49 protein-coding genes and 2 tRNA genes (1 of these 51 cut by a window edge) are annotated in these 56,635 nt (G+C 69.1%); 32 read left to right on the top strand and 19 right to left on the bottom strand.

Annotated features, from left to right (window positions below; genetic code table 11):
* The 13 genes in view from ASD38_RS07790 to ASD38_RS07730 are tightly spaced (at most 60 nt apart) and all read left to right on the top strand, a layout consistent with a single transcriptional unit that may run on beyond the window.
* A protein-coding gene (locus ASD38_RS07790) for a phage tail sheath family protein (RefSeq protein WP_056459102.1) crosses the window boundary here: on the top strand, nucleotides 1–933 show its 3' portion. The gene continues 288 nt to the left of window position 1, outside the view; only the last 933 of its 1,221 coding nucleotides appear in the window; the start codon falls outside the window, past its left edge; its stop codon occupies nucleotides 931–933.
* Nucleotides 934–958: 25 nt separating this feature from the next.
* Nucleotides 959–1,426: a phage tail protein gene (locus ASD38_RS07785; protein ID WP_056441324.1), complete on the top strand. Its 468-nt coding sequence runs from the start codon at nucleotides 959–961 to the stop codon at nucleotides 1,424–1,426.
* Nucleotides 1,427–1,429: 3 nt separating this feature from the next.
* Nucleotides 1,430–2,983 carry a hypothetical protein gene (locus tag ASD38_RS07780; RefSeq protein ID WP_056459099.1) on the top strand — a complete coding sequence of 518 codons (1,554 nt, stop codon included), beginning with the start codon at nucleotides 1,430–1,432 and terminating at the stop codon, nucleotides 2,981–2,983.
* An 8-nt stretch (nucleotides 2,984–2,991) separates the two neighbouring features.
* Nucleotides 2,992–3,747 (top strand): CIS tube protein, encoded by a 756-nt coding sequence (locus ASD38_RS07775; protein WP_235523794.1) that lies wholly within the window; start codon nucleotides 2,992–2,994, stop codon nucleotides 3,745–3,747.
* Entirely contained in the window at nucleotides 3,744–5,258 is a 1,515-nt protein-coding gene (locus ASD38_RS07770; RefSeq protein ID WP_056459097.1) for a phage baseplate assembly protein V, read from the top strand. Before ASD38_RS07775 ends, ASD38_RS07770 begins: the two co-directional genes overlap by 4 nt.
* Nucleotides 5,259–5,260: 2 nt before the next feature.
* Complete coding sequence (locus ASD38_RS07765) at nucleotides 5,261–5,605, top strand: hypothetical protein (RefSeq protein WP_056441314.1); 345 nt, start codon at nucleotides 5,261–5,263, stop codon at nucleotides 5,603–5,605.
* Between the two features lie 2 nt (nucleotides 5,606–5,607).
* Nucleotides 5,608–6,045 (top strand): GPW/gp25 family protein, encoded by a 438-nt coding sequence (locus ASD38_RS07760; protein WP_082554741.1) that lies wholly within the window; start codon nucleotides 5,608–5,610, stop codon nucleotides 6,043–6,045.
* Complete coding sequence (locus ASD38_RS07755; protein ID WP_056441310.1) at nucleotides 6,045–8,576, top strand: baseplate J/gp47 family protein; 2,532 nt, start codon at nucleotides 6,045–6,047, stop codon at nucleotides 8,574–8,576. Before ASD38_RS07760 ends, ASD38_RS07755 begins: the two co-directional genes overlap by 1 nt.
* A 2-nt stretch (nucleotides 8,577–8,578) precedes the next feature.
* Nucleotides 8,579–9,121 (top strand): hypothetical protein, encoded by a 543-nt coding sequence (locus tag ASD38_RS07750; RefSeq protein WP_056459094.1) that lies wholly within the window; start codon nucleotides 8,579–8,581, stop codon nucleotides 9,119–9,121.
* Between the two features lie 24 nt (nucleotides 9,122–9,145).
* A complete protein-coding gene (locus ASD38_RS23265; protein WP_082554740.1) occupies nucleotides 9,146–10,561 on the top strand; it encodes a PASTA domain-containing protein in 1,416 nt (471 codons plus the stop codon).
* A 60-nt stretch (nucleotides 10,562–10,621) separates the two neighbouring features.
* Complete coding sequence (locus ASD38_RS07740; protein ID WP_056459091.1) at nucleotides 10,622–11,692, top strand: PASTA domain-containing protein; 1,071 nt, start codon at nucleotides 10,622–10,624, stop codon at nucleotides 11,690–11,692.
* Nucleotides 11,693–11,746: 54 nt separating this feature from the next.
* The gene (locus tag ASD38_RS07735) at nucleotides 11,747–12,724 is read left to right on the top strand and encodes a hypothetical protein (protein WP_056459088.1); all 978 of its coding nucleotides are present in this window, start codon (nucleotides 11,747–11,749) and stop codon (nucleotides 12,722–12,724) included.
* 9 nt (nucleotides 12,725–12,733) lie between these two features.
* The gene (locus ASD38_RS07730; protein WP_056459085.1) at nucleotides 12,734–13,345 is read left to right on the top strand and encodes a hypothetical protein; all 612 of its coding nucleotides are present in this window, start codon (nucleotides 12,734–12,736) and stop codon (nucleotides 13,343–13,345) included.
* A 10-nt stretch (nucleotides 13,346–13,355) separates the two neighbouring features.
* Here the strand turns inward: ASD38_RS07730 and ASD38_RS07725 are convergent, their stop codons facing one another.
* Entirely contained in the window at nucleotides 13,356–14,048 is a 693-nt protein-coding gene (locus tag ASD38_RS07725; RefSeq protein ID WP_056459082.1) for a hypothetical protein, read from the bottom strand.
* Nucleotides 14,049–14,344: 296 nt separating this feature from the next.
* Between ASD38_RS07725 and ASD38_RS07720 the strand changes: the two genes are divergently transcribed.
* The 9 genes from ASD38_RS07720 (at nucleotide 14,345) to egtB (ending at nucleotide 29,261) form a co-directional block, all read left to right on the top strand.
* Nucleotides 14,345–15,244: an MlaA family lipoprotein gene (locus ASD38_RS07720; RefSeq protein WP_056459628.1), complete on the top strand. Its 900-nt coding sequence runs from the start codon at nucleotides 14,345–14,347 to the stop codon at nucleotides 15,242–15,244.
* 17 nt (nucleotides 15,245–15,261) lie between these two features.
* A complete protein-coding gene (locus ASD38_RS07715) occupies nucleotides 15,262–15,909 on the top strand; it encodes an MlaC/ttg2D family ABC transporter substrate-binding protein (RefSeq protein WP_156390621.1) in 648 nt (215 codons plus the stop codon).
* Between the two features lie 18 nt (nucleotides 15,910–15,927).
* Nucleotides 15,928–16,437: an outer membrane lipid asymmetry maintenance protein MlaD gene (mlaD, locus tag ASD38_RS07710; RefSeq protein ID WP_056459076.1), complete on the top strand. Its 510-nt coding sequence runs from the start codon at nucleotides 15,928–15,930 to the stop codon at nucleotides 16,435–16,437.
* A gap of 1 nt (nucleotide 16,438) precedes the next feature.
* Nucleotides 16,439–17,245 (top strand): MlaE family ABC transporter permease, encoded by an 807-nt coding sequence (locus ASD38_RS07705; RefSeq protein WP_056459073.1) that lies wholly within the window; start codon nucleotides 16,439–16,441, stop codon nucleotides 17,243–17,245.
* Nucleotides 17,242–18,021, top strand: a complete 780-nt coding sequence (locus ASD38_RS07700) for an ABC transporter ATP-binding protein (RefSeq protein ID WP_056459069.1) — start codon at nucleotides 17,242–17,244, stop codon at nucleotides 18,019–18,021. The genes ASD38_RS07705 and ASD38_RS07700 overlap by 4 nt, the downstream gene beginning before the upstream one ends.
* A gap of 233 nt (nucleotides 18,022–18,254) precedes the next feature.
* Nucleotides 18,255–24,092, top strand: coding sequence for a hybrid sensor histidine kinase/response regulator (locus ASD38_RS07695; RefSeq protein WP_056441286.1), 5,838 nt, complete (start codon nucleotides 18,255–18,257; stop codon nucleotides 24,090–24,092).
* A complete protein-coding gene (locus ASD38_RS07690) occupies nucleotides 24,089–26,128 on the top strand; it encodes a response regulator (protein WP_056459066.1) in 2,040 nt (679 codons plus the stop codon). The genes ASD38_RS07695 and ASD38_RS07690 overlap by 4 nt, the downstream gene beginning before the upstream one ends.
* A gap of 105 nt (nucleotides 26,129–26,233) precedes the next feature.
* Nucleotides 26,234–26,938, top strand: a complete 705-nt coding sequence (locus ASD38_RS07685) for a glutathione S-transferase N-terminal domain-containing protein (RefSeq protein WP_056459063.1) — start codon at nucleotides 26,234–26,236, stop codon at nucleotides 26,936–26,938.
* 151 nt (nucleotides 26,939–27,089) lie between these two features.
* The gene (gene egtB, locus ASD38_RS07680; protein WP_056459059.1) at nucleotides 27,090–29,261 is read left to right on the top strand and encodes an ergothioneine biosynthesis protein EgtB; all 2,172 of its coding nucleotides are present in this window, start codon (nucleotides 27,090–27,092) and stop codon (nucleotides 29,259–29,261) included.
* 76 nt (nucleotides 29,262–29,337) lie between these two features.
* Here egtB and ASD38_RS07675 read toward each other — a convergent pair whose 3' ends face one another.
* Both ASD38_RS07675 and ASD38_RS24275 read right to left on the bottom strand, forming a co-directional pair.
* Nucleotides 29,338–29,547: a KGG domain-containing protein gene (locus tag ASD38_RS07675; protein WP_018062559.1), complete on the bottom strand. Its 210-nt coding sequence runs from the start codon at nucleotides 29,545–29,547 to the stop codon at nucleotides 29,338–29,340.
* A 9-nt stretch (nucleotides 29,548–29,556) separates the two neighbouring features.
* A complete protein-coding gene (locus tag ASD38_RS24275; protein WP_200941430.1) occupies nucleotides 29,557–29,724 on the bottom strand; it encodes a hypothetical protein in 168 nt (55 codons plus the stop codon).
* Between the two features lie 187 nt (nucleotides 29,725–29,911).
* Here ASD38_RS24275 and ASD38_RS07670 point away from each other — a divergent pair, with 187 nt between their 5' ends.
* Nucleotides 29,912–30,511 carry a DUF1345 domain-containing protein gene (locus tag ASD38_RS07670; protein WP_235523793.1) on the top strand — a complete coding sequence of 200 codons (600 nt, stop codon included), beginning with the start codon at nucleotides 29,912–29,914 and terminating at the stop codon, nucleotides 30,509–30,511.
* Here ASD38_RS07670 and ASD38_RS07665 read toward each other — a convergent pair.
* The 3 genes from ASD38_RS07665 to ASD38_RS07655 form a co-directional block, all read right to left on the bottom strand.
* Nucleotides 30,489–31,226, bottom strand: a complete 738-nt coding sequence (locus tag ASD38_RS07665) for a hypothetical protein (RefSeq protein WP_056459056.1) — start codon at nucleotides 31,224–31,226, stop codon at nucleotides 30,489–30,491. The genes ASD38_RS07670 and ASD38_RS07665 overlap by 23 nt on opposite strands.
* 139 nt (nucleotides 31,227–31,365) lie before the next feature.
* On the bottom strand, nucleotides 31,366–32,871 hold the full coding sequence (locus tag ASD38_RS07660) for an ATP-binding protein (RefSeq protein WP_056459053.1): 1,506 nt from the start codon (nucleotides 32,869–32,871) through the stop codon (nucleotides 31,366–31,368).
* The gene (locus ASD38_RS07655) at nucleotides 32,868–33,650 is read right to left on the bottom strand and encodes a response regulator (protein WP_056459051.1); all 783 of its coding nucleotides are present in this window, start codon (nucleotides 33,648–33,650) and stop codon (nucleotides 32,868–32,870) included. The genes ASD38_RS07660 and ASD38_RS07655 overlap by 4 nt, the downstream gene beginning before the upstream one ends.
* A 104-nt stretch (nucleotides 33,651–33,754) precedes the next feature.
* Here ASD38_RS07655 and ASD38_RS07650 point away from each other — a divergent pair, with 104 nt between their 5' ends.
* A complete protein-coding gene (locus tag ASD38_RS07650; protein ID WP_056459048.1) occupies nucleotides 33,755–34,195 on the top strand; it encodes an EF-hand domain-containing protein in 441 nt (146 codons plus the stop codon).
* Nucleotides 34,196–34,201: 6 nt separating this feature from the next.
* Here ASD38_RS07650 and ASD38_RS07645 read toward each other — a convergent pair whose 3' ends face one another.
* Both ASD38_RS07645 and ASD38_RS07640 read right to left on the bottom strand, forming a co-directional pair.
* Nucleotides 34,202–34,915 (bottom strand): MBL fold metallo-hydrolase, encoded by a 714-nt coding sequence (locus ASD38_RS07645; protein WP_056441263.1) that lies wholly within the window; start codon nucleotides 34,913–34,915, stop codon nucleotides 34,202–34,204.
* A gap of 89 nt (nucleotides 34,916–35,004) precedes the next feature.
* Nucleotides 35,005–36,588 (bottom strand): amino acid permease, encoded by a 1,584-nt coding sequence (locus ASD38_RS07640; RefSeq protein WP_056441261.1) that lies wholly within the window; start codon nucleotides 36,586–36,588, stop codon nucleotides 35,005–35,007.
* 247 nt (nucleotides 36,589–36,835) lie between these two features.
* Between ASD38_RS07640 and hrpB the strand changes: the two genes are divergently transcribed.
* Entirely contained in the window at nucleotides 36,836–39,277 is a 2,442-nt protein-coding gene (hrpB, locus tag ASD38_RS07635; protein ID WP_056441259.1) for an ATP-dependent helicase HrpB, read from the top strand.
* Between the two features lie 162 nt (nucleotides 39,278–39,439).
* Here hrpB and ASD38_RS07630 read toward each other — a convergent pair whose 3' ends face one another.
* The 5 genes from ASD38_RS07630 to ASD38_RS07610 form a co-directional block, all read right to left on the bottom strand.
* The gene (locus tag ASD38_RS07630; protein ID WP_056459045.1) at nucleotides 39,440–41,251 is read right to left on the bottom strand and encodes an aminopeptidase P family protein; all 1,812 of its coding nucleotides are present in this window, start codon (nucleotides 41,249–41,251) and stop codon (nucleotides 39,440–39,442) included.
* A gap of 57 nt (nucleotides 41,252–41,308) precedes the next feature.
* The gene (locus ASD38_RS07625) at nucleotides 41,309–41,749 is read right to left on the bottom strand and encodes a hypothetical protein (RefSeq protein WP_056459041.1); all 441 of its coding nucleotides are present in this window, start codon (nucleotides 41,747–41,749) and stop codon (nucleotides 41,309–41,311) included.
* A gap of 103 nt (nucleotides 41,750–41,852) precedes the next feature.
* Nucleotides 41,853–42,719, bottom strand: coding sequence for a 50S ribosomal protein L11 methyltransferase (locus ASD38_RS07620; protein ID WP_056441252.1), 867 nt, complete (start codon nucleotides 42,717–42,719; stop codon nucleotides 41,853–41,855).
* A 17-nt stretch (nucleotides 42,720–42,736) separates the two neighbouring features.
* Entirely contained in the window at nucleotides 42,737–44,143 is a 1,407-nt protein-coding gene (locus tag ASD38_RS07615; protein ID WP_056459625.1) for an O-antigen ligase family protein, read from the bottom strand.
* Nucleotides 44,144–44,228: 85 nt separating this feature from the next.
* Nucleotides 44,229–44,714, bottom strand: coding sequence for a hypothetical protein (locus tag ASD38_RS07610; protein WP_056459038.1), 486 nt, complete (start codon nucleotides 44,712–44,714; stop codon nucleotides 44,229–44,231).
* 197 nt (nucleotides 44,715–44,911) lie between these two features.
* On the opposite strand from ASD38_RS07610, the gene ASD38_RS07605 reads away from it, so the two are divergent.
* Nucleotides 44,912–46,078 (top strand): low temperature requirement protein A, encoded by a 1,167-nt coding sequence (locus ASD38_RS07605; RefSeq protein WP_056459035.1) that lies wholly within the window; start codon nucleotides 44,912–44,914, stop codon nucleotides 46,076–46,078.
* Here the strand turns inward: ASD38_RS07605 and pip are convergent.
* Entirely contained in the window at nucleotides 46,075–47,064 is a 990-nt protein-coding gene (gene pip / locus ASD38_RS07600; protein ID WP_056441241.1) for a prolyl aminopeptidase, read from the bottom strand. The two genes, ASD38_RS07605 and pip, sit on opposite strands and share 4 nt — an antisense overlap.
* Nucleotides 47,065–47,147: 83 nt before the next feature.
* Between pip and ASD38_RS07595 the strand changes: the two genes are divergently transcribed.
* Entirely contained in the window at nucleotides 47,148–48,245 is a 1,098-nt protein-coding gene (locus tag ASD38_RS07595) for an HPP family protein (protein WP_056459033.1), read from the top strand.
* A gap of 50 nt (nucleotides 48,246–48,295) precedes the next feature.
* Nucleotides 48,296–48,550 (top strand): hypothetical protein, encoded by a 255-nt coding sequence (locus tag ASD38_RS07590; protein ID WP_056441235.1) that lies wholly within the window; start codon nucleotides 48,296–48,298, stop codon nucleotides 48,548–48,550.
* Nucleotides 48,551–48,604: 54 nt separating this feature from the next.
* Here ASD38_RS07590 and ASD38_RS07585 read toward each other — a convergent pair whose 3' ends face one another.
* The gene (locus tag ASD38_RS07585; protein WP_056441232.1) at nucleotides 48,605–49,588 is read right to left on the bottom strand and encodes an alpha/beta fold hydrolase; all 984 of its coding nucleotides are present in this window, start codon (nucleotides 49,586–49,588) and stop codon (nucleotides 48,605–48,607) included.
* Between the two features lie 118 nt (nucleotides 49,589–49,706).
* Between ASD38_RS07585 and ASD38_RS07580 the strand changes: the two genes are divergently transcribed.
* Nucleotides 49,707–50,933, top strand: coding sequence for a multidrug effflux MFS transporter (locus ASD38_RS07580; RefSeq protein ID WP_056459030.1), 1,227 nt, complete (start codon nucleotides 49,707–49,709; stop codon nucleotides 50,931–50,933).
* Here ASD38_RS07580 and ASD38_RS07575 read toward each other — a convergent pair.
* The 4 genes from ASD38_RS07575 to rlmB all read right to left on the bottom strand — a co-directional run bounded on the left by ASD38_RS07575 (nucleotide 50,930) and on the right by rlmB (nucleotide 54,796).
* On the bottom strand, nucleotides 50,930–51,310 hold the full coding sequence (locus ASD38_RS07575; RefSeq protein ID WP_056441226.1) for a DUF423 domain-containing protein: 381 nt from the start codon (nucleotides 51,308–51,310) through the stop codon (nucleotides 50,930–50,932). The genes ASD38_RS07580 and ASD38_RS07575 overlap by 4 nt on opposite strands.
* Nucleotides 51,310–52,050 carry a TerC family protein gene (locus ASD38_RS07570; protein WP_056459029.1) on the bottom strand — a complete coding sequence of 247 codons (741 nt, stop codon included), beginning with the start codon at nucleotides 52,048–52,050 and terminating at the stop codon, nucleotides 51,310–51,312. Before ASD38_RS07570 ends, ASD38_RS07575 begins: the two co-directional genes overlap by 1 nt.
* A gap of 42 nt (nucleotides 52,051–52,092) precedes the next feature.
* The gene (gene stpX, locus ASD38_RS07565; RefSeq protein ID WP_235523792.1) at nucleotides 52,093–53,853 is read right to left on the bottom strand and encodes a stalk-specific protein StpX; all 1,761 of its coding nucleotides are present in this window, start codon (nucleotides 53,851–53,853) and stop codon (nucleotides 52,093–52,095) included.
* 106 nt (nucleotides 53,854–53,959) lie between these two features.
* The gene (gene rlmB / locus ASD38_RS07560) at nucleotides 53,960–54,796 is read right to left on the bottom strand and encodes a 23S rRNA (guanosine(2251)-2'-O)-methyltransferase RlmB (RefSeq protein WP_056459023.1); all 837 of its coding nucleotides are present in this window, start codon (nucleotides 54,794–54,796) and stop codon (nucleotides 53,960–53,962) included.
* A 171-nt stretch (nucleotides 54,797–54,967) separates the two neighbouring features.
* Between rlmB and ASD38_RS07555 the strand changes: the two genes are divergently transcribed.
* The 3 genes from ASD38_RS07555 to tuf all read left to right on the top strand — a co-directional run.
* Nucleotides 54,968–55,053: transfer RNA gene (locus ASD38_RS07555), tRNA-Tyr, on the top strand.
* A gap of 76 nt (nucleotides 55,054–55,129) precedes the next feature.
* Nucleotides 55,130–55,203 (top strand) — tRNA-Gly (locus ASD38_RS07550).
* Between the two features lie 53 nt (nucleotides 55,204–55,256).
* Nucleotides 55,257–56,635 (top strand): elongation factor Tu (gene tuf / locus ASD38_RS07545; RefSeq protein WP_082560703.1); only part of this gene is annotated, 1,379 nt, incomplete at its 3' end.

Raw genomic sequence — 56,635 nt, 5'->3', positions numbered from 1 at the left:
AAAGGGCGGGGGCTCGACGCCCTGGCGGCGATCGACGAGATCGCCATCATCGCCGCGCCGGGCCGGACCGATGTCGCTTCGCACAGCGCCTTGCTTGACGCCGCGGAGTCGCTGAAAGACCGCGTGGCGATCCTGGACGCGCCGCCCCGTGTCGACGATGTCGAGGTCCTGACCCGCGCCGCCGAGGGAGCCGCGCCGCCCACGACCCCCGCCGCCGAGGGCGATACGACCTCGCCGCCGTCTCGCGGCAAAGGTCCCAAGCCCGGTCTTCGTCCCCGCGACTCCGACGGCGGTTACGGCGCCTGCTACTTTCCCTGGCTGACCGGCCGCGACGCCGTCAATCCCGACACCGTGGCCCAGATCCCGCCCTCGGGCCATATGGCCGGCATCTACGCCCGCACCGACAGCGAGCGCGGCGTGCACAAGGCTCCGGCCAATGTGACCATCCGCGGCGTCGACGGGCTGACCCAGATGCTGACGCGCGGCGAGCAGGACGTGCTCAATCCGGTCGGCATCAACTGCATCCGTTTCTTCGCCCGGGAGGGCGCGCGGGTCTGGGGCGCCCGGACCCTGGCCCCCAGCGCCAGCAACTGGCGCTATCTGAACGTCCGACGGCTGTTCAACATGATCGAGGAGTCGATCGCCATCAGCACGCGCTGGGTGGTGTTCGAGCCCAACGCCACGCCGCTGTGGAAAGACATCCAGCGCGATGTCGGCGCTTTCCTGACCCTGCTGTGGCGCCAAGGCGCGCTGGCGGGCGCGCGCCCCGAGGACGCCTTCTTCGTCAAGTGCGACGCCGAGACCAATCCGCCTGAGGTGGTCGACGCCGGCCAGGTGGTGGTGGTCATCGGCATCGCGCCCGTGAAGCCCGCCGAGTTCGTCATCTTCCGCATCGGCCAGACGGCGGTCGGATCCACCGTCGAGACCGCCTGACCCCAAAACCTGAAGAGGATCCGTCATGGCCAAAACCGAAGAAGCAGCGGCGGCGCCCAAGGTTGGCGCTCTGCCCGACGTCTATCGCAACTACAACTTCATGCTGTCGTCCCGCGAGATGGGTGATGTCCGGTTCACCGAGTGCTTCGGCCTGGGGGTGCGGATCCATCCGATACGCTACCGCGAATCCGGCAGCGGCCAGATCGTCCGGACCCTGCCCGGGCCCGTCGAATACGCCGAGGTCACGCTGCGCTATGGCCTGACCAAGACCCCGGCGCTGTGGGACTGGCTCAAGGAAGTCCTGGCCGGGGGAACGCCCCGTCGCAGCATCTCGATCGCGATGCTGGACGTGAAGGGCACCGCCGAGGTCCTGCGCTGGAACCTCGACAACGCCTGGCCTTGCGAATGGAGCGGCGTGTCGTTCGACGCCCTCGGCCGCGAAGTGGCGATCGAGGAACTCAAGCTGTCGTTCGACACCCTGACCCGAGCCTAGACCATGGCCCTCCGCCGCCTGTTGTCGGGTTGGCTGATCGCCATGGCCGCCCTGGCCCGCTCCGTGGCCCAGGCCTTGGAGCGCGCCTCCGAGGATCGATCCGCGCCGGCGCCAGACCCGGTCATGGCCGCCCTGGCCGAACGGTATCCGGGCGCGCCGGCCCATTGGCTGGCGCACGTGGCCGAGCGGACGTCCCAGCTGGCGGAGGCAGGCGAGGCTCCGCTGTCCCTGACCAGCGACCCGTCGGCCTGGCCGCCGGTCGGGCCGGACGGCTTGCCGTCTCGACCCACGACGCCGACCGAGCCTGAACCGGCTTCGCGCGATCCGCGGCCTCCGCCGGCGTCCCGCCGCGAGACCGCCGTCCCGACCCTGGCCGCCCTGAACGACCGGTCGTCCGAGACCTGGCGGCGGCCGGAGGTCGAGCGGAAACGGCGACCGCGGCCGGTGTTCGCATCCCTGGAGGCCGCGCCGACCTCGGAACGGCCGACGCGCCCGGAGCCGACGCCGGAACCTGGCGCGGCGCCGCGTCGCCCGCGCTCGCCTCTGACCGTCGTCGGTTCGCCGTCCCAAGCGGCCGCGAGAGCGCCGGAGCCCGCGGCGCCGCTGTCGAACAGGCCCAAGGCACCGCCCTCTGACCCGATTTGGTCCGAGGCGCCGCCGGCGCGCGCGGCGACGCCCGACGCGGCGGAGGCCAGGCCCGATCCTCGGCGGGCGCCGGAAAGGCCGCTGAACGACCATGCCTTCGTGCAGGCGCATCCGAAGGCTGCGTCGGAGGACCGGTCGAAAACCCATCCGGATCGGATCAACGCGGCGCCCGCCCGGCGTCAAAGGTCCTGGTTCTTCGCCAGATCCGCGCGCATCGAGAGATCCCTGGAGCTTTCGGCGGATCCTGGGCGGCCCGCGAGGGGCGGCAGTGCGGACACCACGGAAACGATTGCGCCCGCCCGCGCGCCGGTCCCCCAAGCGACCTTCCCGGCCTCCAGCTCGGACGTTTCCGCCGTCAAGCCGGATCGGACCTGGCTGGACAAGACGCCGCCGCCTCCGCGGCGCTCCCTTTTTCGGACGCTCGCCGCGCTGGGCGCCCGCCGTCGCGCCAATCGGTTCACGACTCCCGATCCGACCGGGGTCAGGATGACGCCGCCGATCGATCAACCGTCTCGGGACGCCGTCCCGGAGCGATCCGCGCCGTCCTTCATATCGTCGCGGGCGATCCCTTCGGCGCCTCCCGCGCCGGTCTTCTCGCACCTCCGAGGCGCGCCGCCGAGCCGGACCAAGGCCGACGCGGTTCCCCGCGCCGCCCGCCGGATCCTTCGTGGACCTCCCAAAGCGCCCTTGTCGGACGGCGAGACCCAGGTGCGGGACAAGCGGTCGAGTTTCGCCACGCCGCCTCCAGTTCCGCCGCGCGCCGCTTCGCGCCGCCTGGCCGCTTCGCCGTCGGACGACCGCTGGCCGGCGCTGCCGCCGATGACCATCGCGCCGCCGCCCGGCGTCGAGGCGTCGCCCCCACGCTGGGATCAGTTGGCCCGTGAGCAGGAGGAGGGCCGATGGAGCGTGTAGCCTTCCTCATGGAAAGATCGGGGGAGCGGATCTCGTGCCTGCTCAATCCGGAAAACCTGGAAGCGCGGCGCTCCGCCGGGGTGCGGACGCGGCTGGCCGGCGGCGGGTTCCTGAACGGCGTGGCCCGCTCCGAGGATCCGTTGATCGCCACCGGCGGCGGGGTCACCGAATATGACCTGAACCTGCTGTTCGACGTCGAGATCGCCCGCGAGGGCCGCCCGTCGAAGACGCCGGAAGACGGCCAGGGTCCGGCCGCCGACGACGACGTCCGCGCCCTGACCCGTCCGCTCTGGGACCTGACCGAAAACGCCGTCGCGGCCGACGGCTTCGCCGCCCCGCCCACGGTGCGGTTCATCTGGGGCAAGTCCTGGAACATTCCGGGCGTCGTTCTGCACGTATCCGAGCGCCTCGAACGGTTCAACGCCGACGGCGCGCCGCGCCGCTCGTGGCTCAGCCTGCGCCTGCGCCGGGTGGAGGATTCCGAGCCGCGTCCCGCGCCCAGTCGGCCCGTAACGCCGCAGTTCGAGGCACCCTCCGATCTCGAAGGCGGGTCCGTGGAGCAATTCCCGGCCGTCGACATGCCGGTCGACAATGAGGGTCTGCCGCTCAAACGCCTCGATCAGATCGCCGACGACGGCTACGGCGATCCGACCCTGTGGGCCGATCTCGCCGCCTTCAATGAGGTGGATGACCCCCTGAACATTCCGGAGGGCAGAACCATCGTGCTGCCCTCGCTGGCGATCCTGCTGGGGGCGCGGGCATGACCTCGATCTTCGCCAATCGCCCGCTGCGGGCCCGTCTGGACGGCGCGCCGCTGGATCCCGCCCTAGGGCGCCACGCGGTCTCGGCCTTCGTGCGCCAGACCCTGAACGCGCCGGCCATGGCCGAACTGGTCTTCGCCGATCCGCCGGGCGACACCCTGACCAGCCTCCGCCTCGGCGCGGCGCTGGCCTTCTCGGTCGACGGCTCGGGCGACCTGTTCGACGGCGAGATCACGGCCGTCGAGTATCAGAAGGACGCCGCCCAGGGACGGGTCGTGCGGCTGAGGGCCCTGGACAAGCTGCACAGGGCGCGGCTGCGACAGCGGGCCCGAGCCTTGACCGACATGACGGTCGCCGACCTCGCGGGCCAGATGGCCGGCGACCTGGGTCTCGGCTTCCGGTGCGCCGAGCATCCGCCGACTCGTGCGCTGATCATTCAGCACGACCAGAACGATTTCGACCTGGTGGTCGATCTGGCGCGCGACGCCGGCCTCTATCTGGTGGTGGAAGCCGGCGACCTTCGGCTGATCAGCCTGGCGGGGGAGGGCGAGCCGATCCCGCTGCGGATGCGGCGCGAGATCATCGAGGCGCGCGCCATGGCGGGCGCTGACTCGCTGCGCCCCTGGACCGGCGCCCAGTCGTGGGATCCCTCCCGCGCCGTCGCGGCCAGCGCCCGGGCGGGCCTGGCCCGGCAGGACGCCGAGGAACTGCGCGACGGCGGGCTGGCGGCCTTTCCGGATCTGGGCGGACGCACCCTGTTCAACCGCCTGGCCGCCGACGCGGCAGAGGCCGAGAGCTTGGCCCAGGCCGATCTCGACCGGGCCGTGGCCCGCGCCGTGCTGCTGGAGGCGGTGGTCGAGGGCGACACGCACTTGCGCCCGGGCCGGCCGGTGAACCTGGAGGGCCTCGGCGACCTGGTCGACGGCCGCTGCGTGGTGACGCGCGCCCTGCATCGCTTCGAGGAGGCCCGCGGCTATGTGGTCGAGATTTCGACCGAGCCGCCGGCCCGACCCGATCGCGCCCGCGTTCCGGCCTTCACCCTGGGCCGGGTGACCGACGCCGACGATCCCGACGGCCTGGCCCGGGTGCGCGCCCGCCTGCCGGTGCTGGGCGACGTCGAGACCGGCTGGATGTCGGTGCTGCTGCTGGGGGCGGGCGCCGAGAAGGGCGTGGCCATCCTGCCCGAGCCGGACGACGACGTGCTGGTGGTGTTTCCGGACGGCGATCCGGCGCGCGGCGTGGTCCTAGGCGGCCTCTATGGCGAGCGCACCGCGCCGGGGCCGCGCGGCGCGGGGGCGGCCGGAGCCCGGGCCTTCACTGTGCGGACGCCGGGGGGCCAGGTCCTGACCCTGGACAGCGTGGACGCCCTGGCGCGGCTGGAGACCCGCGCGGGCGGTGTGTTGGAGTTCGGCCCCAACGGTTCGCGCCTGCGGGCCAGCGGCGACCTGGTCATCGAGGCTCCCGGCCGCCGGTTGACGATCCGCGCCGCCGCCGTCGCGTTCGAGGAGGGCTGAGCATGCTGTGGTTGACCCAGGACGCGACGCTGGTCTGCGACCATGGCGGCCGGGTGGGCATCGCTCCGACCCAGACCCTGGTGCGGATCAAGAACCGGTTGGCGCTGGTGAACCCCAATCCGCAGTCCCGGCCGATCTCGGCCTGTCCGAACGCCAATCCGGTCATCGGCCTGAAACCCTGCCTGACGACGCTGGTCGTCAAGGAGGGCTACTCGACCTTCGTCACCATCGGCGGCCGAGCGGTGTGCCTGGACACGGTCACGGGGCTTACCGACGGGTCGCCGCCGGGCACGGTCAATTATCGCGTGGTCGATCCAGGCCAGCGCCTCGTGGCGGCCGGGAGTTGAGCATGAAAAGCGTTCGGGGCATCCGGTTCGAAGGCGCGGAGCTGGGCGGGGCGACCTCCGAGCTGCGGCGGCCGGCGGGGTTGATCCTGTCGCCGGCGGGGCGGCTGGCCGATGTCAGCGGCCACGACGCCGTGCGCCAGGCGATCATCCTGCTGCTGACCACCATACCCGGCGAGCGGGTCATGCGGCCCAGCTACGGATGCCCGCTGCACCGGTTGATGTTCGCGCCCAACGACGCCACGACGGCCGGCCTGGCCATCCACTATGTGCGCCAATCCTTGAAGCGTTGGGAGCCGAGGATCGAGATCGTGCGCCTGGACGCCGGCGTGGATCCCGCCGCGCCCGGCCAGCTGATCGTTTCGCTGGACTACAGGGTGCGCAACAGCAACCAGCCGGGCCAGCTGGCGTTCGGCCTCGACCTGCGCGGGGAGGCCGCCTGATGCCGCTGCCGACGCCCAAGCTGGACGACCGAAGCTTCGCCGAACTGATGGCCGACGCCATCAAGGTCATCGACCGCTCGTGCCCGGAATGGACCGACCGCAATCCCAGCGACCCAGGCATCACCCTGCTGGAGACCTTCGCCTATCTGACCGACACGATGCTGTATCGGCTCAATCGCGTGCCGGAAAAGCTGTATGTCAGCCTGCTGAACCTGGTCGGCGCCCAGATCAGGCCGCCCGCCGCCGCGGCGGCGACCCTGACCTTCACCCGCACCACCGGCAATGCGCGGATCACCATTCCCGCGGGCGCCCGCATCGCCACCAGCGACGGATCGGTGACGTTCGTGGTCACCCAGGCCGCGATCCTGGCGGCGGACCAGAAGAGCGTCGAGGCGCCGGCCCTCCATTGCGAGACGATCGAGGCCGAAGCGGTCGGAACGGGGACCGGGGCGCCCAGCCAGAGCGTGCAGGTGCGACGTCCGCCGATCATCGTCCCGTCTGGCGACGGGCTGGACCTGATCGTCGGCGTCGAGGCCGACAGCGCCGAACTGGCCGACGGGGCGGTGTCGCGCACCCTGGGCGACAAGTGCTATCGGATCTGGCGGGAAGTCTTCAGCTTCGCCGACGCGGCGCCGACCGACTGCGTCTATCGCGTCGATCGCGCCATGGGCCGCATCCAGTTCGCCCCGGCCCTGGCGGGCGAGGGCTCGACGCCGCTGTCGGTCGTGCCGGCCCTGGGGCGCGATATCCGGGTCTGGTACCGCGGCGGCGGCGGACGGGCCGGCAACGTGGTTCCCGGCGTCCTCACCGTATTCAAGACGCCGATCCCCGACCTGGCGGTGACCAATCTCGCGCGCGCCGCCGGCGGCGCCGACGCCGAGAGCGTACAGGCGGCGATGCGGCGTGGACCACTGGAACTGACCTCGATGCGCTGCGCGGTCACCGCCCGTGATTTCGAGCGCGTCGCCCTGAGCGTCGGCGCCGTGGCGCGAGCCAAGGCCTACGCCCAGTCACAGGTCTGGGCCCATGCCGCTCCGGGCGTTGTCGAGATCCTGCTGGTGCCGGCCGTCGATCCGGAAAAGCTGCCGGACGCGGGGGTCACCGCCCAGGCCGTGGTCGAACGCCGAAGCGAGGAGCTGCGGACGCGCGTTCAGAAGGCCGTCGACCAGCGTCGGCCGCTCGGCGTGCAGACCTCGGTGGGCTGGGCCAGGGTGCGGCCGGTTTCGGTGGCGGCGCGGGTGGTGGTCAGCCGCGAGGAGGACGCGCCGGCGGTCGAGGCCCGGCTTCGCGTCCGGCTCAACAAGCTGTTCTCGCCGCTGCGCGATGAGCCGTTCGGCCAGGTTCTGCGCGCCTCGGACGTCTATGAAGCCATGCTGGCCGACCCGAGCGTGCGCTATGCCGACCAGCTTCACCTGACGATCGGGGAAGCGCCCGACCGCGACGTGTCGGACCTGCTGCGCGATCCGCATCAAGCGCGCACCTGGTTCGCCGCCACCAACCAGGGCCTGCATCGCAGTCTCGACGACGGCAACACCTGGTCGGTGGTGTTCAAGGCCGACGGCGACCGTCCGCTGTTCGTGCGCCGCCACCGCGATCGGCCGGGTTTGATGGCGCTGGGCGTCGTTCGCAAGGCCGGGGGCGCCATCCACGTGTCGCGCGACTGCGGCGAGAGCTGGAAGACCGAGGCGGCGGTGTTCAACAGCGAGGTGTCCGACGCCGACTGGGTCGATCGCGAGGGCTCGCCGCTGTTGCTGATCGCCACGGGAGAAGGCCTTCGCCAGCTCAAGCCCTTCGGCGACGCCGGCCCGGCCCCGGTGGTCGTCGACAAGACCCGCGACACCAAGGGCTTCTATGCCGTGACGACCTCGGTGTCGTCGGCCGGGGTGGTCCAGGTCGCGGTCGCCGCGCGGGTCAAGGGCGGCGTCTACCTGTCGGCCCTGGGCGGGGTGTCCGACAGCTTCCATCCGATCGGCCTGTCGGGCCAGGACATCCGCAGCCTGACGGTGCAGCGCTTCAACGCGCGCGATTTCCTCTGGGCGGCGGCGGCGGCCGAGGCCGGCCAGCAGGGTTCCGGCGCCTTCCGGGTGGAGCTGCGCTCGGGCGGGGCCGACGATCCCGAGGGCTTCAAGCCGTTCAATGTCGGCTGGCAGGGCGGCTCCTGCGAAGGATTGGCCTTCGCCGACCAGTGGGTGTTCGCGGGGTCGAACCGCGGCGGCGTGCTGGCGCTGGACACCACCGTCGCGGCGCCGGCCTGGCGGGCCGCGCCGCTCGACGCCGGACTGCCGATCCGCGACACCGAGCGGCTGCTGCACGTGGTGTCCTGCGTGGCGGCCGCGCCCGTGCCCGGCGCGGCGCCCATGGTGTTCGCCGGCGGTCCCATGGGCGTCTATCGCAGCCTCGACGGCGCCCAGCACTTCGCCACCGCCTCGAGCACGGTGTTCACCGACCGCATCCCGCTGCCGCCCAACTGGCTCTACTGCGCCGATCAGCACCATCTGTCGGTGGTGATCGACGACGATACGGGGGGCTGACGATGGATCACGCCCGCATCGCCCGCCTGCTGCCGGAAACCTACCAGTCCACCCTCGTGCCCAGGAAGCCGCTGGCCGCGACGCTGGAGGTGATGGAGATGCTGCAGGAGCCGGCCGAGAACGCCTTGGCGACCCTCGACGCCCACATCGATCCGATGCGCGCCCCGCCCACCTTCGCCCTGATGCTGGCGCGTTGGCTGGACCTCGACCGCTATCTCGACTGGACCGGCGGGCGTCCGGGCGAAGGCGCGCCGCGCTACGCCGCAGGGCTGAGCCGTCTGCGGCTCCTGTGCCTGGAGGCGGCGGAATTGGCGCGCTGGCGCGGCACGCGCCGAACCCTCGAACGCATCCTGACCGTGGCGACCGGCGTGTCCGGCTACACGGTGGAGGAAAATCCGCCGGGGCCCAAAGGCGTCGCGCGAAACTTCCATCTGCGCGTCGTCGCCCCGGCGGCCGCGCAGCCCCTGGCCGACTTAGTGCGTCGCATCGTCGACGAAGAGCGTCCCGCCTACACGACCTACGAAATCGAATTTTCCGCAGCCTGATCGCGAGCACGAGGACGAACACCCATGCCGAGTTTCGAGATTCCGGACGGCCCCACGACCGTAGCCCTGAAGACGGAGGCCGGCTTCCACAAGGCGAACGCCGTGTTCGGCGTCACCAACAAGACCGGGGAGGGGTTGACCGCCCGGTTCAGCGTGCAGGTGCAGGGCAACGGCAAGGCCGAATGGTATTCGATCCAGGGCGAACCCGAGCGGCCTGTCGCGGCCGGCGAGACCCAGACGGTGACGGTGGTGGCGAAGGTCCCCGCCACGGCGCCGGCGGGCCAGCACCGGATCAAGCTGCGGGCGACCAACGTCAACGATCCCGACAACGACAGCACCGACAGCGCGGCGGCGACCATCACGATCCCGGCGGTCGTCAAGCCGCCGCCGGCCAAGAAGAAGCCGTTCCCCTGGTGGATCCTGGCGGTGGCCGGCGGGGTGCTGGTCCTGGTGATCGGCGTGATCATCGCCGTCGTGGTGATGAGCGGTGGTCCGAAGGTCCCGAAGGTCATCGGGATGGACTACGCGACCGCCGCCGCGGCGCTGAAGGACAAGGGCTACGCGGTCGCGCCCGAGATCCGGGAGGCGGCGCCCGACAAGCCTTTGGGCAAGGTGTTCAAGCAGGATCCCGCAGGCGGCAAGAAGGTCGATCCCGAGGGGGTCACGGTCAAACTGACGGTCGCGGGCATACCGACGGTGGCTGTGCCGGGCGTGACCGGACTGGACTATCCCGCCGCCGTCGCCGCGTTGGAAAAGAGCGGCTTCAAGGCTGGTCCGGCGATCGAGGAGGTCTCCAGCGACAAGGGTCTGGGCCTGGTGTTCAAGCAGGAGCCCGCGGCCGACGCGCTGGCCGATCCGAAGACGACGGAGGTCAAGCTGACGGTGGCCGTCGGCGAGACCGTTCTCGTGCCGACCGTCACCGGCAAGCCGGTCATCGCCGCCCAGGCGCTGCTGGAGGACCGCGGGTTCACCGTCACCTCCAAGGTCGGAAAGCCCTCGGGTGAGAAGCCGGACAACGTCCTGACCCAGGAACCGGCTGGTGACACGAAGGCCCCCAAGGGCAGTCTCGTGACGCTGGTCGTCGATCCCGGCGTGGTCGTGCCCAACCTGCTCAGCCCCCAGGTCGGCGGGATCGCGGGCATCCAGGCCCTGAAGAACGCCGGCGCCGACATCGGCAACATCGGCTACACGTGCGGCGGGACGCCGGAGATGATCGTCGGCCAACGCCCCGAGGCCAAGACCAAGGTCGCCCTCGGCACGAAGGTGGACATCGTCATCGTCAGCGCTCCGACGGTCAGCAAGAGCGTCGGCACCACGGCGTTCAGCAAGAGCATCGTGGGCTGTCGTGTTGTGGCGGACCCAAAGGTGACGGCCTTCAGCGCCCAGGTGAAGGGGGTCAACACCTTGCCGCAGACCACAGTGAAGTCCGTGGTGAAGTGACGGCGCACCGCGTCGCGAGCGCGGGGCTCGCGACGCCTTGTCGAACACAAGGATCAAGACATGCCGAGTTTTGAGATTCCGGACGGGCCAACGACCGTCGCCCTGAAGAAGGAAGGCGGCTTCCACAAGGGAAACGCCGTGTTCGGCGTCACCAACAAGACGGAGGAGGGCCTGACCGCGCGCTTCAGCGTTCAGGTCCAGGGTGACGGCAAGCCCGAGTGGTACCAGGTCCAGGGGGAACCCGAACGGCCGGTCGCGGCTGGTGAAAACCAGACCGTGACCGTGGTCGCCAAGATCCCGGCCGCGACGCCGGCAGGCCAGCACCGGATCAAGCTGCGGGTGACCAACGTCAACGATCCCGACAATGACAGCACCGACAGCACGGCGGCGACGGTCACCGTCCCCGCCGCCGGCCCCGCGGCCCCGCCGGTCAAGAAGCCTTTCCCGTGGTGGATACTGGCGGTGGCCGGCGGGGTGCTTGTGCTGGTGATCGGGGTGATCATCGCCATCGTGGCGATGAGCGGCGGGTCCAAGGTTCCGGATGTGGTCGGCCAACCCTATGCCGAGGCCGTCAAGGCGCTCGACAAGGCCGGCTACACGGCGGTCAAGCGCGCCGACAAGGAAGCCGGCGACAAGCCGCCGGAGACCGTGCTCGACCAGAGTCCCGCGGCCAAGACCAAGGCCAAGAAGACCGACACTATCCTGCTGACGGTCGCCGCGCCGGCGCCGGTCGTGAAGGAAGAGCCCAAGGAGGAGCCCAAGGAGGAGATGGTCGAGATACCGGCCGAAGCCAATTGCGATCCGGCCGTCGGTGCGTGCATCGACGGCTTCGTCTGGCGCGACGCCGGCGCCAACGACCGGGTTTGCGTCACGCCGGAGTCCCGGTATCTGGCCGCCCTGGAAAACCGCCAGGCGGGCGCCCGCCGCAACCCGAACGGCGGTCCCTACGGCCCGGACACCTGCCTGATGGGGTATGTCTGGCGTGACGGCTTCGCCAACGACCATGTCTGCGTGAGCGGCGAACGGCGCACGGTCGTGGCCCAGGAGAACGCGGCGGGCCCGTCGCGCTCTCGGGCCTGCCGGCCGAGCATGATCGTCCCAAAGTCGAAGCTCAACTCGCCCGCGGGCTAGACGTCAAATCCATCGGGCCCGCCGACTGGCGGGCCCGGCAAGGAGAGCAGGATCATGGAACGGATTTTCTCTCTCGAAGCCATCCTGGGGTCGCTGGCGTTCGGTCTGGCCGGGGCGGTGCTGGCCCTGATCGTGCGGCTGGCCAAGGGCGACGGCTCGTCGTCGCTCTGGCGGGCGCTCGAGACCTTCCTGACCGCGACTTTCGGCGCCTTCCTGGCGCGGACCTTCATCAGCATCATGCTCAGCATCGGTGGGGACTCGGACGCCGCGATCACGGTGACCAGCCTGTTGTTCTTCATCTGGCCGGGCGTGGTGAACCTGGTCTCCCTGGGCTTCGGCCATCCGGTGATCGGCGTCGAAGCCCTGCTGTGGATCGCCCTGGTGGTGGGCGGGCTGGTCGGCCTGTTCGACGGCCTGTGGGCCACCCATAAATGGTTGGGCCTGGGCTTGCCCGCCTTCCTTCTGGACGTCACCTGGGGATTGGGCGGCAACACCAACGGCGCGCTGATGCACCTGATCAACTTCGCCTGGGGCGACCATGGCGACGGTCCCGACGAGAACCGCCATGACGCCCACCGCTACAAGCAGGGCTTCGCCGTGCGCTCGGGCTTCGCTTTCACCCAGGGCGCGGTGATGAGCAACACCGACGCCTGGGACCCGACGACGGAACTGTTCAAGCACGAGACGATCCACATCTGGCAGAACCGCGTGCTGGGGCCGTTCTTCTGGTTCTCCTATGTCGGCTGGATGGCGCTGACCATCATCCCCGCGCTGATCGCCGGCCTGATCGATTCCAGCCGCCGGATCGGCGACGCCATCACTTGGTGGACCTATTTCGACAATCCCTGGGAAGTGATGGCCTACGGCATCGCCAATCCGAGGGACCGGACCGGGCAGGTGTTCATGGACGGCAGCGGCACGGTGACGGGCTGGGTCTGCTGGCCCTGGCCGCTGGCGATCGTCCTCTCGGTGGTCGGCGTGGCGGGCCTGGGGGCCGCGTTCGTCGCAATCATGGTGGCGGGTTATGGTTGAGGCGGGTCGATGAAGGTCGTGATCATCATCTTGGTCCTGATCGTCATCGGCTTCGCCGCGGCGATCGGCGTGGCCGTCTATCGCGCCACCACGCCGCCAGCGCCCCCCTCGGCCCACGGACCGCCCACCAAGAGCAATGGCGAGATCGACGACGACGCGCTGGCGAACTGGGAGCCCCCGCCCATGGCCGCGGTCATGGGCAAGCTGTCGCGCCCGTTCGCGCCGAAGCTGTTCAAGAAGGCGGTCAACGTCTCCGCCGAAGCCGGCTCCGAGGGAACTCAGCCGATCCCGTCGGCCGACAAGGGCATGCGGATCGCCCGTCTTCGCCTGATCACGGGACGGGGCGCCATCGTTACGTACCGGTGCGAGGAGAGCGATGACGACGACAGGCAAGGCGAGACCTGTCCGCAGGTCGCGTGCCTTTGTCCTGAAAACACCGTCCTGGAGGAGGACGACGTCAAGGACTGCGAGGAGGCCTGGCGCAATGCGCGGGCTAGCGGCGACGATAAATTCGTCTGCCGCGAGAAGGACGACGACGTCTCAGCCGTCATCTATCGGGACGGCGGCGTGATCGTGGTCGCGCCGATGGGAGAGCAGGCCGCTCAGGTGTCGATCCGCTGATCGGCGCGCTCTAGACCCGCGCGGTTCGGAGCGCCGAGATCATCGCCAGCAACGATCCGATCAACAGGAGCAGCAGCCAGATCGCGCCGACGATGGCGATGATCAGCGCCCCGATGGCGTCGGTGATGCTGGCCAGGAAACCCGGCGGGAAGTCGATCAGGAACGCCAGCAGCAGGGTCGCGCCCACCGAGACCGCGGTCAGGATGACGATGCCCTTGTTCTGCAGGAAACTCTGGTGGGCGAGGATCAGCAGGATGCAGAAGGCGATCTTCAGGATCAGGATCAGGCCCAGCGTCGCTGTCGCCGCGCCGGTCGGAAAATCGGCGAACGCGGCGAAATAGGCGATCGTGCCGAACGGCACCGCGACCAGCAGGGTGATCATCAGGATCAGCAGGCCCAGGGCCGCCAGGACCATGACGATCGCGCCCAGCAGGCCGAAGAAGGCGATCACCAGGGTGACGATCCCCTGCACGCGTCCGATCACGCTGCGCGACAGCAGGATCCCCAGGCCCATCAACACGACAGTGTAGAGCAGCAGGCCGTCGAGCACCGGCAGATAGCGAATGCCCAGGCCCGGCGTCGAAGCCTCGAAGCCAGCCCGTTGCACGGCGTCGAGAACAAAGGCCGAGGCGCATTCCACGAGCAGGGCCACCAGCAGGACGAAGCCGGCCAACCAGAAGAACGGCACACGCAAACGGTCCATGGGAAGGTGTCCCGTGTTGAGGCGAGAAGTCTGCCCAATCTCCACCATCGCGACAAGGTAAACATCCCATCTCTTGTTGGTTGTGTTCGGATCCGCGCGCTGGCCGCTCGATGAGCGGGCGCCCAAGGCGTCGCGATTTGAACGATCAGGCCGCTTCCGTACCCGGATGACGCCTGGGAACCCGTCAAGCCCTTGCCTGGCTTCGACCGGCGCCTACATGCCCTCCTGCCGGTATCCGGCAGGAGGCTGGAATGATCGGCGTGTCGGCCACAAGGGACCTGGGGAAGACGCTGCGCGTGACCGCGGCGGAAGCGACCGCGACGGCGGTTCTCGCCCTGCTCGCGGCCGGCGGTCTCTCGGCGACCGCGCACGCTCGAGCCAACATCGAAAAGCCGATCCCGCTGGTCGCCGCGCCGACCGCGGCCTCCGAGCTGGCGCGGACAGCCCACGATCCGCTCGAGGACTTCAATCGGGGCAGCTACGCCTTCAGCATGGGTCTGGACCGCGCCGTGTTCCGACCCGTCACGCACGGCTACATGGCCGCGACCCCGACCCCCGTCCGCCACCGGGTCAGCGCCTTCGTCTATAATCTGGGCGAGCCGGGCACGTTCGTGAACGACGTCCTGCAGGGCAAGCCCAAGCGGGCGGGCAAGTCGTCGGCGCGTTTCGCGATCAATTCCACGGTCGGCGTGCTCGGACTGTTCGACGTCGCCGCGAGCATGGGCATCCGGTCCCACGACGCCGACTTCGGCCAGACGTTCGGCCGCTACGGGATCAAGCCGGGTCCCTACCTCTATGTCCCGGTCCTGGGCCCGTTGAACGTTCGGGACGGGGTCGGCCGGGTGTTCGATTTCTTCGCCGATCCGATCGGCCTCGCCGGCCAGGGCTGGACGAGCCCGTTCGGCGTCACGCGTCTGGCCGCCCAGACGATCGACACCCGCGCCAACGCCGATCTGGCGTTCCGGGCGCTGGACCAGGCCATCGACCCTTACGCCACCGCCCGCTCGGCTTACGGACAGCACCGCGAGGCCCTTGTCCGCGAAGCGACGGGCGCGGTGCAGGACCTGCCCGACTTCGACGAGGTGGCGTCCTCGGGGGCGCCGGCCGCCACGCCGTCCGAAATCCCGACCGTTTCCGCGGAGCCAGCTTCCACGGATGCCGCCCCCTCCGCGCCCACTCCCTCAGCACCGCAATGAATTCGCCGGAAACGCCCATGACTGACGCCCGCACCACCCGCCGCTTCGCGCTATCGACCCTGGTCGCCCTCATCGGCCTCGGCGTCCTGGCGCAGGCCCGCCCGGCCCTGGCTCAGGGCCCGCGCGATCCTCAAGCCGAGCAGTTCGTCCAGGTTCGGGCCCAGAGGGTGATCTCGGTCCTGGCCGACAAGAGCCAGAGCGTCGCCCAGAAGAAGGCGACCTTCCACCAGGGCATAGACGAACTGGCCGACGTGCCGAGGATCACCAACTTCGTGCTGGGCAAGTACGCCCGCACCATCACGCCGGACCAGCGCCAGCGGTTCGCGGCAGCGTTCCGCGTCTATGCCGAAAGCGTCTACCAGAACCGCATCAACGACTATCACGGCGAAACCCTGAAGGTGACCGGTTCGACCGTCCGCAAGCCGGGCGACGTGATTGTCGACACCAGGATCTCGGGCGGCCAGCTGGGCCAGCCGGTTCAGGTGTCCTGGCGGGTGATGGGCGGCGGGACCGCGTGGAAGGTGGTCGACGTCCAGTTCAAGGGCGTGTGGCTGGCGATCACCCAACAGCAGGACTTCGTTTCGACCATCGACAACGCCGGCGGCAACATCGACGTGCTGATCAGCCAGTTGCAGCGTGACGCCCAGCGTCCCGCGTCGCGGTAACAGCAGGGGCCAGAGAACATGGGGTTGCGCGAACAATGGGCCGAGACCTTGATGGGTCTCCTGGTTCTCATCCTGGCGGCGGGGTTCCTGGTCTACTCGCTGAGCGTCGGCGGGGTGGGTCGCAAGCCTGGCGGCTATGACGTCACGGCTCGGTTCGGCCAGGTCGGATCGCTGGCGCCGGGCGCGGCCGTCAGCGTGGCCGGCGTCAAGGTCGGCACTGTCTCGGAAATCAGACTGGACCCCAAGACCTATCTGGCGGTGGCCAGGCTCAGCCTGGATCCAGACGTCAAACTGCCCTCGGACTCCACGGCCAAGATCACCAGCGACGGCCTGCTGGGCGGCGTCCATGTGGCGATCGCCCCCGGCGGCGCGGCCGACGACATCAAGCCGGGCGGCGAGATCGACAACACCCAGGGCGCGGTCGACCTGTTCGGCCTGATCGGTTCAGTGATGCGGCCCCAAGGGGGCGCCGCGCCGACGGCCGCGCCCGCGGCGAACCCCGCTGCCACCGCTCCGGACAGCTACTGAGATGGCCGCGGCCCACGCGGCGGTCCCCGCGATCTTCAAGCCGCTGCGCACCATCGGGCGCTCGACCCTGGGCACGCTGCAAATGGTGGGCGGGGTCGGGGTCTTCGCCCTGCGCGGCGTGATGGCGGTGTTTTCCCCGCCGTGGTTCCCAATCCAGCTGCTGCGACAGCTGCTGGCCATCGGCTTCTTCTCCCTGCCGGTGGTCGGCCTGACGGCGATCTTCACCGGCGCGGCCCTGGGGCTGAACATCTACACCGGCGGCGGGCGGTTCAACGCCGAGCAGGTGATGCCCCAGATCGTCGCCCTGGGCATCACGCGCGAGCTGGGTCCCGTGCTGGCCGCCCTGATGCTGGCGGGCCGGGTGTCGGCCGCCATCGCCGCCGAGATCGGGGCCATGCGCGCCACCGAGCAGATCGACGCGATGCGCACCCTGTCGACCGACCCGTTCCGCTATCTGGTCGCGCCGCGTCTACTGGCCGCGACCCTGGTCCTGCCGCTGCTGACCCTGGTCGCCGACATCATCGGCGTGGCCGGCGGTTGGCTGGTGGCGGTGCGGATCCTGGATTTCAACTCGACGATCTACGTCCGCAACACGATGAACTTCATCCAGGGCTGGGATGTCGGATCGGGCCTGATCAAGGCGGCGGTGTTCGGCTTCATCGTCGCCCTGATGGGCTGCTACCACGGCTATAACGCCAAGGGCGGGGCGCGGGGCGTCGGCCGGGCGACCACCCACGCGGTGGTGTCCTCGGCGATCCTGATCTTCGCCTCCGACTACTTCCTCACAACGCTGTTCACCCACGCATGACCGCCCCCCCGAACGTCGAACGGCCAAAACTCGAATGGAAAGGCGTCCGCAAGCGCTTCGACGGTCCGGTTCTGGACGGGCTGGACCTCAGCGTCGCGGCGGGGCGGTCGCTGGTGATCATCGGCGGGTCCGGCCAGGGCAAGTCGGTGACCATCAAGGTCGCCATGGGCCTGGTGCGTCCGGACGCCGGCAAGGTGCTGGTCGACGGCGAGAACCTGATCGGGATGGGCGGCGGCGCCCGTCGCAAGCTGTTCGAGCGCATCGGCGTCCTCTTTCAAGGGGCGGCGTTGTTCGACAGTCTCAGCGTCTGGGAGAACGTCGCCTTCCGTCTGGTCAACGCCGACGGCGTGCCGCGCAAGGAGGCCAAGGCGCGGGCGATCGAGGCTCTGGGCCGCGTCCACCTGGCGGCCAATGTCGCCGACTCCTATCCCTCGGAACTGTCCGGCGGCATGCAGAAGCGGGTCGGCCTAGCCCGGGCGGTGGTGGCCAATCCCGAGATCATCTTCTTCGACGAGCCGACCACGGGCCTGGACCCGATCACCTCGTCGGCGATCAACGAGCTGATCGTCGAGCAGGTGAAGGGGCTGGGCTGCACGGCGGTGTCGATCACCCATGACCTGGCCTCGGCCCGGACGATCGGCGACGAGATCGCCATGCTGCACGCCGGCAAGATCGTCTGGCGCGGCGCGCCGACCGAGCTCGACCAGACGGAGAATCCCTATGTGCGCCAGTTCGTCGACGGACGCGCGGACGGTCCGATGGCGAGCGCGGTCTAGAGCGTCGATCAGCCGACGGGCGAAGCGGCCCGACGGCCGCCGCAACCATCGCCGGCGAAGAGCTTCACTGTAAAAGCGGAACCAAAGATTTTTCCCCGCGTTGGAGCGGATCGGGGGGGTGTGGGAACCGGTAGGGGCTGTCGATGGCGGTAAACCGCTTCCAAGGCCTGGATCGTCTTCCCAACTAGCGCCGCCCACGTAAGATCGGACCGATTTCGACGTGGAGTATTCTAATGCCGGCGGCACAGTCCAAGACGCAACAGCGCGGGCTCGACAACCACCAGCTTCTGGCCGCCTTGCGCGCCTTCCGGCGCGGCGACTTCTCGGTGCGCTTGCCAACAGACCTGTCGGGCCTGGACGGAGAGCTGGCCGAGGCCTTCAACGACGCCGTCAATCTGAACGATCAGATCTCCAAAGAATTCGAACGGCTCGGCGACGTTGTCGGTAAACAGGGCAAAATCAATCATCGCGCCCGTCTGCCAGGCGCCACCGGCTCTTGGGCCGCCAGCGTCGAGGCGGTCAACAACCTGATCACCGACATGGTCCACCCGACCGCCGAAATGGCCCGCGTGATCGGCGCCACCGCCAAGGGCGACCTCAGCCAGACGATGGACCTGGAGAACGAGGAACGCCCGCTGCGCGGCGAGTTCCTGCGCATCGGCAAGGTCGTGAACACGATGGTGGGCCAGCTGGGCTCGTTCGCCTCCGAAGTGACCCGCGTGGCCCGCGAAGTGGGCACGGAAGGCAAGCTCGGCGGCCAGGCCCAGGTCAAGGGCGTGGCCGGCACCTGGAAGGACCTCACCGACAACGTCAACCTGATGGCCGCCAACCTGACGGGTCAGGTGCGGAACATCGCCGAGGTGACCACCGCCGTCGCCAACGGCGACTTGAGCCGCAAGATCACCGTCGACGTGAAGGGCGAGGTTCTGGAGCTGAAGAACACCATCAACACCATGGTGGACCAGCTGAACAGCTTCGCCTCGGAAGTGACCCGGGTGGCCCGGGAAGTCGGCACCGAAGGCAAGCTGGGCGGCCAGGCCAACGTGAAGGGCGTGGCCGGCACCTGGAAGGAACTGACCGACAACGTCAACCTGATGGCCGGCAACCTGACCGGCCAGGTTCGTAACATCGCCGAAGTGACCACCGCCGTGGCCCGCGGCGACCTTTCTCGCAAGATCACCGTGGACGTGAAGGGCGAGGTTCTGGAGCTGAAGAACACCATCAACACCATGGTGGACCAGCTCAACAGCTTCGCCTCGGAAGTGACCCGCGTGGCGCGGGAAGTCGGCACCGAAGGCAAGCTGGGCGGCCAGGCCCGCGTGGAAGGCGTGGCCGGCACTTGGAAGGACCTCACCGACAACGTCAACCTGATGGCCGGCAACCTGACGGGTCAGGTTCGTAACATCGCCGAGGTGACCACCGCCGTCGCCATGGGCGATCTATCCAAGAAGATCACCGTCGACGTGAAGGGCGAGGTGCTGGAGCTGAAGAACACCATCAACGTCATGGTGGACCAGTTGAACGCCTTCGCCTCGGAAGTAACCCGCGTGGCCCGGGAAGTGGGCACGGAAGGCAAGCTGGGCGGCCAGGCCAACGTCACCGGCGTCGGCGGCACCTGGAAGGAGCTGACCGACAACGTCAACCTGATGGCCGGCAACCTGACGGGTCAGGTGCGGAACATCGCCGAGGTGACCACCGCCGTCGCCATGGGCGACTTGTCCAAGAAGATCACCGTCGACGTGCGGGGCGAAATTCTCGAGCTGAAGAACACCATCAACACCATGGTGGACCAGTTGAACTCGTTCTCGTCGGAAGTGACCCGCGTGGCCCGCGAAGTGGGCACGGAAGGCAAGCTCGGCGGCCAGGCCCAGGTCAAGGGCGTGGCCGGCACCTGGAAGGACCTGACCGACAACGTCAACTTCATGGCCGGCAACCTGACCGGCCAGGTCCGCAACATCGCCGAGGTCACCACCGCCGTCGCCAACGGGGACCTGTCCAAGAAGATCACCGTCGACGTGCGCGGCGAGATCCTGGAGCTGAAGAACACCATCAACGTCATGGTGGACCAGCTGAACGGCTTTGCCTCGGAAGTGACCCGCGTCGCGCGCGAAGTCGGCACCGAAGGCAAGCTGGGCGGCCAGGCCCAGGTCAAGGGCGTGGCCGGCACCTGGAAAGAACTGACCGACAACGTCAACCTGATGGCCGGCAACCTGACCGGTCAGGTCCGCAACATCGCCGAGGTGACCACCGCCGTCGCCATGGGCGACCTGTCCAAGAAGATCACCGTCGACGTGCGCGGCGAGATCCTGGAGCTGAAGAACACCATCAACGTCATGGTGGACCAGCTGAACTCGTTCTCGTCGGAAGTGACCCGCGTGGCCCGCGAAGTGGGCACCGAAGGCAAGCTGGGCGGCCAGGCCCAGGTGAAGGGCGTGGCCGGCACCTGGAAGGACCTGACCGACAACGTCAACTTCATGGCCGCCAACCTGACCGGCCAGGTCCGCAACATCGCCGACGTCACCACCGCCGTCGCCAAGGGCGACCTTTCCAAGAAGATCACCGTCGACGTGAAGGGCGAGATCCTGGAGCTGAAGTCGACCATCAACGTCATGGTGGACCAGCTGAACGGCTTCGCCTCGGAAGTGACCCGCGTGGCCCGCGAAGTCGGCACCGAAGGCAAGCTGGGCGGCCAGGCCCAGGTGCCGGGCGTGGCCGGTACGTGGAAGGACCTGACCGACAACGTCAACATGATGGCCGCCAACCTGACCGGCCAGGTGCGGAACATCGCCGACGTCGTGACCGCGGTCGCCCAGGGCAACCTGAAGCGCAAGCTGACCCTGGACGCCAAGGGCGAGATCGCCTCGCTGGCCGACACCATCAACGGCATGATCGAGACCCTGGCCACCTTCGCCGACCAGGTGACCAACGTGGCCCGCGAAGTGGGTTCGGAAGGCAAGCTGGGCGGCCAGGCCCGGGTGCCCGGCGCCGCCGGCCTGTGGCGCGATCTGACCGACAACGTCAACGAACTGGCCGCCAACCTGACCACCCAGGTCCGCGCCATCGCCGAGGTGTCCACCGCCGTGACCAAGGGCGACCTGACGCGGTCGATCACCGTGGAAGCGTCGGGGGAAGTGGCGGCGCTGAAGGACAACATCAACGAGATGATCCGCAATCTGAAGGATCAGACGTTGAAGAACACCGAGCAGGACTGGCTGAAGACCAACCTGGCCCGGTTCAGCCGCATGCTGCAGGGCGAGCGCGACCTGTCGACCGTGTCGAACCTGGTGCTGTCGGAACTGGCCCCGCTGATCAACGCCCAGCACGGGGTGTTCTACGTCTCCGACCACGATGTGAACGGCGAGCCGGTGCTGAACCTGGCCGCCAGCTACGCGTCCAATCCTGGCGACAAGCCGCCGTCACGGCTGCGCCAGCGCGAGGGTCTGATCGGCCAGTGCGCCGCCGAGCGCCAGCGCATCCTGCTGACCAATGTCCCGTCCGAGTACATCAAGATCAGCTCGGGCCTGGGCGAGGCGGCGCCGCAGAACATCATCGTGCTGCCCGCCCTGTTCGAAGGCGAGCTGAAGGCGGTGATCGAGCTGGCCACCTTCGGGATCTTCAACGAGACCCAGCAGGCCTTCCTCGACCAGTTGATGGAATCCATCGGCATCGTGCTGTCGACCATCGCCGCCAACATGCGGACCGAGGGTCTGCTCGAACAGTCCCAGCTGCTGACCGCCGAACTCCAGGCCCAGCAGGAAGAGCTGAAGAAGACCAACGACCGCCTGGAACTGCAGGCCGCGTCCCTGCGGCAATCGGAAGAGCTGCTGCGCTCCAAGCAGGACGAACTGCAGCAGACCAACGCCGAACTGGAGGACAAGGCGGTCCTGCTGTCGGCCCAGAACAAGCAGGTGGAAGCCAAGAACACCGAAGTCGAACAGGCCAAGGCGGCGCTGGAGGAAAAGGCCGAACAGCTGGCCCTGACCTCGAAGTACAAGTCCGAATTCCTGGCCAATATGAGCCACGAGCTGCGCACGCCGCTCAACAGCCTGCTGATCCTGTCCAAGATGCTCAGCGAGAACGCGCAAGGGAACCTGAGCGCCAAGCAGGTCGAGTTCGCCCGCAACATCCACAGCGCCGGCGCCGACCTGCTGGGCCTGATCAACGACATCCTGGATCTGTCGAAGATCGAAAGCGGCACGGTCACCCTCGACATCGGCGAGATGTCGTTCGCGTCCCTGCGCGATCAGACCGACCGTACGTTCTCGCAATTGGCGCAGGACAAGAAGCTGGACTTCTTCATCAACATCGACCCGGCCCTGCCGCGCTCGATGTACACCGACGACAAGCGCCTGCAGCAGGTGATCAAGAACCTGCTGTCCAACGCCTTCAAGTTCACCCAGTCCGGTTCGGTGCGCCTCTCGATCGCCCGGGCCGACGACGGCTGGGCGCTGGGCAACGACCACCTCAACAAGGCCGGTCAGGTGCTGGCCTTCTCGGTCGAGGACACCGGCATCGGCATCCCCGAGGACAAGCAGCGGATCATCTTCGAGGCCTTCCAGCAGGCCGACGGCACCACCAGCCGCAAGTACGGCGGCACCGGTCTTGGCCTGTCGATCAGCCGCGAGATCACCCGTCTGCTGGGCGGTGAACTGCGGGTCGTCTCGACGCCGGGGCAGGGCAGCATCTTCACCCTGTATCTGCCGCTGAACTTCAGCCCGGCGGCGCAATCGCAACCGGCCCAACCGCTGCGTCCGGCCACCAGCCCCGTGCAGACCTTCCGTCTGTCGACCATGGAGACCGGTTCGGTCGAGCCGGCCGAGACGGTGGTCGACGACCGCGAACAGATCGAACCTGGCGATGCGGTCATCCTGATCGTCGAGGACGACACCCGTTTCGCCTCGATCCTGTTGTCGCTGGTGCGCGATGGCGGCTTCAAGGGGGTGGTGACCGGCGAGGGCTCGGCCGTGCCGTCCCTGGCCCGGCGCTTCACGCCCGACGCCATCATGTTGGACATCGGTCTGCCCGACATGGACGGCCTGGCCTTGCTGGACCTGCTCAAGCGCACGCCCGACACCCGCCATATCCCGGTCCAGGTCATCTCGGCCGACGACCACGGGGGCCTTGGCCTGTCGATGGGCGCCTTCGGCTTCACCAGCAAGCCGGTGGAACGCGAGGCCGTCGCCTCGACGCTGGAGAAGGTCAAGAAGCTGGTCGCCGAGACCGGCCGCGCTCCGATCCTGATCGGCGGCGAAGGCCAGGCCGCCGACACGTTGCGCGACACCATTGGCGCGGTGAAGGTCGTACCGACCCTGTCGGAACTGCCGGACGAGGCCTTCACCGGCGAAGGCGGTTGCCTCGTGATAGACGTGGGTCCGGACCCCGTCGGCCCGTTCATCGACACGCTCAAGCAACGGGGTACGACTTCGGGCGTGGCCGTGCTTTACGCGCCCGAGGAGCTGGATCCCGAGGAGGACCGTCGGCTGCGTCTGGCGGTGTTCTCCGGCCTGGCCCGCCTGGCGCGCACGCCCGAGCAGCTGATCGACCACGTCACCATGTCGCTGCACGCGCCATTGGATCGCCTGTCGACGCCGGCCAAGGTCATGATCGCCCACAGCCGCCACGCCGACGCCGTTCTGACGGGCCTGACCGCGGTGGTCATCGACGACGACATCCGCAACATCTTCTCGCTGGCCAGCGCGCTGGAGGAATACGGCATCGAGCTGCGCTACGCCGAAAGCGGCCGCGAAGGGCTGGAGCTGCTCGACAGTCTGCCGGCGGTGGATATGGTGCTGGTTGACATCATGATGCCCGACATGGACGGCTACGAGACCATGCGCGAAATCCGGGCCCGACCGCGGTTCTCAGACCTGCCGGTGATCGCCGTCACCGCCAAGGCGATGAAGGGCGACCGCCAGAAGTGCATCCAGGCGGGCGCCTCGGACTATGTGTCCAAGCCCGTGGACATCGACCAGCTGATCTCGGTCCTGCGGGTCTCGGTGCAGCGCACCGACGCTCAGCGCCTGGCCGGCGACAACGTCGTCACCATCCACAGCGCCGCCGCAGCGCAATGACGGTGCCCGCGGTAAAGCATCAGGCGGTTCCGCCGCCCGAGGATCGACTTCGAACGCGGATCCTCATCGTCGACGACGATGAGCGAAACGCCTTCGCGGCGATCCAGGCGCTGGAAGGCCTGGGCCAGGAACTGGTGGTCGCCCGGTCGGGCGAGGAGGCCCTGCGCCGCCTGCTGACCGACGACTTCGCCGTGATCCTGCTGGACCTGCACATGCCGGGCATGGACGGCTACGAGACGGCCGAGCTGATCCGCCAGCGTCGCCGCAACCGCGACGTGCCCATCGTGTTCCTGACGGCGGTGTTCCGCGACGAGGCCCATATCTTCAAGGCTTATTCGGCCGGGGCCGTCGACGTGGTGTTCAAGCCGGTCGACCCGTTCATCCTGCGCTCCAAGGTGCAGGTGCTGGTCGATCTGCACATCAAGACCCTCGAGCTGGAGCAGCAGTCGGAGAGCCGCCGCCTGCTGATCGAGGAGAACGCTCGTATCCACGCCGAGAAGCTGGCCGCCGAACGGGCCCTGCGCCGCACCCAGGAGCGCCAGGAGGCGATCCTTCGCGCGCTGCCGGTGGTCTTCCACTCGCGCACGGCCGACGCGCCCTACGAGCCGCTGTTCATCGGCGGCAACGTGATGGAGCTGACGGGCTTCACGGCCGAAGATTTTCTGGCCAAGGCCGATTTCGGCATCAGCCGCGTCCACCCCGACGACGTCGATATCGTCGTGCGAGCTCAAGCCGAGGCTCGCAAGTCCGGCGCCTACAGCTGCGAATACCGGTGGCAGTGCGCCGACGGGTCCTACCGGTTGCTGATCGACCAAGGCGTGTTGGCCCAGGACGAGGAGAGCGGGCGGCAGGTGGTGTTCGGCACCCTGCTGGACAACACCGAGCGCCGAGGTCTGGAGGAGCAGCTGAGCCACGCCCGCAAGATGGAGGCGGTGGGCCAGCTGACCGGCGGCGTCGCCCATGACTTCAACAACCTGCTGACCGTGGTCCTGGGCAATATCGAGCTGATCAAGCGCCGCACCGGCGAGCAGCACGAGCTGGCCCGGCAGATCGATGCGGTGCGGCTGGCCGCCGAGAAGGGCGGAGCCCTGACCCGCCAGCTGTTGGCGTTCTCGCGACGTCAGCGCCTGAACCCGCTGACGGTCGATCTCAACGTCCTGATCGCCGACTTCGCGCCGCTGCTGCGCCAGGCCGTCGGCGAGGCGGTGAGCATCGACCTCAGCCTGGCGACCGAGCCGCTCCCGGCCCATCTGGATCCCGCTCAGTTCGAGAGCGCCCTGCTCAACCTGGCGGTCAACGCCCGCGACGCGATGGAAGGCGGCGGCGTCCTGTCGGTCGCGACCGAGACCATCGATGGCGACGAGCCCAGGATCCTGGTGACCGTGCGCGACACCGGCCAGGGGATGGACGCGGACGTGGCCTCGCGCATCTTCGAGCCTTTCTTCACGACCAAGGAAATCGGCAAGGGCTCGGGTTTGGGTCTGTCGCAGGTCTACGGCTTCGTGCGGCAGTCCGGCGGCGAGATCTCGGTGCGCAGTTCGCCAGGGCAGGGCGCGGTGTTCGAGATCTATCTGCCGCAGAGCCAGGCGGCGCTCAGCCAGCGCGGCGCCGGCCACGAGACCACCGAGGCCGCCCGCGGCGCCGAGCGGGTGCTGGTGGTCGAGGACGATCCCGCGGTTCTGGCCATGGCGGTCGAGACGCTGGAGGGCCTGGGCTACCAGGTCACCACGGCCGACACGGCCGCGGCCGCCCTCAAACGACTGAAGAGCCGCAAGGCCTTCGACCTGCTGTTTTCCGACGTGGTCATGCCCGGCCGCGTCAACGGCGTCGAACTGGCCCATGCCGCGCTCAAGGTGCGGCCTGGGCTCAAGGTCCTGCTGACCTCCGGCTATGTGGGCGACGAGGCGGCGTCCTGGGCAAACGAATTTCCGATGATCGACAAGCCTTATCTGGGTCCGGCCCTGGCGGCCAAGCTCCGGGCGGTGCTGGACGCCGAGGCCCCCGCGACCGAGCAGGCCAAGGTGCGGCGGGGGTAGGAACAAAGCTTTCGGCGCGCGATGACTTGCCGCCGCGCCAGTCGGGACCATCTGACAAGCTCGGCCGCGCCTGTTGGGGGTGGTCCTTTGCTTTCGGAGCCGACCATGACCGACCTCTCAGCCTTTCCGATCACCCAGCGCTGGCCCGCCCAGCATCCCGACCGGCTGCAACTCTACAGCGTGCCGACGCCCAACGGGGTCAAGGTGTCGATCATGCTGGAGGAGATCGGTCTGCCCTACGAACCGCATATGATCGACATCGGTCAGAACGAGACCTGGGGGCCGGAATTCCTGTCGCTGAACCCGAACGGCAAGATCCCCGCCATCATCGATCCGGACGGCCCGGACGGAAAGCCGCTCGGCCTGTTCGAGTCCGGCGCGATCCTGGTCTATCTGGCGGAAAAGACCGGCAAGTTCCTGCCCAAGGACCCCGCCCGGCGCTACGAGACCCTGGCCTGGGTGTTCTTCCAGATGGCCGCGATCGGCCCGATGTTCGGCCAGGTCGGCTTCTTCCACAAGTTCGCCGGCCGCGAGTACGAGGACAAGCGTCCGCGTGATCGCTATGTCGCCGAGTCCAAGCGTCTGCTGGGCGTGCTGGAGACTCGCTTGGCCGACCGCGACTGGATCATGGGCGACGAGTACACCATCGCCGACATCGCCACCCTGGGGTGGGTCCGCAACCTGGTAGGCTTCTACGGCGCGGGCGATCTGGTCGACTACGCCGGCCTCAAGCACGTTCCGGCTTGGCTGGAGCGGGGCCTGACCCGGCCGGCCGTCCAGCGCGGGCTGGAGATCCCCAAGCGCCCCTAGGGCGCGCGCCGAGCGGCATCGATGGTCTGCGACTTTCGTTCACTTTTTATTCCCCGCGCCGCTTGAACCCGGCGGGGGGAACACTCAAGTTGCTTATTCGTTGAGCTCATCGGGGCGCAAGCTCCCCGACGCAGGGCCGCCAGGAGAGCGCATGAGTCCCGACGACACGCCTGTAAGGGAGGCCTCGGAGGCCCGCGTTATCGCCCTCGTCGATCGCTATCTGGCGGTCAGACGGCGCACCGAAGCCTTGGCCAAGCCCCTCTCGCCCGAGGATCAGGGGGCGCAGTCGATGCCGGACGCCAGCCCGGTCAAATGGCACCGGGCGCACACCGCGTGGTTCTTCGAGACTTTCCTGCTGACGCCCTTCCTGCCGGGCTACCGGGTGTTCGACCCGACTTTCGCCTATCTGTTCAATTCCTATTACGAGGCCGTCGGGCCCCGCCAGCCGCGGCCCCTGCGCGGCCTGATCACCCGTCCGTCGGCCGACGAGGTCGGGGCTTATCGCGCGCACGTCGACGCGGCCATGATCCGCCTGCTGACCACGACGCCGACCGCCGAGGTGATGGAGCGCCTGGACCTCGGCCTGGCCCACGAGGAGCAGCACCAGGAGCTCATCCTGATGGATCTGCTGCACCTGTTCGCCCAGTCGCCCCTGCAGCCGGCCTATCGCGACGCGTCGCCTCCGGAGCGTCCCGCCCCCGCCGGCGTCCGGTACCTCGCCTTCGAAGGCGGGCTGGTCGAGATCGGCGATGACGGTCCAGGCTTCGCGTTCGACAACGAGCGGCCGCGCCACAAGGTCTATCTCGAGCCCTATCGCCTGGCCGATCGGCTGGTGACCAACGGCGAGTGGCTGGCCTTCATCGAGGACGGCGGCTATCGCCGGGCCGACTTCTGGCTTTCCGACGGCTGGGCCGCCGTCAACGAGCAGGCGTGGGAAGCGCCGCTCTACTGGCGGCGCGAGGACGGCGGCGCCTGGTCCGTCATGACCCTTTCGGGGCGGCGTCCGGTCGATCCTCACGCGCCGGTGGGTCATGTCAGCTATTACGAGGCGGCCGCCTTCGCCGCCTGGTCCGGCCGCCGCCTGCCGACCGAGGCCGAGTGGGAAGCCGCCGTCGCGGCCGCGGAAGGGCAGGGGCTGCGTCAGGCGTCCGACGAGGCCTGGCAATGGACCGCCAGTCCCTATGTCGCCTATCCGGGCTTCAAGCCGGGCGCGGGCGCGCTGGGCGAGTACAACGGCAAGTTCATGATCAACCAGATGGTCCTGCGGGGCGGGGCGGCCGAGTCCCCGCCTGGCCACACGCGGCCGTCCTATCGCAACTTCTTCCATCCGGCCCAGCGCTGGGCGTTCACGGGGGTTCGTTTGGCCGACGATGTCAGCGCGCTGGACCGCGAGGCGGCGACCCAGGCCTCGACGTTCCTGGACGACGCGCTGGCGGGCCTGACGGCCGAGCGCAAGACGCTGCCGGCCAAGTACTTTTACGACGCCGAGGGATCGCGGCTGTTCGAGGCGATCTGCGAGCTGCCGGAGTACTATCCCACCCGCACCGAGACGGCGCTGCTGCGCCGCATCGCGCCCGAGATCGCCGCGCGGGTCATGGAGGGCGCGGCCCTGGTCGAGTTCGGCAGCGGGGCCAGCACCAAGACCCGGCTGCTGCTCGACGCCATGCCGCAACTGGCTGTCTACGTCCCGATCGACATCAGCCGGTCGGCGCTTGACGAGGCGAGCGAAGCGCTCCGCCGCGACTATCCGGGCCTGATCGTCGCGCCGCTGGTCGACGACTTCACCCGCGCCGTGCGGCTTCCGGCGGCGGCGCGGGGGCGGCCGGTGACGGGCTTCTTCCCGGGCTCGACGATCGGCAATTTCGCGCCGGCCGACGCCGAGACGTTCCTGCGCGGCGCGCACGACCTGCTCGGCGACGGCGCGATGTTCGTGGTCGGGGTGGACATCGCCAAGAGCCCCGACGTCCTGGTGCCGGCCTATGACGACGCCCAGGGGGTGACGGCGGCGTTCAACAAGAACGTGCTGGCGCGGATCAACAAGGAGCTGGGCGGGGATTTCGCGCTCGAAGCCTTCGACCATCGCGCGATCTGGAACGCCGACGAAAGCCGAATGGAGATGCATCTCGTCAGTCGCCACGATCAGACGGCGCACCTTGCGGGCCGGGAGATCCATTTCGAAGCCGGCGAGACGATCCACACCGAGAATTCGTACAAATATAGCCCGAAAATGTTCGTGGATCTGGCCCGTCGCGCGGGCTGGAAGGTCGCGGCGCGCTGGATCAGCGACAGCCCAAGCTTCGGCGTCTTCGCCCTGGCCGGCTGAGGCGGGCGGAAGTCAGGTCGGAGAACGGCCGCGACCCCCAAACCCTTGAAGGGCCGGGGCCGCGGCGCGCTTCATGTCAGGCGTCGCGCCCGGGCATGCGCCCGCCGCCACGCGACGAGGAGCCGCCCTTGCGGCCCGCGTTGGCCGCGAGGTCGCGATCCTTGGCGAAGCTCCGCTTTTCACTGGGAACACTGGCGCCCCCTTTACGCGCGATCTCGCGGCGACGTTCGGGGTCCATGGCGGCGAAGCCTCGGCGGCCGCGGGGCCGTTCGGTGTCGAGGTCCATAGGTTGCTCCTAATCGGGACTGGTCACGGGGGGGAACGGCGTGGCTGAACGGTCATAAGGCCGGTCGTCGCCCGGTTGGACCGGCGGCTCGCGCATCGGCTCTTCGTCGGGCGTGGCGCCCGGGTCGTAGTCGGGTTGCGAGGGCTCGATCGGCGGCGGAGCGTCGGGGTCCGTCATGTCGTCCTTCCATGCTTCCAGTGAAGTAACCGGTGAAGTCGCGTTCGGTTCACCCAACAGGCGAGACAAAATTGCAGAGTTTGGTGTTAAGCCTGCGGCGAACAAGGTGAGCGGCATGACCAAGGCCCGACCGAGAAAACCTGAAAGCGCAGCAATATCGCGCCATTGGCGGCTATGGGGCGCCGGCTTGGCGGGCCTTTTCGGCTGGCTCGCGGCGGGTCACTTAAATACGCCGGTCAGCACGCATATCCTGATCGGCTGGGACGTCTGCGCCCTGTTCTATGTGACGACCACCTGGCGTCTCTTCCTGACGGCCGACGAGGCCGAGGTGCGTCGACGGGCGGCCGCCGAGGACGAGAAGCCGTCGTTGATCCTGCTGATGGTGCTGGCGGCGATCCTGTCGAGCCTGGTGGCGGTGGTGGCCGCGATGCTGCACGCACGGTCCGAGGGGCCGGAGATCAAGGCGATCACCGCCGCCTGCGCGGGCGTCACCCTGGTGCTGTCCTGGGTGGTTCTGCACTCGGTGTTCACGCTGCACTACGCCCATCGCCACTTCGGCGACGGAACGGACAAGCCGGGCTTTCTCTTCCCCGGCGAGCCGGCCAGCAGCTATCTCGACTTCGTCTACCTGGCCTTCAGCATCGGGGCGACGTTCCAGGTGTCGGACAACAATGTGCTGACGGCCAAGCTGCGCAACCTCGTCACCGCCCAGGCGGTCTGCGCCTATTTCTACAACACCGCCGTCCTGGCCCTGGGGATCAACATCATCGCCGGGCTGGTGAGCTAGCGCGCGGACCCTCCAGACGGGCCTGGAGCGGGGTCCGCGGCAGGTCGCCGAGGCGCAGCCGGCCGTCGCCGTCGCTGTCGAGCAGGGCGAAGCGGGCCTTGGCCGCCTTGGCCGCCTCGGCGCGCGTGATGCGGCGGTCGAAGTCGCCGTCGGACGCCATGACCGGTTCGGGTTCGGCCAGCAGGCTGTAGGGCGTGGCGCCTTGCAGCATGCCGCCCATCGGGGCGCCGCCGCGTTTGCCGCCGCCGCTCCCGCCCTCGGGGGGACCGCTGCCGCCGCGTCGTCCGCCGCCGCGGCCGCCCTGGCCGCGCATGCCCGGACCTTCGCCGCCGCCCTGGAAACCCTGCAGGATCTCGGGCGCGACCTGGGTCTCGTAGGCCGACACCTCGAACCCGTCGACGACGCCGTTGTGATCGCCGTCGATCCTGTCGAAGAACCGCAGGGCGTCGCCGATGAACTCCTCGCGCGTCAGGGCGCCGTCGTGGTCGGCGTCCGCGCTGGCGAACCAGGCGGCGACGGGGTAGGGCGCGCCAGGCTCCGCGCGAAACGGCTCGCCCGCCGGGCTGATGAACAGGCTGCGATGCGGCCGGCGCGGCGGTCCGCCCGCCTCGCCCTCGCCGGACGGTCGGGAAGGCGCCGCCTTGCCCCAGTCACCGCGCGGACCGTCCTGCGGCGGGCCGGAGGCGCAGGCGCCCAGGCACAGGGCGGCGAACATCAGGATGCAGGTGGCGCGCAGGCTGGTCAGGGCGCGACGGGCAGGATTTGCATGTCCTCGATCAACCGCACCGGCGTGTCCGGCGTATGGCGCAGCTTTTGCGCGCCCGCAACAAACTGAAAGCTCAGCAACCCGAACGTTAGAACGGCAGCTCGACCCGGGCGCGCAGGCCGCCTTCGGGACGGTTGTGCAGGGTGACGTCGCCGCCGTGGGCCCGGGCCACCGAACGGACCACGGCCAGGCCCAGCCCGATCCCGCCGGTTTCGCGGTTGCGCGACGGTTCGCTGCGGAAGAACGGCTCGAACACCCGATCCAGTTCGGCCGGAGCGATGCCGGGGCCGTTGTCGTCGATCTCGATCACCGCCAGATGGCCCTCGGCGCGGACACGGCCCTGCACGGCGCCGCCGTACTTCAGGCCGTTCTCGACCAGGTTGGTCAGCAGGCGGCGCAGCGCGACGGGGTCGCCGTCGATGATGATCTTTTCGCCCAGCTCCACCGAGGCCCGGCCGCCGGTTTCGGCCGCCTCGTCGATGATGCTCTCCAGCAGCGAGGCCAGCTCCAGCTTGGTGCGTTCGGCCGGCCGCGTGGTGTCGCGGACGAAGGCCATGGTGGCGGCGATCATCGCCTCCATTTGATCGATGTCGGAGGCCAGCTTGGCGCGCACGTCGTCCGGCACGGCCTCGATGCGGAAACGCAGACGGGTGAGGGGCGTGCGCAGGTCGTGGGCCACCGCGCCGATCATCGCCGTGCGGTCCTCCACATAACGGCGCAGGCGCTCCTGCATCATGTTGAAGGCGTTGGCCGCGGCGATCACTTCGGACGAACCGTGCAGGGCCAGGGGCGCGGCGCGCGGGTCGCGGCCCAGGCGCTCGGCCGCGCTGGCGAAGGCGCTGATCGGACCCGACAACCGGCGGGCGAACAGCCAGGCCAGGGGCGAGACGCACAGCACCGACAAGGCCAGGATCAGCAGGATCCGCTGCTGCCAGCTGTCGAAGCGAATGGCCGGCTTGGGTTCGACGACCGTCCAGCGACCATCGTCCTGATGGATGGCCACCTTGAAGTCGCCGACGATGAAAGGCTCGTCGCGGGAGGCGCCGAGGCGCGGCGGGCGAGGCGGCCCCGCCATGCCCTCCGGCGGACCGCCGGGGCCGCCGGGTCGTCCGGGGCCGTCGTCGATCCGCGGAGCGCCCGGACCGCCCGGACCGCCTGGACCGCCGAAGCCTTGCGGCTGATGATGCTGGCTCTCCCGTGGCAGTTGCTGGACGAAGGTGCGTTTCTGGGTGCGGACGAAGAAACGCGGACCGGTGTCGATGTCCATCTCGATCCGGGCGGGGTCGACACCGATCTCACGGGCGAGGGCGGCCTTGAACTCGGCGCGCCGCCGGTTGTCGACCAGGCCCCGGATCGGTCCGGCGTGGCGGCGGATCAGCAGGGCGCGTCCGTCGCGCGGCTGAACCGTCGCGCCGGTCTTCACGATGCGGGCGATCTCGCTCAGCCGGTAGATTTCGGGCGGCGGCGGCGGCAGGTTGAAGACCACGGCGATGGCGATCACCTGCGCCGCCACCAGGGTCACGATGACCAGGCCCAGGGCCTGCACGAACAGCGGCGCGCTGCTCGGGCCCTTGACCCGCACGTGTTCGGTCATGGGGTGCGGGTGACCTTGGAGGTGAACATATAGCCTTCGCTGCGGATGGTGCGGATCAGCTCGCCGCCGCCGCCGTCGTCGAGCTTGCGGCGCAGCCGGCTGATCTGGACGTCGATGGCGCGGTCATAGGCGTCGCTCTCGCGGCCTCGGGCCAGGTCCAGAAGTTGGTCGCGGGTCAGCACGCGCTGCGGTCGCTCGACGAAGGCGCGCAGCAGCGAGAACTCGCCGCTCGACAGGTTGACCACCACCGATTGGGGCGAGCGCAGTTCGCGGCGGACCAGGTCCAGGCGCCAGCCGGCGAATTCGCAGGCCGCGCCCATGCCGTCGTCGATCGTGCGCGGCTCCTGCCGGCGACGCAGGACGGCGCGGATGCGGGCCAGCAGCTCGCGCGGATTGCACGGCTTGGGCAGGTAGTCGTCGGCGCCGAGCTCGAGCCCGACGATGCGGTCGGTCTCCTCGCCCATGGCCGAGAGCATGATGATGGCGGGGCCGTCGGCGGCCGACAGGCGGCGGCAGATGGCCAGGCCGTCCTCGCCGGGCAGCATGATGTCCAGCACCACCAGGTCGACCGGACCGCGCGCCAGGGCCTGTTCCATGGTCCGGGAGTCGGACGCGGTGTCGATGCTGTAGCCGTGGCGGCCCAGGAAATCGGCCACGACGTCGCGGATGCCGGGATCATCATCGACGATCAGGATGCGCGCGCCGCGCGCCGGATCGGTGTTCTGGCCGGACGTGGAGGCGGCGGCTGCGGCCGTCGCGGGATCTTGCGAACTTTCCATGACTTGCTCATTCCACGCCCCCGTCTCCAGCAGATTTCACGGCTGCAACAGGGACGCAACCCGCGCATGCGACCAATCCTCGCAATTGTTGTTTGGAGACAAGCATGTCCCGCTTTCTGCCGACGGCCCTGGCCGTCCTGTCCCTCGCCTCCGTCGCCGGTCTCGCTCACGCCCAGGGGCCGCGCTTCAACCAAGACGCCAACGGCGATGGCGTGATCAGCGCCGAGGAGTTCGACAACGCCGCCAAGGCCCGGTTCCAGCGCATGGACCCCAACCATGACGGCGTGATCGACGCCGGCGAACTGGACGCGATGCGCAAGCGGATGGAAGAGCGTCGCGCGGAGCGACCCGATGCCGGTCAGGGCCAGGGGCCCGGCGGCGGCGGGGGCGGCATGATGGCTGCGATGGACGCCGACCACGACGGCAAGGTCACCGAGGCCGAGGTCCTGGCCGCCAGCAAGGCCCGCTTCGCCAGGCTCGACGCCGACAAGAACGGCATGCTGAGCGAGGCTGAACAGCCCGCCCGGCGCGGGCCCCCGAACTAGTTCGCCTTAGCCCGGCGAGCGGTTGACCGGCGCCGCGTAGTCCTTGCCCTGGATGTTCATCGCCTCGATCGCCAGGTCGCTGACGAACGGATTGGACCGCCGCTCGGCCCCGAAGGTCGACATCGGGCCGTGGCCCGGCACGAACTGGACGTCGTCGCCCAGCGGCCACAGCTTGCCGGTGATCGCGTCCAGCAAGTCCTGGTGGTTGCCGCGCGGGAAGTCGGTGCGGCCGATCGAGCCTTGGAACAGCACGTCGCCGACCTGGGCGAAGCGCGCCTGGCGGTGGAAGAAGATCACGTGGCCCGGCGTGTGGCCTGGGCAGTGCAGCACCTCGAACTGGGTCTCGCCCAGGGTGACCACGTCGCCGTCGTCCAGCCAGCGGTCGGTGACGAAGATCCGCGCTTCGGGGATGCCGTAGCGTTCTCCGGTCGACTGGATCTGGTCGATCCAGAACTGGTCGTCCTTATGCGGCCCCTCGATCGGCACGCCGGTCAGGCGCTTGAGCTCGGCCGCGCCGCCGGCGTGGTCCATGTGGCCGTGGGTGATCCAGATCTTCTCCAGGGTCAGGCCCTGGTCGGTCAGCGCCTTCATCAGGCGCGGCACCTCGCCGCCCGGATCGATGATCGCGGCCTTCTTGGTCTTGGCGCACCAGACGATCGTGCAGTTCTGCTGCAGCGGCGTGACCGGCGCGATGACGGCGCGGATCGGCATGTCGGCCATTCTAGGCGGCTCCAAACGAAAACGGGCGGAGATCCGAAGACCTCCGCCCGTCCGAACTAAGCGTTATGAACGCTCGTTCAAGTCTTATCTCATTCCGCGCCGGGCAGGCCGGTCGGGGGCGCATCGGGGTCCAGTTCGTGGACTTCGCCGCGCAGGCCCTTGCCAACATGGCTCTTGCGGAAGCCATAGGCGAAGTAGATCAGGAGGCCCAGGGCGCCCCAGATCGGCAACACCAGGATCGATTCCAGCGGCAGGTTGAGGTACAGGAACGCGCAGCCGGCCAGGGCGATCGGGGCTACGAGCCAGATCGCCGGCGTCTTGAACGGACGCGGACGGTTCGGGTCCTTCACCCGCAGCACCATCACCGCGATCGCCACCATGAAGAAGGCGAACAAGGTGCCGGAGTTGGAGATGTCGGCCAGCTGACCCACCGGGAAGAAGGCGGCGGCGATCGCCACGAACAGGCCGGTGGCGATGGTGACGATGTGCGGCGTCTTCCACTTGGGGTGGATGGAGGCCAGCTTCTCCGGCAGCAGGCCGTCGCGGGCCATGACGAAGAAGATCCGGGTCTGGCCGTAGATCATCATGAGGATGACCGAGGGCAGGGCCAGGTTGGCGGCCAGGCCCAGCAGGTAGCCGGCCAACGGGAAGTTGACCTGACGCAGGACGTGCGCGAGGGCTTCGTTGGAGCAGACCAGCTGATCGGCGTTGGAGGCCAGATGGCAGGCGGCCTGGAAGCTGGCCGAACCGGGTTGCACGGCTTCGCCCGCCGCGCCGATGACGGGTTGGGCGCCGATGGCGCCGACCGCGCCGGCGGCGACCAGCAGATAGAAGATGGTGCAGATGCCCAGGCTGCCGATCAGGCCGATCGGCACGTTGCGCTGCGGGTTCTTGGTCTCTTCAGCGGCGGTGGAGACCGCGTCGAAGCCGACATAGGCGAAGAAGATCGAGGCGGCGGCGCCGAACACGCCCATGCCCGTCGTCCCGTGCGGGCCGAACCAGCCGTTGGGGGCGAAGGGCGTGAAGTTGCCGCTCTTCATCAAGGGAAGGGTCAGGATGACGAAGACGGTCAGGGCCGTGACCTTGATCAGCACCAGGAAGGCGTTGACCCGGGCGCTTTCGGTCGTGCCGATGACCAGCAGGGCCGTCACGGCCAAGGCCACCACGATGGCCGGGATGTTGACGACGCCGTGGCTGAAGTCGGCGACCGGCACGAAGCCGTTGAGCGACCACGCGGGACCGGCTCGCAACGCATCGGGCCAATGGAAATTCAGGGCGTGCTCGATCATGCCGAGGAAGTAGCCCGACCAGCCCACCGACACGGCGCTGGCGGCCACGGCGTATTCCAGGATCAGGGCCCAGCCGACCATCCAGGCCAGCAGTTCGCCCATCACGGCGTAGGTGTAGGTGTAGGCCGAGCCGGAAACCGGCACCATCGAGGCCAGTTCCGAATAGCAGAGCGCGGCGAAGGCGCAGACGGCGCCGGCGATCACGAAGCTCAGCATCATGCCCGGGCCGGCCTTTTGGGAGGCGGCGGCGGTCAGAACGAAAATGCCGGTGCCGATGATCGCGCCCACGCCGAGCAGGGTGAGTTGAATGGGACCGAGCGAGCGATGCAGCGACTTCTTCTGAGCCGTTGCTAGAATCGCATCCAGTGACTTAACGCGCCACATATTTCCTCCAGAGACCCGCGGCTCCCCCCGGGGCACCGCGTAGACAAATTTTGCGGACCGTGGCCCGGTTAACGGGACGCGGTCAAGGTAAAGCGGAGAGCGTGCGTAATTGTTCGCCCCGTTGCGCGCAATATGGGCCATGGCCTGCCGGGCCGATGTTGCGACGCAGCACGCTTCGCAACCGTTGCGGCCTCTCGGGTTCGGCGGCCCGCTTGGCGATTTGGCCGGCCGCCGCTAAACCCGCCGGGTGACCCTTCCCATCCACGAGGCCCTGCCGGCCCTGAAGGCGGCTTTGAGCGCGCGAGAGGCCGCCGTGCTGGTCGCGCCGCCGGGCGCGGGCAAGACCACGGTCGTGCCCTTGGCCCTGCTGGACGAGTCGTGGGTCGCCGGCGGCAAGATCGTCATGCTGGAGCCGAGGCGGCTGGCGGCGCGGGCCGCGGCCTCCCGCATGGCTCAGACCCTGGGCGAAAGCGTCGGCGAGACGGTGGGCTTCCGGGTGAGGCTGCAGTCCAAGATCTCGGCCCGCACGAGGGTCGAGGTCGTGACCGAGGGCGTGTTCACCCGGATGATTCTGGACGACCCAGGCCTGGACGGCGTGGCGGCGGTGATCTTCGACGAGTTCCACGAGCGCAGCCTCGACGCCGACCTGGGCCTAGCCCTGGCCCGCGACGCCCAGGGCCTGGTGCGCGAGGATCTGAAGATCCTGGTGATGTCGGCCACCTTGGACGGCGCGCGAATTTCGGCCCTGCTGGGCGAGGCGCCGGTGGTCGAGAGCCAGGGGCGGATGTTCCCGATCGACACCCGCTATCTGGGCCGCGACGAGCGTCAGCGGCTGGAGGAGCGCGTCGCCCGCGCCGTCGAGCGGGCCCTGGCCGAGGAGAGTGGCGGCCTGCTGGTCTTCCTGCCGGGCCAGGGTGAGATCCGGCGCGCCGAGACCCTGCTGCGCGAGCGCCTGCGCCGACCCGAGGTCGATATCGCCCCGCTCTACGGCGCGCTGGAGCCCGCCGAGCAAGACCGCGCCGTGGCTCCCGCCGCGCCGGGCCGGCGCAAGGTGGTGTTGGCGACCTCGATCGCGGAGACCAGCCTGACCATCGAAGGCGTGCGGGTGGTGATCGATTGCGGCCTGGCCCGCGTGCCGCGCTTCGATCCGTCCAGCGGCCTGACCCGGCTGGAGACCGTCCGCGTCAGCCGCGCCGCCGCCGACCAGCGCCGGGGGCGGGCGGGCCGCACCGAACCGGGCGTCTGCTACCGCCTGTGGGACGAGCCCGAGACCCGGGCCTTGCCGGCGTTCGCCCGACCGGAGATCCTCGAGGCCGACCTGTCGAACCTGGCCTTGAACCTCGCCCGCTGGGGGGCGCGGGATGTTGGCGATCTGGCCTTCCTCGACAAGCCGCCGGCCGCCGCCTTCACGGAGGCCCGGACCCTGCTCAACCGCCTGCAGGCCCTGGACGGGCGGGGCGGCCTGACCGCCCACGGCCGGGCCCTGGCCGACATGCCGCTGGCCCCGCGCCTGGCCCATATGGTGGTCCGCGCCGCCGCCTCCGGCCAGGCCGAGCGGGGGGCGAAGATCGCCGCCGTGCTCAGCGAGCAGGGCCTCGGCGGCCGCGACGTCGATCTGCGCCACCGGCTGGAAAGCTTCCAGCGCGACCGCTCGCCGAGAGCCCGCGATGCTCGGACGCTGTCCGAACGCTGGGCCCGGTCAGCGGGCCGCGCCTCGGGCGCCGCGCCGCTCGACGACGCCCTGCTGCTGGCCGAGGCCTATCCGGAACGCGTGGCGCGGGCCCGGGGCAAGCCGGGCGAATATCAGCTGGCCGGCGGGCGCGGGGTCTATCTGGAACCGACCGACGCCCTGGCCCGCGAGACCTGGCTGGCGGTCGGCGAGTTGGGCGGGGGCGAGGCCCGCGACCGCATCCTGCTGGCCGCGCCGCTGGACGAGACGGCCCTGCGCGAGGCCTTCGCCGACCGATTGGTGGCCGAGGACCGGCTGGAGCCCGACGCCAAGGGCAAGGTCCGGGCCCGCCGCCTGCTGCGCCTTGGCAAGCTGGTGGTCGAGGAGCGGCTGCTGGACAAGGTCGATCCGGGGCTGGTGACCAAGGCGCTTCTGAACCAGGTTGAACGCGAGGGGCTGTCGGCTCTGCCGCTGGGGGAGGGCGCCCAAGCCCTGCGCCGCCGGGTGGCGTTCCTGCGCGATCGGGACGCCGAGACCTGGCCCGACCTGTCCGAAGCGGCCCTGCTGGAGCGCCTGCCCGATTGGCTCGAGCCTCTGCTGGTCGGTCGTTCGGCCCTGAGCCAGCTCTCCGACGGCGCTCTGACCGACGCGATCCGCACGCTGGCGCCCTGGGACCTGCACCGCCGCCTCGACGCCGAGGCCCCGGCCCGGTTCACCGCCCCCACCGGCTCCAGCTTCGCCATTGACTACGCCGCCGACGGCGGGCCGCGCGTCGACGTGCGGGTGCAGGAGCTGTTCGGCCTGACGACCCACCCGACGGTCGGCGGCGCGCCGCTGGTGCTGGCCCTGCTGTCGCCAGGCCATAAGCCGATCCAGATCACGCGGGACTTGCCGGGGTTCTGGAAGGGGTCTTGGCGCGAGGTGAAGACCGAGATGAAGGGGCGCTATCCGAGGCACGTTTGGCCGGATGACCCGGCGAACACCGCGCCGACGACGCGGGCGAAGCCTCGGGGAACCTAGGGTCCGTGGCTCACTCACTTGCCCCCACCTGACCGCTTCGCGGTCTGTCCGCCCCCATAGGGGGCGGAGGCTCAGCCGCCAGCGCCGCGCGTCCTCCGCCCCCTATGGGGGCGGACAGGCGACGCAGTCGCCAGGTGGGGGCAAGTCAGTGTGATCCCACGCCTAAAGCGGCGCGCAGACCTCTTCCAGCCACGCCCGGATTTCCGGCTCGACCCGCGGCCCGATCTCCGCCACCACCCGCGCGTGATAGGCGTCGAACTGGGCGATCTCCTCGGCCGACAGCAGATTCTTGTCGACCAGCCGCCGGTCGATCGGGGCCAGGGTCAGGGCGTGGAAGCGATGCATCGGCCGGTCGCCGTCGCCGACGGCCTCCGCGGGCATGACCACTTCGAGGTTCTCGATGCGGATGCCGTATTCGCCGTCCTTGTAGTAGCCGGGCTCATTCGAGACGATCATGCCCGGCTGCAGGGCGATGGTGTTGGGGGCCTTGGAGATCCGCTGCGGACCCTCGTGAACGCCCAGATAGACGCCGACGCCGTGGCCGGTGCCGTGGTCGTAGTCCAAGCCATGGCTCCAGAGCGCGGCGCGGGCGAAGGCGTCGATGGCCGAGCCGGTGGTGCCGGCCGGGAAGCGCAGGCGGGCGATGGCCAGGTGGCCCTTCAGCACCAGGGTGTTGCGGGTGACCATCTCGGCGCTCGGTTCGCCGATGGCGACCGTGCGGGTCACGTCGGTGGTGCCGTCCAGATACTGGCCGCCGCTGTCGACCAGCAGCAGCGACCCCAGGGCGGCGCGTTCGTTGCTGCGCTCGGTCGGGCGATAGTGGGGCAGGGCGCCGTGGCCGTTGGCCGCGCCGATGGTGTCGAAGCTGAGGTCCTTGAGCACGCCGGTCGCCTCGCGGAAGGCCTCCAGCTTGGCGACGGCCTCCTTCTCGTCCGGCGGATTGATCTGGCCCTCGGTGGCCAGCCAATGCAGGAAACGGGTCAGGGCCGCGCCGTCGCGCTTGTGGGCCTCGATGGTGCCGGCGATCTCGACGGCGTTCTTGCAGGCGCGGGGCAGGGTGCAGGGGTCCATGGCGCGGACCACCTCGGCCCCGGCGGCGACCAGGGTGTCGAAGTACCACGCCGAGGATTGCGCCGGATCGACCACCACCGACTTGCCCGTCAGCTCGGCCAGCGCGTCGTCCAGGGCCTCCGGCGGCTCAAGCGACACCTGGTTGCCCAGCCACGCCGGCAGTTCGCCGGTCACCTTGGCCGGATCCAGGAACAGCCGCGCCGTGCCGTCGGCGCGCAGCACGGCCTGCGACAGCGGCAGGGGCGAGCGGATCACGTCGCCGCCGCGGATGTTGAACAGCCAGGCGATCGAGGCCGGAGCGGTGATCACGGCCGCGTCTGCGCCGAGGGCGGCGACGGCCGACCCGACGCGGGCGCGCTTGGAGGCCGACTCCTCCCCGGCGTACTTCACCGGCTGGGGCACGACGGGCGCGGCGGGCTGGGCGGGACGCTGGGCGCCCCAGGCCTCGTCGATCGGGTTGACGGCCACGGGCTTCAACGCCGCGCCGGCCCTGGCGGCGGCGGCTTTCAGGCCGTCCAGGGCCTGCGGGCTGTGCAGACGGGCGTCGTAGCCGATCACCGCGCCCTTGCTGGCGGTTTCCAGATAGGCCGGAACACCGCCCTCGACGAGGTCGCGGATCTCGAACACGCCCTGGTCCACCTGGTCGCGGACCTGAAGGGTGTAGCGGCCGTCGACGAACACGGCGGCGCGGTCCTTGAGGATCACGCCGGCCCCGGCCGAGCCGGTGAAGCCGCTGGCCCAGGCCAGGCGGTCGTTCGCCGCCGGCAGATATTCGTTCTGGTGCTCGTCCTCGTGCGGGACGAGGAAGCCGTCCAGGCCCTGCCGGGCCATGGCGGCGCGGATCAGGGGGACATGGCGGGGGCCGAAGCCCGGATCGGTGGATTCATCGAAGGTCTGGCGCATTCCTCCGATTTAGTCCCGCCCCTTCGACCTGGGAAGGGGCGGGTTGCGATCGGAGCGTTAGTTCACCGGCTGGGGCTGCGCCGGCGGCGGGTTGATGTTCGGGTCGGCCGAGGGGGCCAGGGTGTCGTCGCGCGACAGGGCGGCGCGGTCGGCGGCGTCGTGCGCGGCCTGGGCGGCGTTGGCCGCGGTGGCCTCGGTCGAGCGGCGGGCGCTGTCGGCGGCGGCGCTGGCGTCGCGGGCGGCTTGCTGGGCGACGATGGTGGCCTGGGCGGCCCCGGTCTGCGCGCCTTCGAGATTGCCGACGACGCGGCCCTGCTCCTGGGCCTGAGCGATCTGGTCCTGGCTGGGCGTGCGGGCCCCGACGGTCAGCATGAAGGCGATGGCGACCACGGCGACGATGGCCACGGCCCCAGCCACGAACCAGCCCGTGGCTCCGCCCTCGCGACGGACGTGCACCACCTGTTCGGGCGGTGGGCCTTGGGGATCGACATAGGTCATGACGTTGCTCCTGGAGCGGGTGTGTCCCGGCAGGAGAAACGTGGGGGAGAGGAAGGGTGTTCCGTATTTCCGAAACCCTCTCCCGAGGGCGAGGGTGTCTGTCTTACGGCCGCTGCAGCACCAGCGCCGCCCAGGCGTCGCGGTGGATGCGGTTGACCACCTTGAAGCCGCGCGAAACGTAGGCGGCCTTGACCATCCGTTCCTGAGTGCGCAGCAGGCCCGACAGGATCACCGTACCGCCGGGAACCAGGGCGTTCTTGATGTCCTGGGCCAGGCTGACCAGCGGGCGGGCCAGGATGTTGGCGAACACCAGGTCGTAGGGGGCGTTGTCGGTCACCAGCCGGTTGGACAGGCCCGAGGCGTGGACGAACCGGGCGTTGGCGCGGTTGACCTTGGCGTTCTCCTTGGAGATCCGCACGCTGGGCTTGTCGATGTCGGTGCCGACCGCGATCCTCGATCCAGTCCGCGCGGCAGCGATGGCGAGGAGCCCCGTGCCCGCCCCCACGTCGAGCACCTTGTTGAACTTCCGGGCCTTGATCAGCTTGTCGTAGGCCATCAGGCAGCCGACGGTCGTGCCGTGATGGCCGGTGCCGAACGCCGCGCCCGCTTCGATGCGCAGGTTGACCGTGCTGGCCGGCAGGCGGCCGCGGTCGTGCATGCCGTAGACGAAGAACCGGCCCGCGCGCACCGGCGGCAGGCCCGACAACGCCATGGCCAGCCAGTCGGCGTCGGCCAGGCGCTCACGCACCACCTTCAGCGGATAGCCGGCCAGCACGTCCAGCAGGCCCGCGTCTTCCTCGTCGGTGGTCGGGAAGGCGTCGATGCGCCAGAGGCCCTTGTCCTCGTCCTCTTCGAGGATCGAGTAGGTCGCGCCCTCGAGGCCGGGGTGGTTGTCGATGGCGTCGGCGGCGGCTTCGGCGTCGGCGCGCGCGCCGCGGGCGACGATCTGCTGGGGCGTGTAGTCGGTCATGCCGCTCCAGTAGCCGCCTAAGCGGCGAAAGGCGAGACCGCGCGCTTGCCAAATGTAGGCTGGAACGCCGGGCGGCGAGCCGGCGCGGGCGTCCGGATCTCCGGCGCGGCTTCGGGCGGAGCCAGGCTCCAGGTCAGGGGCGGGGCGGCGAACAGCGGGCGGCGGGCGGCCTTTTCAGGCTGCACGCCCGGCGCCCACACCGGTCCCAACAGCCGCGCCACCGCCGCGCAGGCCAGGGCCCAGGCGATGCCGTTGCGCTCGAGGATGAAGCTCTCGGAGAAGGTGGTCATCAGGAAGATGGCCAGGAACAGGGTCGCCCAATAGCCGTCCTGCACGGCGCGGTGGCGAAACAGCGCGACCAGCAACGATCCGCCCAGCACCAGGGCGCAGAGGCCCACTCCGATCCAGCCCAGCTGGGCCAGGATGTCGAGCCAGCCGTTGTGGGCGGTAGGCACCAGCCAGCCGGTCTCCTTGCGGATCCATTGGGCCGGATGGGACTCCAGCGTCCAGAACACCGCATAGCCGTAGCCGGTCAGCGGATGCTTGGCCGACTGGCGCAGCACGGCGGCCCAGATGTCGGTGCGGCCGGTCAGGGTGGGGTCCTTGCCCAGGGCCTTGAACACCAGTTCTGGCGCCAGCCACATCGTCATCACCGCCACGCCGACCACGGTCACGCCCAGCCAGACCACGATCACCGCCGTGGCCGGCCCGCGGCGCATGGCCGCCAGCAGCATCGAACCGGCCAGGCCCATCAGCAGCACGACCAGCGAGGTCTTGGACTTGGTCATCACGATCAGCGCCGCGCACAGCAGGATCGTGACGACCATCTGCTTGCGCCGGGGCGAGCCGGCCAGGATCGCGGCGATGGCGGCCATGGCGCCGTAGACCATCATCGCGCCCATCTGGTTCTTCTCGTACCAGAGGCCGCGCCAGTCGCCGGCGTTGACGTCGTGATGGACGCCCATCTTGGGATAGACCACCGCCGCCAGTCCGCCGCCGATGGCCAGGAACAGGAAGGTCGTGGCGATGATCTCGGCCATCCGCCGCCCGTCGAAGCTGGCCGCGAAATAGAGGCCGAAGAGGGTGGTGAAGGCCGCGGCCAGGGCTCGGCGGTTGGTCGTGCCCGGGTCCAGCGACCACGAGGCCGAGGCGAACAGCCAGAAGATCAGCAGGCTGAACATGATGGCGGGAAACCAGAACCGCATCACGCGCGGCGCGCGCCAGACGGCCAGGCCCAGGATCAGGCCGTAGACCGGCAGCCACATCAGCCTCAGCAGCGGCATGTCCTCGCCGCCGGCCTGCAGCGGGTCAAGCAGCGGGCCGATGAAGGCGTTGGACAGCATGAACAGCACAAGACCGCAGGCCAGGGCTTCCAGCCTGCGCCAGGCGTCGGGCCGATCGCCGTCCTGTTGTTTTGCGTCCACCACTGCGATCCCTGTCCTGGCGCGAAATGGAACACGCGCCGCGGCCTGGAGCGGTTGGCTGCAAGGGGAAGGCCGTCCTGGGTCTCTAGTAGGCGGCCATGTCGACGGGGGCGGGGGCGTCGGAGGCGTCAGGCGCTTCGATCGCCTCGGGGGCTTCCGGCGGACGCGGCGCATCCTCCGGCAGGCGGGTGTTCAGGATGTCGCCGCTGGTCGACGGCCAGGTTCGTTCGTCCGCCCGCGCCAACTGGACGGGCCGCGCCTGGGGCGTTGGCTCGGTCCACGTGACCGGGACGTATTCGGGGACCTCGTAGGACGCCACGACCACCGGCGGTTCCCGATACTGCTGGGCGCGCAGGAAGTCGGTGCCGATCACGTAGTCGGGAACCTTGCCGCGGGGCCAGGCGATCGGTTCGGCCTGGGCATACGAGCTCTCGGCCGCGAAGGCGGTTTCGGTCTGCGGCGCGGTCTGAGGACCGATCTTCAGGATCAGCCCGCCCGCCAGCCCGATCGTCAAGGCGATGGCGGCGCCGATCAGGGCGGGGCGATGGGGAAGGAGATCTGCGGGGTCCATACCAACAGAAGTGCGTTGGACGGCAAAACGTTCGACCCTGGTCATGCGAATGCTTGCCCGGGCGCGTGACGAGCGCCGAAAACCGGCATCCACTTTCGGCTGTCACGCTTTCCTGGGCGCGCGACGAGCGCCGAAAACCGGCATCCACTTTCGGCTGTCACGCTTTAGGCTGCGACTCGCCGACAGGGAAAATCGACATGCCAAGCCGTCATATGCTCCGCGACCGGGCCTCGGGGGGACATGCGCGAGTCACCTATGTCGAGCTGTTCTTCGACCTGGTGTTCGTGTTCGCGATCACCCAGTTGTCGCACGGCCTGATGGAGCATCCGACGTTGGCGCGGGTGGTCGAGACCGGGCTGCTGCTGATGGCCGTCTGGTGGGCGTGGATCTTCACCGCCTGGGTCACCAACTGGCTGGATCCCGAGCGGAAGCCGGTGCGGATCATGCTGTTCGCGGTGATGGTGGTTGGCATGGTCCTGACCATGTCGATCCCCAAGGCGTTCGGCGAGCGCGGCCTGATCTTCGCCGCGGCCTTCGTGGCGATCCAACTGGGGCGCAGCGTGTTCACGGCCTGGGCCATGCGCGGCCATCCCTTCCAGAGCCGCAACTTCATCCGGATATCCGCCTGGTTCGGGATGTCGGGCGTGTTGTGGATCGCCGGCGGCCTGGCCGAGGACGGCGCGCGCCTGGCGCTCTGGGGCGGGGCGATCATCCTGGAATACATCTCGCCGGCCTTGGGATTCTGGACGCCGGCCCTGGGGCGGGCTCGCGCCGAGGAATGGGACGTCGAGGGCGGCCATCTGGCCGAGCGCTGCGCCCTGTTCACGATCATCGCTCTGGGCGAGTCGATTCTGGTCATGGGAGCGACAACCGCGACCCTGGCTTGGACGCCGATGGTGATCGCCGCCTTCCTGGCCGCCTTCGCCGGCAGCCTGGCCATGTGGTGGATCTATTTCGCGGTCACCGCCGAGGCGGCCAGCGAGGCGATCAGCCGGTCGCGAAACCCCGGACAGGTGGCGCGGATGGCCTACACCTACATCCACCTGCTGCCGATCGCCGGGATCATCGTCACCGCGGTGGCCGACGAATGGACCATCCACCATCCGCTGGGCCATGCCGACCTGAAGACCGTCGCCGCCCTGATCGGCGGACCGCTCCTGTTCCTGCTGGGCGGCCTGCTGTTCAAGCGAGCCGTGTTTCGCCGGTGGTCGCCGTCGCGGGGCATGGGGCTGCTGGCCCTTGTGGCGCTGGCGCCGGTCAGTCCGATGCTCAGTCCGCTGGCGCTGTCGATCGCCACAACGCTGGTGCTGGCGGGGGTGGCGGCCTGGGAGAGCCTGGCCCTGCGTGCCCCGGTCAATCCCTAGACGGTCAGCGCCGCGTTCGTCGCCCGCACCAGACCGTCGATGATCCCCGGCTCGGTCGAGGCGTGGCCCGCGTCCCAGACGATCTCGAACTTGGCTTCCGGCCAGGCCCTGTGCAGCGACCAGGCGCTGTCGAGCGGGGTCACCACGTCGAAACGGCCCTGGACGATCCAGGCCGGGATGTGGCGGATCTTGTCGATGTTCTTCAGGATCCAGCCGTCCTCCTCGAAGAACCCGCCGTTGGTGAAGAAGTGGCACTCGATCCGGGCGAAGGCGATGGCGAAGTCTTCTTCGTTGAACTTCGGGGGCCGGGCTTCGGGGCCTCGAAGCGAGATGGTGTCGCCCTCCCACTGGCTCCACGCTCCGGCCGCCTCGGCCTGGATGCGGCGGTCGGGATGGGTCAGGCGGCGGTGATAGGCGGCCATCAGGTCGCCGCGCTCCTCGACCGGGATCGGGGCCAGGAACCGCTCCCAGGCGTCCGGAAACAGCATCGAGGCGCCGTCCTGGTAGAACCAGCGCAGCTCCTTCTGGGTCAGCAGGAAGATGCCCCGCAGCACCAGGCCCTCGACGCGGTCGGGGTGGGCGATGGCGTAGGCCAGGGCCAGGGTCGAGCCCCATGAGCCGCCGAACACGGTCCACTTCTCGATCCCCAGATGCTCGCGCAGCCGCTCGATGTCGGCGATCAGGCTCCAGGTGGTGTTGTCCTCGAGGCTGGCGTTCGGGCGCGAACGGCCGCAGCCGCGCTGGTCGAACAGGGCCATGCGCCATTTGCTGGGGTCGAAGAACCGCCGCATGGTCGGGTTGACCGCCCCGCCCGGACCGCCGTGCAGGATCACCGCCGGCTTGCCGCGCGGCGCGCCGCATTCCTCGTAATAGATCTCGTGTGGACCATCCGTGCTCAGCCAGCCGAACGAGAAGGGCTCGATGTCGCGAAACAGGCCGCGGCGACCGGTGGCGGACATGGGGGTGGCGGAAGCGTTGCGATCCATGGCGCAACCCTAAACCCGTTTCGGGGGGCGAGGGAACGGCGGGAGGGGTTCATTTCCCCCCTTCGGTCGCGTATCGGACGGGAATGATCGCGCGACTCCTTCCGACCCTGAGCCGGCCGACCCCAGCCCGGTGGCTCGATATCGGTCGCGGCGGTCTCGGCGCCTTGCTGGGCCTTTTGGCCGCCGGTCTGCTCGCCAGGATGATCGCCGGGGGCGCGCCCCTGACCTCGCCCCTGCTGATCGCGCCGATCGGGGCCTCGGCCGTGCTGGTCTTCGCCGTGCCCGCCAGTCCGCTGGCCCAGCCGCATTCGGTGGTGTTCGGCAACGTCCTGTCGGCCCTGGTCGGCATCGCCTGCGCGCAGCTGTTCCATGGCGCGCCGTTCGTCGGCCCTCTGGCGGTGGGCGTGGCCATCGCGGCGATGTCCCTGGCCGGCTGTCTCCACCCGCCCGGCGGCGCCGTGGCCCTGATCTGCGCCCTGGCCGGGCCGGAGCTGACCAAGGCCGGCTGGATGTTCGCGCTCACCCCGGTGGGTCTGGACTCGCTGCTGCTGGTTATCGCCGGCATGGCGTTTCACCGGGTGACCGGACACACCTATCCGCACCGCGCGCCGGTCGCCGCCATCAACCCGCACAAGACCAGCGACGCTCCGCCCGGCGCGCGGGCCGGCTTCACGACCGGCGACCTGGACGCCGCCCTGGCCCAGTACGGCGAACTGCTGGACGTCAGCCGTGACGACCTCGACGCCCTGTTCCGCCAGGTCGAGCTGCGGGCCCACCAGCGGCTGCACGCCCAGATCCTGTGCGGCGACATCATGTCGGTCGACGTCATCGCCGTGGACCCGCAGCAGACCTGCGAAAGCGCGCTGCTCTACATGCAGGAGCACGATCTGCGCACCGCGCCCGTGGTCGACGCCGACCGCAAGGTCCTGGGGCTGGTGCGGCGCGCCGAGCTGCAGGCCAACCGCCGGCGCAAGGTCGAGACGGTGATCGACCCGTTCGTCCACCGCGTGCGCGAGACCACGCCGATCCAGGCCCTGCTGCCCCTGCTGTCGAGCGGCGCGGTGCACGAGGCGGTGGTGGTCGACGCCGACCGCACCCTCAAGGGCATCGTCACCCAGACCGACCTGCTGGCGGTGCTGTATCGCGCTCACGTGGTCGAGGCCATGGCCGGCCAGGGCTAGAGTCCGTCCGCCATCGCAACCCCCACCGCTTTTCCGTATTCTCCCGAGTCATGAACAACCCCGAAGACCTCAGCGACGAAGAGCTGCTGGACATGCTGACCCCGCGCCAGCTGGCCGAGCTGGACCGCGCGATCGCCGAGATGATGGGCCCCGAGGGCCTGGACAAGGTCATCTCCCTGCAGGTGATGGCCCAGCTCTACACCGTGCGCGCCACCGAGCGCGACGAGGTCTCGGCCCTGGCCATGCTGCAGATGGCGGCGGCGATGCGACGTCGCGCGGAGATTTTGGCCGAACAGCAGAGGTAGGAACCGTCCCCAAATTCCGCTCATCCCGGCGAATGCCGGGATGAGCGGGATATTTTAGTTCGGGAACCGCCGCCCCAGCCAGTCGATCAGCAGCGCGTTCACCCGCTCGGGCGCCTCCTGCTGGGTCCAGTGTCCGCTGCCCTCGACCAGCACCTTCTCCAGGTCCGAGATCTGGTCGCCCATGCGGTCGGCCAGGGAAGGCGGCAGCACCACGTCGTGCTCGGCCATGATCATCAGGCAGGGGATCCCGTCGATCCGCGTCGGCAGGTGCTCGGCCCGCTCCCAGTTGCGCACGAAGTTGCGGTACCAGTTGATCCCGCCCGTGAAGCCGGTGCGCTGGAAGGTCTCGACGAAGGTCCTCAATTCCTCGGGTTCGAGAAGCTGGGCGGAGGTGTCGGCGACGTTGAAGCGAGCCAGGCCGTCCTGCAGCGCCAGCGAGCGCCCTCCGGTCTCGCCGCTGGTGAAGGCGGCCTGCACGCCGGTCGGCTTGCGCATGAAATAGCGCATGGTCTTTTCGACGTCGGCGGCCAGCTGGGCGTCGGCCACGCCGGGCTTCTGGAAGTGGACGATGTACATGTCGTCGCCGAACGCGTTGCGGAACGCGGTGATCGGGTCGACCGGCAGGCGCGGCAGGAACGGCGTGTTGACGCCCACCACGCCGGCGGTCCGGTCCGGATGCATCAGCGGCATCTGCCAGACGACCAGGCCGCCCCAATCATGACCGCAGAACACCGCCTTCGGGACGCCCAGGTGGTCCAGCAGCCCGACCAGGTCGCCGGTCAGGTGGGCCATGTCGTAGTCCTCGACCGCGTCGGGCCGGTCGGTCAGGCCGTAGCCGCGTTGGTCGGGAACGATCACCCAGCGGCCGGCCGCCGCCAGGGCCGCGATCTGCCATCGCCAGGAATACGAGAACTCCGGGAAGCCGTGACACAGCACGATCGGGGTGCCGACCCGCGGCCCCGCTTCGTAATAAGCCATGCGGATCCCGTTGATCTGGGCGAACGCGGGCTCGGGCATCGGCGGCGCGAGACGGGTCATGGCGTTTCCTGCTTATGTTATTGGCGATCACCTTGCAGGCGGACGTCCCGCCGGGCAAGGCCGCGATTCGTACGGTCAAGGACTTACCCCTGCGGAAAACAAGCGTAAAAGCGCGGCCATGACCGACAACCCACAGTCCGCGCCCGCCGCCACGCCCTGGCGGCTCGTCCTGATGTTGGGCGCGCTGACCGCCTTCGCGCCGATGTCGATCGACATGTACCTGTCGAGCATGCCGGACATCGGCCGGACCCTGCACGCGGGGGCCGACGACGTTCAGGCCACCCTGGCGGCGTTCTTCGCCGGCATGGCGATCGGCCAGTTCCTGTACGGCCCGGCCTCGGACCGGTTCGGACGCCGGCTTCCCCTGTTGGTGGGCATCGGCATCTATGTGGCAGCCTCGGTGGTCTGCGCGATGGCGTCGTCGATCGAGGTGCTGATCGCCGCCCGTTTCGTCCAGGCCCTCGGCGGCTGCGCGGGGGCGGTGATCGCCCGAGCGGTGGTGCGCGACAAGTTCAACCACGCCGACACGGCCAGGGTGCTGTCGCTGATGACGCTGATCATGGGCCTGGCGCCCGTGCTGGCTCCGCAGTTCGGCGGCGTCGTGCAGTTCTTCGCCGGCTGGCGCGGCGTGTTCTGGACGCTGGCGGTCTTCGGCCTGCTGATCGGCCTGTGGATCGCGCTGAGCCTGGCGGAATCGCGGTCGGAGGCCACGGCGGCCCAGGCGCGCTCCGAGAACCCGTTCCGCGCCTATTTCGCGCTGCTGCGCCAGAAGCGGCTGGTCGGCTACGGCGTGGCTGGGGCCCTGAACGGCGCGACCCTGTTCACCTACATCTCGACCGCGCCGGACCTGGTGATGGGGACCTACGGTCACGCGCCGCTGGTGTTCAACATCATCTTCGCCTTCAACGCCGTGGGCATCATCGGGGCCAGTCAGGTCAACCGCCTGCTGCTGCGCCGCGCCACGCCCGACCAGGTGCTGGTGCGGGCCAGCATCGCCTCGATCCTCGCCGCCTTCCTGCTGGTCGCCGCCGCCTATAGCGGCCTGGGCGGTCAGTTCACCGTCCTGCCGTTGCTGTTCGCGGCGCTGTCGAGCTACGGCCTGATGGCCGGCAACACCATGGCCGGGGCGCTGAGCGTCGATCCCAGCCGGGCGGGCTCGACCTCGGCCCTGATGGGCGGGGCTTCGTTCGGGGCGGGCGCCTTGGCCTCCTGGGTCGGCGGCCTGCTGCACGACGGCACGGCCAGGCCCGTGGCGGCGGTGATGTTCGTCTGTCTGCTGGGGTCGAGCCTGGCGATCTTCCTGCTGGCGGTCCCCAAGGACCGGCGCGGCAAGGCGGCGGCCTAGGTTTCGCGATCCTGGTTGACGCCGCCCGCGCGCCAGGCCAGCAGCAGCCAGCCGGCCAGGAAGCACAGGCCGCCGAACGGCGTGACCATGCCCATGATCCGCGGCGCGCCGAACGCCAGGGCGTACAGCGAGCCCGAGAACAGCACGGTTCCGATCAGGAACAGGGCAGGGGTCGTCAGGCCCGTCTTGCCGCCCGCCTTGCGCACGGCCAGCCAGCCGAAGACCGCCAGGGCGTGGGTCATCTGATAGAGCGAGCCGGTGTGCAGCAGTTCGGCCGCCCGGGCATCCTTGGCGCCGTGCGCCGCGAAGGCGCCGAAGGCGACGGCCAGGAAGCCGCTGAGCGCCGCCAGGCGGACGACGAGCGCCGGGCCGCGCATCACTTGGGCCTGTTGTGCGAGGCCAGGTCGTCCGGCGTGATGTCCAGGAACGACGGCATGGCGGCGTTGTAGGCGTCGGTCTTGTGCAGGTCGATGACCACGCTGCGGTGGCCTTCCCAGACCATGTGCAGGGCGACGTAGAGCACGATGGCCAGGCCGATGAAGCCGATCCAGCGGTGCTTGTGCAGCAGATTGGCGATGGCGGTGGCGGCCAGGCCCATCAGGACGATCGACAGCAACAGGCCGAACACCAGGATGGTCGGATGCTCGCGGGCGGCTCCGGCCACGGCCAGCACGTTGTCCAGCGACATCGAGACGTCGGCGATCAACACCTGCAGGAAGGCCTGCTTGAAGCTCTTGACCGGCCTGGCCTTGGGCTCGGTGGTCGGGTCGTCGTCCAGGCAGGCCATGGCGTCCGTCTGGTCGTGAGTGATCTGCTCGCGCAGTTCGCGCCACATCTTCCAGCACACCCACAGCAGCAGGATGCCGCCGGCCAGCAGAAGGCCGATCACCCCCAGCAACCAGGTGGTGATCAGGGCGAAGCTGATGCGCAGCACCACGGCCGCGCCCAGGCCATAGAGAATGACCTTCTTGCGGTCCTGGGCGGGCAGGCCGCCGGCCGCCAGACCCACGGCCACCGCGTTGTCGCCCGCCAGGACGAGGTCGATCATCAGAACAGAGAGAAAGGCCGCGAACGGACCGTTCAGTCCGCCCACCTGGGCTATGAGCGCGTCAAACATGCGGCCTCAATGCGGCAGGCGGGCGGGTCTGGCAAGCACCCCCTAGTGAGCGTGGGCAAGTTCCTTGTGATCGGCGTGCGCGTGATGCCCGTGGTCATCGTGGTGATCGTCGCCGTGACCATGGTCGTCATGGCCGTGAGCGTGATCGTCGTGGCCATGGGCGTCGTGGTGGTCGCCGGCGTGGGCGTCGGCATGGTCGTGACCGCTGACCGCCAGGGCCGCCGCGCCCGCCGCCGGGGCGACGTGGTGGTCGTCGTGCCCGTGGTCGTCGTGGTGGTCGCCAGCGTGGGCGTCATGGCCATGATCAGCGTGGCCGTGGCCATGATCCTCGTGGCCGCTGAGGTTCAGGACCTTGGGAGCCATCGCCGGCGCGGCGTGGTGGTCGTCGTGGCCGTGAGCGTGGCCGTCGTGAGCATGGTCGTCATGGCCATGATCATCGTGATGGTCAGCTTCGGCGTGGCCATGCCCGTGAGCGTCGTGGCCGTGGTCGTCATGATGGTTGACCGCGCTGGCCACCGCCGCGCCGGCCAGGGCGCCGCCCGCGGCCGCGACCATCGGGTTGACGTAGTTGACCTTGGCGGACGAGAGCGGCGCATCGTGCTCCATCTCGTTGCGGCCGTAGTCGGTCAGGGTGCGGAATTTGCGGCGGCGCTCTTCCCGGGCCTTGGCGGCCGAGGCGTTGCGCGCGATCGCCACCAGGATCAGCAGGGCCAGCAGCACCAGCCCGCCGCCTAGCAGCGACTTGCCCGCCACCTTGCCGACGCCGGGCAGGTCGACTGTCTCGTAGCGGCCCAGGTCCGGCATCGCGAACCCGAGTTTGGGCATGGCGAAGTGGAAGCCCTTGGTCTTTTCCTTCACCGCTTCCTGAAGCGGCGCGACCTGCTTGGCGATCGAGCCCAGCGTGAAGCCCTGGGTCGGCTTGGTTCCGTTCAGCTCGACGCCGAAGTCCGACTTCAGCGGGCCCTTGGCCGCGGGGGTCGGCTTGACCTGCCAGGCGAAGGTCGCCGGCTCGCCGGCCTTGACCACGGCGGTCTGGCGACCGTTCGGGGTGATTTCGTAGCCCTGGCCCTGCAGATCGGCATAGGCGCTGGTCTTCTTGGCCGCCTTGGTCAGGCCCAGCTTGGCGGCTTCCTTCTTGATCAGGTCGCCGAGGGTGGCGGGCAGGGACAGGGTGACCTGGCCCTCCTTGCCCTGGGTCAGGCTTTCGGCCGTGGCCAGGGTCGCGCCCTTGGTGGCTTCCGGCGCGACGGCGGCCTGCAGCTTCTCCAGCTTGGTCATCGGCTTGGCCGGGACGGGCTTGGCGGCCGCGACCGGCGCGACGACCGGCTTGGCGGCGACCACCGGCTTCACCGGGGCGGGCGCGGACGCGACGACAGGCTTGGCCGTGGCGACCGGAGCGGGCGCGGCGTGGGCCCGGCGGACCGGCGCGGCGACGGCGCGCGGCGCATAGCGCACGGAACGATGGGTCGCCTTGGGATTGGCGATCGGCTCCATGGCGGTGACCCACGTGCCGTCGGCGCGCCGCCAGGTCTTCAGATTCGGATTGGAGCTGAAGGCGGGCGCCGATGCGGGCGCCGGAGCCGGCGTCGCGGCCGGCGCGGGCCCGCCCAGCAGGCCGTCGGCCGGCGTGGCCTCGGCGGCGGGCGGCGCGCCCATCAGTTCCGGCGTCTGAGCGGCGCCATAGCCTGGCGCGGCCGCGGCGGGCGGCGCCTCGACGGGCTCGCGCGCGCCGCAGCCGGCGATCACCAAAACGCCCACCGCGCAGCCGGCCAGAGCCGTCAAACGGACTTTGTTATGCAACATCGGGTCCCCCGATCCCATGTCTAAACTCTCCGCCAAGCAGTGCTCGCGGTCTTCAAGCTTGAGAGAACCACGTCATCGCGACGAAATCAAAACGGTTAAGAGAGATTCACGAACCGATTTCATCCCTGGAGCGAAATTTCGACGCTTCATAGAGCGCCACAGCCGCCGCGGCGGACACATTCAGGCTTTCGAAGCCCCCCGGCATGGCAATTTTTCCCATGACGTCACAGTGTTCGGCCACCAGCCGGCGCACGCCTTCGCCTTCCGAGCCCAGCACCAGGACCGTCGGGCGGTCGTCCAGCACCTGGTCGAGGGTCTGTTCGGCCTCGCCGGCCAGGGCCACGGCCCGCCAGCCCAGGTCGGCCAGCTCCTCCAGGGCCCGGGACAGATTGACCACGCGCGCGTAGGGGATCTTGTCGACGGCGCCGACGGCGGTCTTGGCCAGCACGCCGGTCAGGGCCGGGGCGTGGCGGTCCTGCAGAATCATTCCCCTGGCCCCGAAGGCGGCGGCCGATCGGAAGATCGCGCCGATGTTCTGCGGGTCGGTGATCTGGTCCAGCATCACCAGCAGGCCCTGGGCCGGCGTTCCCAGGTCGTGGACGCTGAGGGCCTCGGGTTCGTCGATCTTCAGGGCGATCCCCTGATGCACCGCGCCGGCCGGCAGCTGACGGGCGATGTCGGGGCCCTCCATGATCTGCAGGAAGGGCGCGCGGCTCAGATTCGGCGCGAGTCGCTTGGCGCGATCCGGGGTGGCCAGAAGACGTTTCGGAACGGGCCTGGCGGGGTTGGAAAGCGCGGCCTCGACGGCGTGAGTCCCCCAGATCCAGTCCTTGGCGTCGCCCTGACCTTTAGAAAACTTGTTGTTTTCCCGAGGCTTGGAACGAAAATCACGTCCGGGCGAAGAAGGCTTTTTCCGGTCGTTGCGTTCGGAATGAGAGGACACTATAAGACGCGCTCCGATTTGGGGCCCTGAGGGTTTCCAAGAGCCAGGGCGGCGCTGCTTTAGCATCGTCTCACAGGTCTCGAGGAAGCTTTTGTTCCTTTTTCGTGACGGGCGGTCCGCCGCCGGTTTCGAGGAAGGAAAGGCCGCTTTGAAGGAACTCTGTCGCGCGCTGGGGGAATGTCCCGAGTGGCAAAGGGGGGGGACTGTAAATCCCCTGGCGTACGCCTTCGCAGGTTCGAGTCCTGCTTCCCCCACCACGCGCGACAAGAGCTCCCAAGAAGCCTGGACCCCAAAGAAGCCAGACCGGGAGCCGATCGCGACCCCGCTAGCTTGGCGGGTATAGCACAATGGTAGTGCAGCAGCCTTCCAAGCTGAGGATGCGGGTTCGATTCCCGCTACCCGCTCCAGCTCCCAACACATATTTCCCAGAAACAAGCCCGCCGGCGCGAAGGTAGAGACGATGGCCAAGGAAAAGTTCGAACGTAACAAGCCGCACTGCAACATCGGCACGATTGGTCACGTTGACCATGGCAAGACGACGTTGACGGCGGCGATCACCATCATTCTGGCCAAGACCGGCGGCGCGACGGCGAAGAACTACGCCGACATCGACGCCGCGCCGGAAGAAAAGGCCCGCGAACACATATTTCCCAGAAACAAGCCCGCCGGCGCGAAGGTAGAGACGATGGCCAAGGAAAAGTTCGAACGTAACAAGCCGCACTGCAACATCGGCACGATTGGTCACGTTGACCATGGCAAGACGACGTTGACGGCGGCGATCACCATCATTCTGGCCAAGACCGGCGGCGCSACGGCGAAGAACTACGCCGACATCGACGCCGCGCCGGAAGAAAAGGCCCGCGGCATCACGATCAACACCGCGCACGTGGAATATGAGACGGCGGCCCGTCACTACGCCCACGTCGACTGCCCCGGCCACGCCGACTATGTGAAGAACATGATCACCGGCGCGGCGCAGATGGACGGCGCGATCCTGGTGGTTTCGGCCGCCGACGGCCCGATGCCSCAGACCCGCGAGCACATCCTGCTGGCCCGTCAGGTCGGCGTGCCGGCCCTGGTCGTCTACATGAACAAGGTCGACCTGGTCGACGACGAAGAGCTGCTGGAGCTGGTCGAGATGGAAGTGCGCGAGCTGCTCAGCTCGTACGACTTCCCGGGCGACGACATTCCGATCACCAAGGGCTCGGCCAAGGTSGCCATCGACGGCGGCGACCCGAAGATCGGCGAGGAGTCGATCCTGGCGCTGATGAAGACGGTCGACGAGTACATCCCGCARCCGGCYCGTCCGCTGGACCTGCCGTTCCTGATGCCGGTCGAGGACGTGTTCTCGATCTCGGGCCGCGGCACCGTGGTCACCGGCCGCGTCGAAAAGGGCATCGTCAAGGTCGGCGAGGAAGTCGAGATCGTCGGCATCCGTCCGGTCCAGAAGACCACCTGCACGGGCGTGGAAATGTTCCGCAAGCTGCTGGACCAGGGCCAGGCCGGCGACAACGTCGGCGTGCTGCTGCGCGGCACCAAGCGTGAAGACGTCGAGCGCGGCCAAGTGCTGTGCAAGCCCGGYTCGATCACCCCGCACACCAAGTTCGTGGCCGAGGCCTACATCCTGACCAAGGAAGAAGGCGGCCGTCACACCCCGTTCTTCACCAACTACCGTCCGCAGTTCTACTTCCGCACCACGGACGTGACCGGGATCATCAAGCTGCGCGAAGGCGTGGAAATGATCATGCCGGGCGACAACGCCGAGCTGGACGTCGAGCTGATCACCCCGATCGCCATGGACCAAGGCCTGCGCTTCGCCATCCGCGAAGGCGGCCGCAC

Source organism: Caulobacter sp. Root487D2Y (genome assembly GCF_001427165.1).
GTDB lineage: Bacteria > Pseudomonadota > Alphaproteobacteria > Caulobacterales > Caulobacteraceae > Caulobacter.
The sequence above is the reverse complement of the archived record's forward strand: the minus strand, read 5'-3'. Positions and strand labels throughout refer to the sequence as shown.

Coding starts and splice junctions, on each gene's coding strand:
- ASD38_RS07590 (WP_056441235.1), top strand. CDS start 48,296: ATGAACAACCCCGAAGACCTCAGCGACGAAGAGCTGCTGGACATGCTG.
- ASD38_RS07765 (WP_056441314.1), top strand. CDS start 5,261: ATGCTGTGGTTGACCCAGGACGCGACGCTGGTCTGCGACCATGGCGGC.
- ASD38_RS07640 (WP_056441261.1), bottom strand. CDS start 36,588: ATGTGGCGCGTTAAGTCACTGGATGCGATTCTAGCAACGGCTCAGAAG.
- ASD38_RS07700 (WP_056459069.1), top strand. CDS start 17,242: ATGACCGCCCCCCCGAACGTCGAACGGCCAAAACTCGAATGGAAAGGC.
- ASD38_RS07760 (WP_082554741.1), top strand. CDS start 5,608: ATGAAAAGCGTTCGGGGCATCCGGTTCGAAGGCGCGGAGCTGGGCGGG.
- stpX (WP_235523792.1), bottom strand. CDS start 53,853: ATGTTGCATAACAAAGTCCGTTTGACGGCTCTGGCCGGCTGCGCGGTG.
- ASD38_RS07730 (WP_056459085.1), top strand. CDS start 12,734: ATGAAGGTCGTGATCATCATCTTGGTCCTGATCGTCATCGGCTTCGCC.
- ASD38_RS07775 (WP_235523794.1), top strand. CDS start 2,992: ATGGAAAGATCGGGGGAGCGGATCTCGTGCCTGCTCAATCCGGAAAAC.
- ASD38_RS24275 (WP_200941430.1), bottom strand. CDS start 29,724: ATGACGGACCCCGACGCTCCGCCGCCGATCGAGCCCTCGCAACCCGAC.
- ASD38_RS07605 (WP_056459035.1), top strand. CDS start 44,912: ATGCCAAGCCGTCATATGCTCCGCGACCGGGCCTCGGGGGGACATGCG.
- ASD38_RS07595 (WP_056459033.1), top strand. CDS start 47,148: ATGATCGCGCGACTCCTTCCGACCCTGAGCCGGCCGACCCCAGCCCGG.
- mlaD (WP_056459076.1), top strand. CDS start 15,928: ATGGGGTTGCGCGAACAATGGGCCGAGACCTTGATGGGTCTCCTGGTT.
- ASD38_RS07755 (WP_056441310.1), top strand. CDS start 6,045: ATGCCGCTGCCGACGCCCAAGCTGGACGACCGAAGCTTCGCCGAACTG.
- ASD38_RS07785 (WP_056441324.1), top strand. CDS start 959: ATGGCCAAAACCGAAGAAGCAGCGGCGGCGCCCAAGGTTGGCGCTCTG.
- ASD38_RS07655 (WP_056459051.1), bottom strand. CDS start 33,650: ATGGAAAGTTCGCAAGATCCCGCGACGGCCGCAGCCGCCGCCTCCACG.
- ASD38_RS07725 (WP_056459082.1), bottom strand. CDS start 14,048: ATGGACCGTTTGCGTGTGCCGTTCTTCTGGTTGGCCGGCTTCGTCCTG.
- egtB (WP_056459059.1), top strand. CDS start 27,090: ATGAGTCCCGACGACACGCCTGTAAGGGAGGCCTCGGAGGCCCGCGTT.
- ASD38_RS07780 (WP_056459099.1), top strand. CDS start 1,430: ATGGCCCTCCGCCGCCTGTTGTCGGGTTGGCTGATCGCCATGGCCGCC.
- ASD38_RS07665 (WP_056459056.1), bottom strand. CDS start 31,226: ATGTTCGCCGCCCTGTGCCTGGGCGCCTGCGCCTCCGGCCCGCCGCAG.
- ASD38_RS07690 (WP_056459066.1), top strand. CDS start 24,089: ATGACGGTGCCCGCGGTAAAGCATCAGGCGGTTCCGCCGCCCGAGGAT.
- ASD38_RS07620 (WP_056441252.1), bottom strand. CDS start 42,719: ATGACCGACTACACGCCCCAGCAGATCGTCGCCCGCGGCGCGCGCGCC.
- ASD38_RS07770 (WP_056459097.1), top strand. CDS start 3,744: ATGACCTCGATCTTCGCCAATCGCCCGCTGCGGGCCCGTCTGGACGGC.
- ASD38_RS07715 (WP_156390621.1), top strand. CDS start 15,262: ATGACTGACGCCCGCACCACCCGCCGCTTCGCGCTATCGACCCTGGTC.
- ASD38_RS07660 (WP_056459053.1), bottom strand. CDS start 32,871: ATGACCGAACACGTGCGGGTCAAGGGCCCGAGCAGCGCGCCGCTGTTC.
- pip (WP_056441241.1), bottom strand. CDS start 47,064: ATGGATCGCAACGCTTCCGCCACCCCCATGTCCGCCACCGGTCGCCGC.
- ASD38_RS07570 (WP_056459029.1), bottom strand. CDS start 52,050: ATGTTTGACGCGCTCATAGCCCAGGTGGGCGGACTGAACGGTCCGTTC.
- ASD38_RS07735 (WP_056459088.1), top strand. CDS start 11,747: ATGGAACGGATTTTCTCTCTCGAAGCCATCCTGGGGTCGCTGGCGTTC.
- ASD38_RS07645 (WP_056441263.1), bottom strand. CDS start 34,915: ATGGCCGACATGCCGATCCGCGCCGTCATCGCGCCGGTCACGCCGCTG.
- ASD38_RS07650 (WP_056459048.1), top strand. CDS start 33,755: ATGTCCCGCTTTCTGCCGACGGCCCTGGCCGTCCTGTCCCTCGCCTCC.
- ASD38_RS07585 (WP_056441232.1), bottom strand. CDS start 49,588: ATGACCCGTCTCGCGCCGCCGATGCCCGAGCCCGCGTTCGCCCAGATC.
- ASD38_RS07580 (WP_056459030.1), top strand. CDS start 49,707: ATGACCGACAACCCACAGTCCGCGCCCGCCGCCACGCCCTGGCGGCTC.
- ASD38_RS07685 (WP_056459063.1), top strand. CDS start 26,234: ATGACCGACCTCTCAGCCTTTCCGATCACCCAGCGCTGGCCCGCCCAG.
- ASD38_RS07610 (WP_056459038.1), bottom strand. CDS start 44,714: ATGGACCCCGCAGATCTCCTTCCCCATCGCCCCGCCCTGATCGGCGCC.
- ASD38_RS07740 (WP_056459091.1), top strand. CDS start 10,622: ATGCCGAGTTTTGAGATTCCGGACGGGCCAACGACCGTCGCCCTGAAG.
- ASD38_RS07630 (WP_056459045.1), bottom strand. CDS start 41,251: ATGCGCCAGACCTTCGATGAATCCACCGATCCGGGCTTCGGCCCCCGC.
- ASD38_RS23265 (WP_082554740.1), top strand. CDS start 9,146: ATGCCGAGTTTCGAGATTCCGGACGGCCCCACGACCGTAGCCCTGAAG.
- ASD38_RS07625 (WP_056459041.1), bottom strand. CDS start 41,749: ATGACCTATGTCGATCCCCAAGGCCCACCGCCCGAACAGGTGGTGCAC.
- ASD38_RS07575 (WP_056441226.1), bottom strand. CDS start 51,310: ATGCGCGGCCCGGCGCTCGTCGTCCGCCTGGCGGCGCTCAGCGGCTTC.
- ASD38_RS07695 (WP_056441286.1), top strand. CDS start 18,255: ATGCCGGCGGCACAGTCCAAGACGCAACAGCGCGGGCTCGACAACCAC.
- ASD38_RS07675 (WP_018062559.1), bottom strand. CDS start 29,547: ATGGACCTCGACACCGAACGGCCCCGCGGCCGCCGAGGCTTCGCCGCC.
- ASD38_RS07750 (WP_056459094.1), top strand. CDS start 8,579: ATGGATCACGCCCGCATCGCCCGCCTGCTGCCGGAAACCTACCAGTCC.
- ASD38_RS07705 (WP_056459073.1), top strand. CDS start 16,439: ATGGCCGCGGCCCACGCGGCGGTCCCCGCGATCTTCAAGCCGCTGCGC.